General features: G+C 60.0%; 48 protein-coding genes (1 of these 48 running past the window's edge). 35 read left to right on the plus strand and 13 right to left on the minus strand.

Annotated features, from left to right (window positions below; genetic code table 11):
- Positions 1 to 613: 613 nt before the first annotated feature.
- The 9 genes from DW189_RS08575 to DW189_RS08615 all read left to right on the plus strand — a co-directional run bounded on the left by DW189_RS08575 (position 614) and on the right by DW189_RS08615 (position 9,227).
- Positions 614 to 1,153 (plus strand): peptidylprolyl isomerase, encoded by a 540-nt coding sequence (locus DW189_RS08575; RefSeq protein WP_055202593.1) that lies wholly within the window; start codon positions 614 to 616, stop codon positions 1,151 to 1,153.
- A gap of 57 nt (positions 1,154 to 1,210) precedes the next feature.
- The gene (locus tag DW189_RS08580) at positions 1,211 to 1,414 is read left to right on the plus strand and encodes a hypothetical protein (protein WP_117507558.1); all 204 of its coding nucleotides are present in this window, start codon (positions 1,211 to 1,213) and stop codon (positions 1,412 to 1,414) included.
- A gap of 3 nt (positions 1,415 to 1,417) precedes the next feature.
- The gene (locus tag DW189_RS08585) at positions 1,418 to 2,806 is read left to right on the plus strand and encodes a WG repeat-containing protein (protein ID WP_117507560.1); all 1,389 of its coding nucleotides are present in this window, start codon (positions 1,418 to 1,420) and stop codon (positions 2,804 to 2,806) included.
- Between the two features lie 40 nt (positions 2,807 to 2,846).
- Positions 2,847 to 4,577 (plus strand): DUF4954 family protein, encoded by a 1,731-nt coding sequence (locus DW189_RS08590; RefSeq protein ID WP_117507562.1) that lies wholly within the window; start codon positions 2,847 to 2,849, stop codon positions 4,575 to 4,577.
- Positions 4,578 to 4,584: 7 nt separating this feature from the next.
- Positions 4,585 to 5,442 (plus strand): vWA domain-containing protein, encoded by an 858-nt coding sequence (locus DW189_RS08595; RefSeq protein WP_032135394.1) that lies wholly within the window; start codon positions 4,585 to 4,587, stop codon positions 5,440 to 5,442.
- A 2-nt stretch (positions 5,443 to 5,444) separates the two neighbouring features.
- On the plus strand, positions 5,445 to 6,452 hold the full coding sequence (locus DW189_RS08600; RefSeq protein WP_117507564.1) for a WG repeat-containing protein: 1,008 nt from the start codon (positions 5,445 to 5,447) through the stop codon (positions 6,450 to 6,452).
- Between the two features lie 154 nt (positions 6,453 to 6,606).
- Positions 6,607 to 7,539, plus strand: a complete 933-nt coding sequence (trxB, locus tag DW189_RS08605; RefSeq protein ID WP_087403112.1) for a thioredoxin-disulfide reductase — start codon at positions 6,607 to 6,609, stop codon at positions 7,537 to 7,539.
- A 6-nt stretch (positions 7,540 to 7,545) separates the two neighbouring features.
- Positions 7,546 to 8,469 (plus strand): ribonuclease Z, encoded by a 924-nt coding sequence (locus tag DW189_RS08610; protein WP_087403110.1) that lies wholly within the window; start codon positions 7,546 to 7,548, stop codon positions 8,467 to 8,469.
- Complete coding sequence (locus DW189_RS08615) at positions 8,466 to 9,227, plus strand: RNA methyltransferase (RefSeq protein ID WP_117507566.1); 762 nt, start codon at positions 8,466 to 8,468, stop codon at positions 9,225 to 9,227. Before DW189_RS08610 ends, DW189_RS08615 begins: the two co-directional genes overlap by 4 nt.
- 122 nt (positions 9,228 to 9,349) lie before the next feature.
- Here DW189_RS08615 and DW189_RS08620 read toward each other — a convergent pair whose 3' ends face one another.
- Together DW189_RS08620 and DW189_RS08625 are read right to left on the minus strand one after the other, a co-directional pair.
- Positions 9,350 to 9,778, minus strand: a complete 429-nt coding sequence (locus DW189_RS08620) for a putative quinol monooxygenase (protein ID WP_117507568.1) — start codon at positions 9,776 to 9,778, stop codon at positions 9,350 to 9,352.
- Positions 9,779 to 9,873: 95 nt separating this feature from the next.
- Positions 9,874 to 10,233 carry a hypothetical protein gene (locus DW189_RS08625; RefSeq protein WP_117507569.1) on the minus strand — a complete coding sequence of 120 codons (360 nt, stop codon included), beginning with the start codon at positions 10,231 to 10,233 and terminating at the stop codon, positions 9,874 to 9,876.
- Between the two features lie 360 nt (positions 10,234 to 10,593).
- Between DW189_RS08625 and pdxA the strand changes: the two genes are divergently transcribed.
- The 10 genes from pdxA to DW189_RS08680 all read left to right on the plus strand — a co-directional run bounded on the left by pdxA (position 10,594) and on the right by DW189_RS08680 (position 20,091).
- Positions 10,594 to 11,688, plus strand: coding sequence for a 4-hydroxythreonine-4-phosphate dehydrogenase PdxA (gene pdxA, locus DW189_RS08630; protein WP_117507571.1), 1,095 nt, complete (start codon positions 10,594 to 10,596; stop codon positions 11,686 to 11,688).
- Between the two features lie 2 nt (positions 11,689 to 11,690).
- Positions 11,691 to 12,101, plus strand: coding sequence for a hypothetical protein (locus DW189_RS08635; RefSeq protein WP_117507573.1), 411 nt, complete (start codon positions 11,691 to 11,693; stop codon positions 12,099 to 12,101).
- Between the two features lie 83 nt (positions 12,102 to 12,184).
- A complete protein-coding gene (thrS, locus tag DW189_RS08640; RefSeq protein WP_117507575.1) occupies positions 12,185 to 14,137 on the plus strand; it encodes a threonine--tRNA ligase in 1,953 nt (650 codons plus the stop codon).
- A 36-nt stretch (positions 14,138 to 14,173) separates the two neighbouring features.
- A complete protein-coding gene (gene infC, locus DW189_RS08645; protein ID WP_082426582.1) occupies positions 14,174 to 14,794 on the plus strand; it encodes a translation initiation factor IF-3 in 621 nt (206 codons plus the stop codon).
- A gap of 251 nt (positions 14,795 to 15,045) precedes the next feature.
- Positions 15,046 to 15,690, plus strand: a complete 645-nt coding sequence (locus DW189_RS08650) for a hypothetical protein (RefSeq protein WP_141417826.1) — start codon at positions 15,046 to 15,048, stop codon at positions 15,688 to 15,690.
- Positions 15,691 to 15,810: 120 nt separating this feature from the next.
- Positions 15,811 to 16,980, plus strand: coding sequence for a hypothetical protein (locus tag DW189_RS08655; RefSeq protein WP_022333816.1), 1,170 nt, complete (start codon positions 15,811 to 15,813; stop codon positions 16,978 to 16,980).
- A gap of 2 nt (positions 16,981 to 16,982) precedes the next feature.
- Positions 16,983 to 17,543 (plus strand): LemA family protein, encoded by a 561-nt coding sequence (locus DW189_RS08660; protein WP_022333817.1) that lies wholly within the window; start codon positions 16,983 to 16,985, stop codon positions 17,541 to 17,543.
- Complete coding sequence (locus tag DW189_RS08665; protein WP_117507579.1) at positions 17,524 to 17,904, plus strand: hypothetical protein; 381 nt, start codon at positions 17,524 to 17,526, stop codon at positions 17,902 to 17,904. Before DW189_RS08660 ends, DW189_RS08665 begins: the two co-directional genes overlap by 20 nt.
- Positions 17,905 to 18,355: 451 nt before the next feature.
- A complete protein-coding gene (locus tag DW189_RS08675; protein WP_022333818.1) occupies positions 18,356 to 19,321 on the plus strand; it encodes an acyl-protein synthetase LuxE in 966 nt (321 codons plus the stop codon).
- Between the two features lie 119 nt (positions 19,322 to 19,440).
- A complete protein-coding gene (locus DW189_RS08680) occupies positions 19,441 to 20,091 on the plus strand; it encodes a cytidylyltransferase domain-containing protein (protein WP_032135401.1) in 651 nt (216 codons plus the stop codon).
- 73 nt (positions 20,092 to 20,164) lie between these two features.
- Here DW189_RS08680 and DW189_RS08685 read toward each other — a convergent pair whose 3' ends face one another.
- Positions 20,165 to 21,046 carry a hypothetical protein gene (locus tag DW189_RS08685; RefSeq protein WP_018696130.1) on the minus strand — a complete coding sequence of 294 codons (882 nt, stop codon included), beginning with the start codon at positions 21,044 to 21,046 and terminating at the stop codon, positions 20,165 to 20,167.
- Positions 21,047 to 21,112: 66 nt separating this feature from the next.
- Here DW189_RS08685 and DW189_RS08690 point away from each other — a divergent pair, with 66 nt between their 5' ends.
- Both DW189_RS08690 and DW189_RS08695 read left to right on the plus strand, forming a co-directional pair.
- Positions 21,113 to 22,042, plus strand: coding sequence for a glycosyltransferase family 2 protein (locus tag DW189_RS08690; RefSeq protein ID WP_117507581.1), 930 nt, complete (start codon positions 21,113 to 21,115; stop codon positions 22,040 to 22,042).
- A 20-nt stretch (positions 22,043 to 22,062) separates the two neighbouring features.
- Positions 22,063 to 22,959 (plus strand): alpha/beta hydrolase family esterase, encoded by an 897-nt coding sequence (locus tag DW189_RS08695; protein ID WP_117507583.1) that lies wholly within the window; start codon positions 22,063 to 22,065, stop codon positions 22,957 to 22,959.
- A gap of 240 nt (positions 22,960 to 23,199) precedes the next feature.
- Here the strand turns inward: DW189_RS08695 and clpB are convergent, their stop codons facing one another.
- Positions 23,200 to 25,797, minus strand: a complete 2,598-nt coding sequence (gene clpB / locus DW189_RS08705) for an ATP-dependent chaperone ClpB (RefSeq protein WP_117507585.1) — start codon at positions 25,795 to 25,797, stop codon at positions 23,200 to 23,202.
- A 223-nt stretch (positions 25,798 to 26,020) separates the two neighbouring features.
- Between clpB and DW189_RS08710 the strand changes: the two genes are divergently transcribed.
- The 11 genes from DW189_RS08710 (at position 26,021) to DW189_RS08760 (ending at position 45,927) form a co-directional block, all read left to right on the plus strand.
- On the plus strand, positions 26,021 to 27,007 hold the full coding sequence (locus tag DW189_RS08710) for an ATP-grasp fold amidoligase family protein (protein ID WP_022333844.1): 987 nt from the start codon (positions 26,021 to 26,023) through the stop codon (positions 27,005 to 27,007).
- Between the two features lie 146 nt (positions 27,008 to 27,153).
- Complete coding sequence (dnaX, locus tag DW189_RS08715) at positions 27,154 to 29,193, plus strand: DNA polymerase III subunit gamma/tau (protein WP_117507587.1); 2,040 nt, start codon at positions 27,154 to 27,156, stop codon at positions 29,191 to 29,193.
- Positions 29,194 to 29,211: 18 nt separating this feature from the next.
- Positions 29,212 to 30,510: a tyrosine--tRNA ligase gene (gene tyrS / locus DW189_RS08720; protein ID WP_022333847.1), complete on the plus strand. Its 1,299-nt coding sequence runs from the start codon at positions 29,212 to 29,214 to the stop codon at positions 30,508 to 30,510.
- 1 nt (position 30,511) lies between these two features.
- Complete coding sequence (folB, locus tag DW189_RS08725) at positions 30,512 to 30,865, plus strand: dihydroneopterin aldolase (RefSeq protein ID WP_018696138.1); 354 nt, start codon at positions 30,512 to 30,514, stop codon at positions 30,863 to 30,865.
- 55 nt (positions 30,866 to 30,920) lie between these two features.
- The gene (locus DW189_RS08730; RefSeq protein ID WP_022333848.1) at positions 30,921 to 32,270 is read left to right on the plus strand and encodes a sodium-dependent transporter; all 1,350 of its coding nucleotides are present in this window, start codon (positions 30,921 to 30,923) and stop codon (positions 32,268 to 32,270) included.
- Positions 32,271 to 32,761: 491 nt separating this feature from the next.
- Positions 32,762 to 34,180, plus strand: a complete 1,419-nt coding sequence (locus DW189_RS08735) for a calcineurin-like phosphoesterase C-terminal domain-containing protein (RefSeq protein ID WP_117507589.1) — start codon at positions 32,762 to 32,764, stop codon at positions 34,178 to 34,180.
- A gap of 36 nt (positions 34,181 to 34,216) precedes the next feature.
- The gene (locus DW189_RS08740; protein ID WP_117507591.1) at positions 34,217 to 36,433 is read left to right on the plus strand and encodes a calcineurin-like phosphoesterase C-terminal domain-containing protein; all 2,217 of its coding nucleotides are present in this window, start codon (positions 34,217 to 34,219) and stop codon (positions 36,431 to 36,433) included.
- A gap of 21 nt (positions 36,434 to 36,454) precedes the next feature.
- Positions 36,455 to 39,112, plus strand: coding sequence for a BACON domain-containing protein (locus tag DW189_RS08745; protein ID WP_117507593.1), 2,658 nt, complete (start codon positions 36,455 to 36,457; stop codon positions 39,110 to 39,112).
- A gap of 79 nt (positions 39,113 to 39,191) precedes the next feature.
- Positions 39,192 to 42,542: a SusC/RagA family TonB-linked outer membrane protein gene (locus DW189_RS08750; protein ID WP_117507595.1), complete on the plus strand. Its 3,351-nt coding sequence runs from the start codon at positions 39,192 to 39,194 to the stop codon at positions 42,540 to 42,542.
- Between the two features lie 13 nt (positions 42,543 to 42,555).
- On the plus strand, positions 42,556 to 44,238 hold the full coding sequence (locus tag DW189_RS08755; protein ID WP_117507597.1) for a SusD/RagB family nutrient-binding outer membrane lipoprotein: 1,683 nt from the start codon (positions 42,556 to 42,558) through the stop codon (positions 44,236 to 44,238).
- Positions 44,239 to 44,256: 18 nt separating this feature from the next.
- Positions 44,257 to 45,927 (plus strand): BACON domain-containing protein, encoded by a 1,671-nt coding sequence (locus DW189_RS08760; RefSeq protein WP_117507599.1) that lies wholly within the window; start codon positions 44,257 to 44,259, stop codon positions 45,925 to 45,927.
- A 527-nt stretch (positions 45,928 to 46,454) separates the two neighbouring features.
- Here DW189_RS08760 and ribH read toward each other — a convergent pair.
- Positions 46,455 to 46,985: a 6,7-dimethyl-8-ribityllumazine synthase gene (ribH, locus tag DW189_RS08765; RefSeq protein WP_018696147.1), complete on the minus strand. Its 531-nt coding sequence runs from the start codon at positions 46,983 to 46,985 to the stop codon at positions 46,455 to 46,457.
- A 9-nt stretch (positions 46,986 to 46,994) separates the two neighbouring features.
- Positions 46,995 to 47,678 carry a tetratricopeptide repeat protein gene (locus tag DW189_RS08770; RefSeq protein WP_018696148.1) on the minus strand — a complete coding sequence of 228 codons (684 nt, stop codon included), beginning with the start codon at positions 47,676 to 47,678 and terminating at the stop codon, positions 46,995 to 46,997.
- 238 nt (positions 47,679 to 47,916) lie between these two features.
- Between DW189_RS08770 and recF the strand changes: the two genes are divergently transcribed.
- Complete coding sequence (gene recF, locus DW189_RS08775; protein WP_117507601.1) at positions 47,917 to 49,302, plus strand: DNA replication/repair protein RecF; 1,386 nt, start codon at positions 47,917 to 47,919, stop codon at positions 49,300 to 49,302.
- A 14-nt stretch (positions 49,303 to 49,316) separates the two neighbouring features.
- Positions 49,317 to 49,589: a DUF721 domain-containing protein gene (locus DW189_RS08780; protein WP_055202647.1), complete on the plus strand. Its 273-nt coding sequence runs from the start codon at positions 49,317 to 49,319 to the stop codon at positions 49,587 to 49,589.
- Between the two features lie 333 nt (positions 49,590 to 49,922).
- On the opposite strand, the gene DW189_RS08785 is transcribed toward DW189_RS08780, so the two are convergent.
- From DW189_RS08785 to DW189_RS08795, 3 genes are all read right to left on the minus strand, one after another.
- Entirely contained in the window at positions 49,923 to 51,122 is a 1,200-nt protein-coding gene (locus DW189_RS08785) for an OmpA family protein (protein WP_022333859.1), read from the minus strand.
- Positions 51,123 to 51,275: 153 nt separating this feature from the next.
- Complete coding sequence (locus tag DW189_RS08790; protein WP_055210650.1) at positions 51,276 to 53,828, minus strand: adenosylcobalamin-dependent ribonucleoside-diphosphate reductase; 2,553 nt, start codon at positions 53,826 to 53,828, stop codon at positions 51,276 to 51,278.
- A 193-nt stretch (positions 53,829 to 54,021) separates the two neighbouring features.
- Entirely contained in the window at positions 54,022 to 54,396 is a 375-nt protein-coding gene (locus DW189_RS08795) for a RidA family protein (RefSeq protein WP_055210647.1), read from the minus strand.
- Positions 54,397 to 54,472: 76 nt separating this feature from the next.
- Between DW189_RS08795 and DW189_RS08800 the strand changes: the two genes are divergently transcribed.
- Positions 54,473 to 54,901 carry an META domain-containing protein gene (locus DW189_RS08800; protein ID WP_117507603.1) on the plus strand — a complete coding sequence of 143 codons (429 nt, stop codon included), beginning with the start codon at positions 54,473 to 54,475 and terminating at the stop codon, positions 54,899 to 54,901.
- Positions 54,902 to 54,979: 78 nt separating this feature from the next.
- Here the strand turns inward: DW189_RS08800 and DW189_RS08805 are convergent, their stop codons facing one another.
- The 4 genes from DW189_RS08805 to DW189_RS08820 form a co-directional block, all read right to left on the minus strand.
- Positions 54,980 to 55,978: a malate dehydrogenase gene (locus DW189_RS08805; RefSeq protein WP_022333864.1), complete on the minus strand. Its 999-nt coding sequence runs from the start codon at positions 55,976 to 55,978 to the stop codon at positions 54,980 to 54,982.
- 134 nt (positions 55,979 to 56,112) lie between these two features.
- The gene (gene recR / locus DW189_RS08810) at positions 56,113 to 56,709 is read right to left on the minus strand and encodes a recombination mediator RecR (RefSeq protein WP_117507605.1); all 597 of its coding nucleotides are present in this window, start codon (positions 56,707 to 56,709) and stop codon (positions 56,113 to 56,115) included.
- Positions 56,710 to 57,537: a tetratricopeptide repeat protein gene (locus DW189_RS08815; RefSeq protein WP_055202649.1), complete on the minus strand. Its 828-nt coding sequence runs from the start codon at positions 57,535 to 57,537 to the stop codon at positions 56,710 to 56,712.
- A gap of 7 nt (positions 57,538 to 57,544) precedes the next feature.
- Positions 57,545 to 57,671: the 3' portion of a BatD family protein gene (locus DW189_RS08820; protein ID WP_117507607.1), read on the minus strand. 1,745 nt of this gene lie beyond the right edge of the window; only the last 127 of its 1,872 coding nucleotides appear in the window; the start codon falls outside the window, past its right edge — the gene reads right to left on this strand; its stop codon occupies positions 57,545 to 57,547.

Consider the following 57,671-nt stretch of genomic DNA (forward strand, 5'->3'; position numbering starts at 1 on the left):
AAATGTTTATCTTTAATTATCAATCACTGTAAACCTTTTTCAGGACGGGACACCGCGGTGACGCTGATGTCCGCCATAAATCGGCAAATAAGGTGATAAAAATCCTATTTGCTTTTTTATCAGATATTTCGTATATTTGTATAGAGTTGTTTGACAGGATGAACCTCGATGTAAGTTTATTCAAAACTTGCGTTTCTAAATCATTACCTCATAAAAAAACAACGCCGTAACTTATTCAGTTACAGCATTGCTTTGTAAATCCCCGGAACCCGTTTGTATTCCGGGGATTTTTCCGACAGCCCGCATCCGCAAAACCGGCGATACGGAAGACGGGGACGCGCAGGCTTCCGCCGAGGCACCCCGCGAAAAACAGCCCTGCCGGCACCGTAAGCATTGCGGCACGTATCCGGCCCCGGCATTTCACCCGGGCAGACCCGACGAAACGGGCCGAAAGCAACAGAAGCGGAAAATAATTTTTTTTTTTGCACGATTTTAGCATAATAGGGAGATAAGCTTCCATAAAACCAGATAAATTCCGCAGTAATTGCAAATCCGGAACTTAATTTCTATCTTTGCCAATCAATTACATGCAATAAATCCTAATCAGATTACAATGAAAGTAGAACAGAACAAAATGGTCGGCGTGGACTACAAGCTCACTGTCGACGGACAAATCGCAGACCAGTCGCGCCCGGGACAGCCGCTCGAATTCATCTTCGGGACAGGCATGCTGCTTCCCAAATTCGAGGAGGCAATCCTGGGCAAGGAGATCGGCGAGGCCGTCTCGTTCACCCTCGAGCCCAAGGACGGCTACGGCGAGCTGATCGCCGATGCCGTGGTAGACCTGCCGAAAAATATATTCATGGTCGACGGCAAACTGGCCGAAGACATCCTCTTCGTGGGTTCGCAGGTGCCGATGAGCGACAACCAGGGCAACCGCATGATGGGTATCGTCAAGGAAGTCGGTGACGAAACCGTGAAGATGGACTTCAACCACCCGATGGCGGGCAAGACGCTCAATTTCGACGTCGAGGTCGTATCAGTGCGCGACGTAACGCCCGAAGACTTGCAGGGCGGCTGTTCATGCGGCGACTGCGGGGATGACTGCGGCGGCGGGTGCGACCATGGGGACGGCCACTGCGACTGCCATTAACGAACACGAAGCGGGACTGGAAAGCCCCGCTTTTTTAAACCCTGATCCTGTACGGCTATGACCCTGACCCAACTTACGACGATGATCGGCAGCGGCACCGTCCACGACCTGTCGGGGCGGGAGGTGGAAAACGTCGATTTCAAAAGCAGCCTGCGGAACGCAACCTCAGGCGAAGCCGGCTCGCGGCTTCGCCTTTGCCGCCGTATCCTGCCCTCCGGCATCCCCGTCCCTATCCCCGGCAACCCCATCCGCAACCAATAACCCGTGTTTACGCTGCGACAATACCTCACGACACTGGCCGACACCCACGGATTGACAAAAACCCTGGGCGGCATGGAGGTATGCCGTGACAGCCGGGGCCGCATGTGTTACACCGTAGGCAACAGCGCCATCGTCTTCCGTGTCCGCCACGAAGGACGCATCCGCTCGCTGCGCTGCTACATGCACCCGCCGCGCCACCTGGCGGAAATTTACGGCGAGCGGCTGCTGCCCCAGGAGCTGTACCTCTACGATTCGCCCCGGAGCGGGGTTTGGGTCGACGTCGTGCTGGGCGACTGGATCGAGGGAACGACGCTCCACGAAGCAGTCGCAGAAGCGGCCGCAGCAGAAGACACAGCACGGCTGCGGCAACTGGCCGCGGCGTTCGACCGCCTGGCCGCAGGGCTTACGTCGGACGACTGGGCGCACGGAGACCTCAAGCCCGAAAATATCGTCGTGGATCCCTCAGGGAGGCTGCACCTGATCGACCTCGATGCCATGTACCTGCCGGCATTCGCCGGAGAGGCGAGCCCCGAACTGGGTACCGCAGCCTTCCAACACCCCGCACGGACGATCCGCGACTTCAATGCCTCGCTCGACGACTATCCCGCGGCGCTGATCTCGACGGCCCTCCATGCGCTGGCGCTCGACCCTGCCCTGTACGTACGCTACCCCGATGCCGACGGGCTGCTCTTCTCCCCGCAGCAGATCCGCACCGACGAGGCGCTCCGCGAGGCCATCGCGCTTTTCGAACGCGAAGGGCTGGCCGTGCAGTACCGCATCGCACGGTTGCTGTATGCACCCACGCCCCGTTTGTTCGGGCTGCCGGAGTTGCTGGCATGGGCCGCACGCACTGGCGGGCCCCCGTGCGGCGGGAGAGAAGGCGAAGAGACAACCGGGAATACGGGCGGGGACAAAAGCGGGGACACGGACGGCGGCGCAGAGAGGTATCCAGCCGGAAATACAGGGTGCGGCGCGGACAAGCACACAGGCGGAGGCACAAGAGGTATAACCGGGAATACAGGGTACGGCAGGGACAAGCACACAGACGGGGACACAAGCGGCGGAGAGTTGTTTGCGGGCAAAGACGGAGACGTACGGAACGACGGCGGCGCAGTTTCGCCGGAGCTGTTCGTCGGGAACGGCCTGTGGGGTTACAGGACACCGGAGCGGATCGTCATACCGCCGCTCTACGACTGCGGATTCGACTTTACCGAAGGGCTTGCCGCCGTCAGGGTGGGCCAGGCTTGGCACTACATCGACACCGAAGGGCGCACCCGGATACGATGTGCGGGGTACGAAGCCGTAAAACCCTTCCGCAACGGCCGTGCGGAGGTCATCCGTGACGGCAGGCGGCTGGAAATCGACCGCGCAGGGCGCGAGTTTGAAATTTAGCCGCAATTCGTTATATTTGCATCTGCTAAATACGATTGTGATGCCCCAATTCAGAAATATGACACCGGCGGAAATCGCCGCGGTCGAGTCGCTCGGCTCCTCGGCCGAAGCGTGGTCGCAGGTCTCGGTCGCCGACGATTTCACCCCCTTCCAGTTGCTGCAAAGCCACCTGGAAGGCAAGGTCGTGGTCGGCTCCGGAGCACGCATCATCCGTTCGCGGGTGTGCAACTACCACCTCGGCGAAGGGGCGCTCGTCGAAGGGGTCACGGCACTCGAATGCCGCCGCAGGAGCACGTTCGGGAACGGCGTGGGCGTGGCGACGATGAACGAATGCGGCGGGCGCACGGTGAAGATTTACGACCGCCTTTCGGCGCAGGCAGCCTATCTGATGGCCGTCTACCGGCACCGCCCGCAGACCATGGCGGCCCTGGAAAAGATGGTCGACGACTATACCGAAACCCGCGCCTCGCAGACGGGGAGCGTCGGCAAGGACAGCCGCATCGTCGGCGCCAGGTTCATCCGCGAAGTCCGCATCGGCGACAACGTCACCGTCGACGGCGCCTCCCTGCTCGAAAACGGCACGGTCTGCGACGGCGCGCACATCGGCGTGGATGTCAAGGCCTACGACTTCATCGCCGCGGAAAACGCCCGGATCGACAACGGCTCGATCGTCGAACGCTGTTTCGTGGGCGAAAGCTGCCGGCTGGACAAGGCCTTCACGGCGGCCGAATCGCTGTTCTTCGCCAATTCGCACTGCGAGAACGGCGAAGCCGCCTCGATCTTCGCGGGGCCCTACACCGTCTCGCACCACAAGTCGTCGCTGCTCATCGCGGGCATGTTCTCGTTTTTCAACGCGGGCAGCGGCTCGAACCAGAGCAACCACCTGTTCAAGAGCGGCGCCGTGCACCAGGCGGTGCACCTCAGGGGCTGCAAGTTCGCCAGCGGCGCCTACATCATGTCCCCTGCGCTGGAAGGGGCTTTCACGATGATCATGGGGCACCACTCGTTCCACCACGACACGTCGGCCTTCCCCTACTCATACCTGATCGAAAAGGAGGGGCGTTCGGTGCTCATGCCCGGGGCGAACCTCACCAGCTACGGAGCCGTGCGCGACATCGAGAAATGGCCGGCACGCGACCGCCGCACCATACGGCGCGACGTCATCAACTTCGAAGAATACAACCCTTATATCACCTCGGGAATGCTCAGGGCCGTGGATACGCTCCACGCGATCGCAGAGGAAGACCCCGACGCCCCGACGTACGTCCACCAGAAGGCGATCATCCGCGCGGCGGCCCTCAAACGGGGCATCGGACTCTACAACCGCTTCATCGTGGCGGCGCTGGGCGCGATGCTCGACCGGGGAGAATCGGCGGAACGCTACGACGGCAGCGGCCGCTGGCTCGACATCGCCGGGCAGTATATCACCAAACGCGAAGTCGAGGCCATCCTCGATGCCATAGACCACGGCGAACTGACCTCGCCCGAAGAGGTGGACAACCGTTTCAGGGTCTTTTCCGTCCACTACGACGACTACGCCCACAGCTGGGCCGAAGGGGTCTACGCATCGCTGCTGGGACACATCCCGACCGTGGCGGAGATAGAAGAGGCCATCGCGGCGGGGCGCAACGCCCGCGCGACGATGCGCCGTACGACCGACGCCGACCGCGACCGCGACTGCTCGCTCGACATGGCGGTCAGCTACGGCCTCGACAGCGACGACGAAGGGGAAGTACGCGACGACTACTACTCCGTCCGGGGACTTAAATAGACGCAACATGTATACACAGAGCATCACACGCAACCACCGCACGGCATTCATCCTGGCCATAGACGGCTCGGGGTCGATGGCCGAAAGCATCCTCTTCCGGGGACGCTGCATGACCAAGGCCGAAGCGGTTGCAACCATCACCAACGACCTGCTGTTCGAGCTTGTCGAACGGGCACGCCGCAGCGACGGCGTACGCGACTATTACGACATCGCCGTGGTCGGTTATTCGGGTGACGACGAGGTACGCTCGCTGCTGCCCGGAGGCGAGGATCTGGTGCCTGTCAGCGCCCTGGCGGCACAGGAGATGCCGGTGCACACGGAGGTGATCGAACACCGGCTTCCCGACGGCAGCATCGCCCTGCGGGAGATCCCCGCACCGGCGTGGATCAAGCCCCTGTCGGCCGGGCAGACGCCGATGTGCGAGGCACTGCGCCGCGTGAGGGACATAGCCGCCGGATGGACTTCCCGCACGGCCAACGCCGAAAGTTTCCCTCCCGTGGTCTTCAACATCACCGACGGCGAGGCCACGGACTGCGACAACGAGGAGCTGCGCACGGTCTGCGACCAGATCAAGGCGCTGGGCACCGTCGACGGCAACGTCCTGTTGATCAATATCCATATCGCCGCCGGGGATACCGAACGTCCGGTATTCTTCCCCGAGGCGCACGAAGCCCGGTACACCAACCGGTATGCCTCGCTGCTCTACGACTGTTCGAGCGAAATGCCCGCGGTCTTCAACGAGGCCATCCGCGAAGCCAAGGGCCCGGGTGCGATCCCGCCCTTCCGCGGCATGAGCTACAACGCCTCGGCGGCCCAGCTGGTCGCCATGCTCAACATAGGTTCCATCAGCGTCAAAACCGAATAGAGATGATAGTGACCCTGCAACATTTCTCCCGGGCACTGCTGACGCCCGACCTGTCGCTGGCGACGCTCGCCGACGCCCGCCCCGTTACGGAACCCAACGGCATACCGCGCCTGGTGCGCACGACGCGTTTCGCCGAGGCGGAAGTCGAATGGCGGGGCGAGCGGTGGCTCGTCGCCATGCCCCTCAACCCGTCGGCCATGCCCCGGATCGAACGCACGGTCTCGGCGCTGCGCAAACTCAACACCGGCTACCTGGCGGAATGCCGCATACTGCCGGGCGAAATGCGCTGGCACGACGCCACGGGCGCGGAACGGCACACAGACCTGGTGTTGCAGCACCTGCCTGCGGGGCGGGAGTTCGCCGAAGCGCTGCTCGCCGAGGACAAGGCGACGCTGCTTGCGGCGCTCGACACATTGCAGGCGGCGCTCGGGGAGCTGGAATTCACACACAACAACCTCAAGGAAACGAACCTCCGCTGGCACCGGGGACGGTTCATCCCGATACGCTATTACGATGCCCGCATCGGCACGGCGGAGCTCGGCACGGGTGACAGGGAGGCATTCGCCGCACTCCGGCACAGGATCGCCGAGGCACCCGCGCCCCGCCAGACGGCCAACGACGTCACAGCACCCTACAACCCGCTGCGCAGCCTGACCGGGCACCGCTGGACGAGCCACGTATTCGAAGGGCTGGTGTGCGTGGAGGACGACAACGGATTCGGGTTCGTGGATACGGACAACAACCCGGTGATCCCGGCGCAGTTCGTCTGGGCGGGCGATTTCCGCGAAGGCCGCGCCGAGGTACAGACGCAGACGGGGATGGGGCTGATCGACCGCCGGGGCTGTTACGTCATACCTCCCGAATACGAAATCGTCGACTACGACCCCGCCGCCAGCGTGGTGCATGTGCGCAACAACGGGCACTGGGCGCTGTTCGACTACCTGGGACGCCGCCTCACGGAGTTCCGGACGGAAGTCCCGGAGCCCTGCGGGCCTGAAATTTGCAGGTGACAACGGCAATATTAGATATTTCGCCGTTATCGGCGCCTTCCGGCTGCATTGGCAAACCCGGCCCGGAGGGGCGCTGCCCGGCACAACCGGAAAAGGCGACCGGCGGGACTTCGGAGCATATAATCACGATAACAAATACAAAAAATTACAAGTCATGGAAGAAACGATCAAATGCCTGATTATCGGCAGCGGCCCCGCAGGATACACGGCCGCCATCTATACGTCGCGTGCAAACCTCCAGCCCGTGCTCTACGAGGGCATCGAACCGGGCGGGCAGCTCACGACGACGACCGACGTGGAGAATTTCCCGGGCTACCCCGACGGGGTCAGCGGCCAGCAGATGATGGCCGACATGCGGCGCCAGGCCGAGCGCTTCGGCGCCGAGATCCGCACGGGCACCGCCACGCGCGTAGACCTCTCGTCGCGGCCGTTCCACGTGGTAATCGACGGCCAGACGGAGATCAGGGCCGAAACCCTGATCATCGCCACGGGCGCCTCGGCCAGATACCTGGGGCTCCCCTCGGAGACAAAATTCCGCGGCATGGGCGTGAGCGCCTGCGCCACCTGCGACGGCTTCTTCTACCGCAAAAAGGACGTAGCCGTGGTCGGCGGCGGCGACACCGCCTGCGAGGAGGCCACCTACCTCGCCTCGATCTGCCGCAAGGTCTACATGATCGTGCGCAAACCCCACCTGCGCGCCTCGAAGGCGATGCAGCAGCGGGTGTTCAGCACCCCCAACATCGAGGTGATATTCAACCACAACACCGCCGAGGTACTGGGCGACGAGTCGGGCGTGACGGGCGCACTGCTGCGTTGCAACGACGGCAAGGAGGTGAAGATCGACATCTCGGGCTTCTTCCTGGCCATCGGGCACCACCCCAACACGGAGTTGTTCCGCGACCAGTTGCAGCTCGACGCCGAAGGCTACATCAAGGTCGAACCGGGCACGTCGATAACCAACATCGAAGGCGTCTTCGCCGCGGGCGACGTCCGCGACCCGCACTACCGGCAGGCCGTCACGGCGGCCGCTTCGGGCTGCATCGCGGCCATCGACTGCGAGCGTTTCCTGTTAAGCCGGGCCAACTAAAAACGCATGAGTTTCAGCGTCACCATACTGGGGTCTTCCTCCGCGAAGCCCACCCTGAGCCGGCATCCGTCGGCGCAGGTGGTCAACGTGCACGAGCAGTACTACCTGGTCGATGCGGGCGAAGGGGTACAGCAACAGTTGATCCGTTACGGCATCAACCCGCTCAGGCTGCGTGCCGTGTTCATCTCGCACCTGCACGGCGACCATGTATTCGGGCTGTTCCCGCTGATCTCGACGCTGGCGCTCTACGGCCGCAAGACCCCGCTGCGGGTATTCGCACCGGCACCGATGGGCGAGATTCTGGCCTGCCACCTCAAATATTTCGACAGCGAACTGCCCTACCCGGTCGTATGGACGGAGGTCGACACGACCAAGCATGCGCTGCTGATGGAAAACCGTACGCTGGAGGTGTGGAGCATACCGCTGCGCCACCGCGTGCCGACGGCGGGGTTCCTTTTCCGCGAAAAGGAGCCGGCGCTGAACGTCGACAAGTTCAAGATTACGAAATACGGGCTTTCGGTCGCACAGATCACCGCCGCAAAGCGGGGCGAGGACGTCACGCTCTCCACGGGAGAGGTGATCCCCAACGGGGAACTGACCTACCGTCCCTACGCCCCCCGGTCGTACGCCTACCTGTCGGACACCAACTTTTCGGCCAAGGCCGCAGCGCTGGCCGCAGGCGCCGATCTGATGTACCACGAGGCGACCTACGCCGCGGCAGAGCAGAAGGCGGCCCGGGAGCGCGGACACTCGACGGCGGCCGACGCGGCCAAGGCAGCCCTGAAAGCCGGGGCGAAGCGGCTGGTGATCGGGCATTACTCGTCGCGCTACAAGGATGAAAACATGCTGGTCGAAGAGGCCCGTGCGATCTTCCCCGAAACCTACCCTGCCACCGAAGGGGTGACGTTCACCTTAGAAAAACAACGATGACAAAAGCCGACATACAACTCGTCCGCGCGCTGGCCGGCAAACGCGGGCGCACGGAGCACGGACTGTTCGTCGCCGAAGGGGAGAAACTCATCGGCGAGCTGCGCACGTCGCACCTCGTGGTACGCAAGATATTCGCCCTGGAGGGCCTGTTCGCAGGGCCGGAAGTCGAGGTCGTCGGCACGAAGGAGATGGAGCGGCTGTCGCTGCTGAAAACAGCCTCCAACTCGCTGGCGCTGGTCGAAATACCGCATTACGGACTGGATATGCGGGCTCTCGCGGGACGGCTGACGCTGGCGCTCGACGACGTCCAGAACCCGGGCAACCTGGGCACGATCGTCCGGCTGGCCGACTGGTTCGGCATCACGGACATCGTCTGCTCGGAGGCCTCGGCCGACTGTTTCAACCCCAAGGTCGTGCAGGCCACGATGGGCGCCATACTCCGCGTCAGGGTGCACTACACCGACCTGGGAGGGTTCCTGCGCCGAGCCGCGGACGCCGGGCTGCCGGTGTGCGGGACTTTCCTGGAGGGGGAGAACATCTACGGGGCGTCGCTCCCGGAGGCAGGGATCGTCGTCATGGGCAACGAGGGGCGCGGCATTTCGGACGCCGCGGCCGCGACCGTCACCCGCAAATTGTTCATCCCGCCTTACCCGGCCGACCGGCGGGGTTCGGAATCGCTCAACGTGGCGATGGCGACGGGGATCGTCTGCGCCGAATTCCGGCGGCAGGCAGGCACCGGGGGCCCGGGACAGGCGTAAAGGAGCAAAAAACAGAAGGACGGAGCCGCAAACAGAAAAGGGCAATTCCCGTCATAACGCAGACGACGGGAAAAACCTGAAATCGACGGGTGGGGCCACGGACAGACAGGCGGCACCGCTATTTACCGGGTACCGACCGTCTGCCGCAACTCCAAACCGGGCATAAGCGGAACGACATCGACGAGTTCGAGCGAAAGCACCATATCGAGGGTGCCCTCCTTGTATTTCCGGAAATGGGGCGTCGTGATATGGCTTTCATAGGCCGCACGGTCGACATAAATCTCCAGGATCGTCACCTGCCCGGGCGCCTCCTTCGCCGCGACGGCATAGAGCGCCAACACGCCGGGTTCGAGACGCAGCGAAGCCTCGATCTCCTCCTGTAAAAAAGCGTTATAGCCGGCCAGGCGCGCCGGATCGACCGTGATTTTCGACAGCCGCACCAACTGCTGCCCCGCAACCGGGGCCTCCGGCCCTTTCGGGGGTTCCTGCGCTTTGGCGGCGGAAAATGCAAGCAGGCCCGACAAAAGCATGAACAAACCTTTTTTCATCATTGCATTTCAATTATTATCGGGTTAACAAGAGCCGCCCGTCCCGGTTACGGGAGGGCAAAGCAGGACACCGGAAACCATACCACGCATTCGACATCTCACACCGGGTCGGCACACCGTTCACGCAGCCCGGCAACAATGCGGCGCACCGATTCCAGGGCTTCGGCACACCGCTCGGGCGGCAGAAGGCGCGCCGCATCGAGCCGTTCGATGCTCCGCAGGAGGCACTCCACGGCATAGCGCATTTCGTCCAGCTCGATCCCCGAGGCGGCAGCAAGGTCGGTAGCAGCCAGCCGTGTCACCGCGGAACGGGCGCAGAGGTCGAAATCCGCGACCAGGGCATTGCTTCTGCGGCGGTCGTAGGGCGGAATCCAAAGGGTCTCGAACATCAGCCGGAAAACCGCGGCGACCAGGATCGGGTTGTTTTTCCGTGTAATTTTTTTTGCGCAAGGTTCCATCTTTCAGAGCTGTTGCTCGGAAAAAAGCGCGGGCAAAGATACCGAATCCACCATCGAGGTATTGGACGACCTGTAACGTAGAATGCGGCCAATGCCCACGCCGAAAAACAGCGAGAGCATCAACCTTTGTTCCTTACGCTACACGAAAGTGTCCAATTTCCGATGGTAAGAAAAAAGCCGATGCGCCTTTATCCGAATATGTCGGCAACCCTAACAGGCTGCATAAGACAAAGGTAGGAAAAATAAGCCCATCCGCAAAACATTCCGGGCCGCAGGAATGCAAAATTTCATTTAAATTCGATCCGGCGCATTGCCAATTCTGAATAATATGTATCTTTGTAAGTTGAAATATATGTATCTATGTCTGAATGCAAACTCAAAATAGGCATCACGCAGGGAGATCCGAACGGCATCGGCTGGGAGGTGATCCTCAAGGCCCTTTCCGACCCGCGCATGACGGAGCTCTTCACGCCCGTCGTCTACGGTTCGCCCGCGGCGGCGGCCTATTACCGAAATACGCTGGGCGACACCGAACCGGTGGCGTTCAACACCGTGCCCGCGGCACGCGACGCCCGCCGCGGCAAGGCCAACCTGGTCGCATGCGGGGAGGCCGGGCAGCCGGAGCCGGGCAAGGCTTCGCCCCAGGCCGGACGCGCGGCGGTCGAAGCGCTGCGCACGGCGACGCAGGATTTGAAGGAGGGGACGCTCGACGCCATCGTCACGGCACCCTTCAACAAGGAGAGCGTGCAGGGCGAGGATTTCAGCTACACGGGCCACACCGAATTCTTCGGGGCGGAGCTGGGCGGGGAGCCGATGATGATCCTGTGCAGCGACGTGCTGCGCGTAGGACTGGTCACCAAGCATATCCCCGTGTCGGAGATCAGCCGCAGCATTTCCAGGGAGAAGATCGTGCACGACCTGCACACGCTGCGCCGCTCGCTCATCGAGGATTTCGGCATCGTCGAGCCGCGCATCGCCGTGATGGCGCTCAACCCCCACGCCGGGGACGGCGGGCTGCTCGGACACGAGGAACAGGAGATCATCCGCCCGGCCATCGTCGAGGCATTCAGACAAGGCGTGCTGGCATTCGGCCCCTTTGCGGCCGACGGGCTGTTCGCCGGGGGCGGATACGCCAAGTACGACGGCATCCTGGCCATGTACCACGACCAAGGGCTGGCGCCGTTCAAGACGCTCTCGCCCGATGGCGTGAACTTCACGGCGGGGCTCGCCAAGGTACGCACGTCGCCCGACCACGGCACGGCCTACGACATCGCGGGGCAGGACAAGGCCGATGCGCAGTCGATGCGGTCGGCGATCTACGCCGCCATCGACATCGTGGAGCACCGGCGCGCCTGGGCGGAATGGAGCCGCAACCCGTTGCAGCGCGCCGAACGCGAAAAAGGCGGCCGCGACATCTCGGTCAAAGACCTGCCGCAGACCGAACGGGAGGATTAGTTATGACGCCGCTGAAAAAGATCCGCGTCGGGGCCGGGTTCGTGGCCATATGGGTATTGCTCGGAGGAGCATGGCTCTGCGATTACTTTTTCGGCGACACGGAGTTCTGGAAGCTGGCATCCGGGGAACTGACCGTACTGCTGGGTATCGGCGCCGGGACGGCGATGATCCGGGAAGGGCGCCGCGGACAGGAGGCTGTAAACGCTGCGGCCAAAGATGCGGGAGCCGGGAAACAGGCGGCCGAAGAAACACGAACCGGAGAGACACAGACCGGGAACACGGCGGCCAAAGACGCGGGGATTGCAGGGCCGGCGGTCGGAGAAACACAGGCCGGAGAAACACAGGCCGGAAACACGACGGGCAAAGGCACGGCAGCACGCACAGCGCGGCAGCCGGAAGAGAAAAAACGATAAACACCGGGCAACCCGGAAGCGTATTCCGTCTCGTAATTGTGGAAGCGCCGAAGGCCCCGAAAACTTAACTTTATAAATTTTTTATGATCAAAATCACTTTTCCCGACGGTTCGGTGAGGGAGTTCGCCAAAGGGACGACTGCCTTCCAAATCGCAGAGAGCATCAGCCCTCGTTTAGCTGCTGACTCCCTGGCGGCCTCGGTAAACGGCGCAACCGTGGACATGATGCGCCCGATCGAGGAGGACGCCTCGGTCAAATTCTACAAATGGGAGGACGAAGAGGGCAAGCACGCCTTCTGGCACACCTCGTCCCACCTGCTGGCCGAAGCCCTCGAGGCACTCTACCCGGGCATCAAGTTCGGTATCGGCCCGGCCATCGAAAACGGCTTCTACTACGACGTCGATTCGCCGACGCCGATCACCGAGGCCGACCTGCCCAAAATCGAGCAGAAGATGCAGGAGCTTTCCCGCAACAAGGAGCAGCTCATCCGCCGCGAAGTCCCCAAGACCGAAGCACTCAAGACCTTCACCGAGAAGGGCGACCAGTACAAGGTAGAACTGATTACGGACTTGCAGGACGGCACCATCTCATTCTATACCAACGGTGCGTTCACCGACCTCTGCCGGGGGCCGCACATCCCCAACACGGGCTACATCAAGGCCCTGAAACTGACTTCGGTAGCCGGGGCATACTGGCGCGGCAACGAGAAGAACAAGATGCTGACCCGCATCTACGGCATCTCGTTCCCCAAGAAGTCGATGCTCGACGAATACCTCGTGATGATGGAGGAGGCCAAGAAGCGCGACCACCGCAAGCTGGGCAAAGACCTCGAACTGTTCTGTTTCTCGCAGCGCGTGGGACAGGGCCTGCCCCTGTGGCTGCCCAAAGGTGCCGCACTGCGCGACCGTCTGGAGCAGTTCCTGCGGGGCGTGCAGAAGGAATACGGCTACCAGCAGGTGATTACCCCGCATATCGGCAACAAGGAATTGTACGTGACCTCGGGCCACTACGCCAAATACGGCAAGGACTCGTTCCAGCCGATCCACACTCCGATCGAGGGCGAAGAATACCTGCTCAAACCGATGAACTGCCCGCACCACTGCGAAATCTACCGTTCGAAGCCCCGCTCGTACAAGGAGCTGCCCGTCCGCCTGGCGGAGTTCGGCACCGTCTACCGCTACGAGCAGTCGGGCGAGCTGCACGGGCTGACGCGCGTACGCGGGTTCACGCAGGACGACGCTCACCTGTTCGTACGTCCCGACCAGCTGCTCGAAGAGTTCGAGCGCGTGATCGACATCGTGCTTTACATCTTCAAGACGCTGAAGTTCGACAACTATACGGCACAGATTTCGCTCCGCGACCCCAATAACAAGGAGAAGTACATCGGTTCGGACGAGAACTGGGAGAAGGCTGAGAGCGCCATCATGCAGGCAGCCAGGGAGAAAGGGCTCACGACCGTCGTGGAGCTGGGCGAAGCCGCATTCTACGGCCCGAAGCTGGACTTCATGGTCAAGGATGCCATCGGCCGCAAATGGCAGCTGGGCACCATCCAGGTGGACTACAACCTGCCGGAGCGTTTCGACCTGACGTACAAGGGCGCCGACGACAAACTGCACCGCCCGATCATGATCCACCGTGCGCCGTTCGGCTCGATGGAGCGTTTCGTGGCCGTGCTGCTCGAGCACACGGGCGGCAAATTCCCGCTGTGGCTCTCGCCCCAGCAGGTCGTGGTACTCCCGATCTCGGAGAAGTTCAACGATTATGCGCAGAAGGTGGCCGAATACCTGAACCGCAACGACGTCCGCACCGAAGTCGACGACCGCAACGAGAAGATCGGCCGCAAGATCCGCGACAACGAACTGAAACGCGTCCCCTACCTACTGATCGTCGGCGAGAAGGAAGAGGCCGAGGGCCTCGTATCCGTTCGCGCACAAGGCGAGGGCGACAAGGGCCAGATGACGATGGAAGCGTTCCGCGACCTGATCGCCGGACTGGTCAAAGAGGAGATCGACGCCAACAAACTGGAAAAGAAATAAAAGAACACATTATTAACTTAACTAATACGTACAACTATCGCAGCACCGAAACCATTCCCGCCGAGGCCGTTTACCCCCGGGAATAACAGACCGAAACCGGCAGCCAATGCCAACAACCGCTTCGGGCGCCGTCCGCCCGTCAAGGAGAACCCCCACCGGATCAACAACGAGATCACGGCTCCGGAAGTGCGTGTGGTCGGCGACAACGTCGGCCAGCCGCAGGTTCTGCCGATCCGCGATGCGCTCAAACTCGCCGACGAACTGGAACTCGACCTGATCGAGATCTCTCCGAAGGCCGAGCCCCCCGTATGCCGCATCGACGATTACCAGAAATTCCTTTACCAGCAAAAGAAGAAAGCCAAGGAACTGAAGGCCAATCAGACGAAAGTGGTCGTGAAGGAGATCCGCTTCGGGCCCCAGACCGACGACCACGACTACAATTTCAAACTCAAGCACGCGCAGAACTTCCTCAAGGAGGGGGCCAAAGTCAAGGCTTACGTCTTCTTCCGCGGCCGTTCGATCGTCTTCAAGGAGCAGGGCGAAATCCTGCTGCTGCGCTTTGCCACCGATCTCGAAGAGTTCGCCAAAGTGGAGGCGATGCCCCGGCTCGACGGCAAGAAGATGAACATGATGCTTGCGCCGAAAGTGAAAAAGTAACAAATGACAAGCGGCCGCAGGCCACGTAATACCCGTGAAAACAACGACGGCGGAACGGAGATATCCGGGCCGCAGGTTGTTGTTTTCGCATTTACAGGAATGGGCAGCCCGGATCATGTCGTTCTGCTCCGGCGCCCAGTTCCTCTATCTCCTGGAACATATCCCGCAAGACAACTTTATGAGCGTTTTGGATAACCGAATATCGAAAACTATTCCCGATCTTTATCTGATAAATGATTAAACTGAAAAAAATGATGAAGAAATGGTTATTATCCGGATGTCTGCTGACTTTGATGGCCTGCGGACAAGTGCCGCAGGAGCGGATCGATTCACTGAAGGAGACCATCGCCGATTATGAAGAGAACGGCGCAGGAGCCGAAATGCCGGAAGAATTCCGTGCATTGCAGGAATCGTTTGCCGAGGTGGAGAGATCGGTGGAAGCCGAAAAAGAAAAAATGTTCAGCAGCTACTCCGCAGTCGAACAGAAGATGGCACAGATCGAAAAACAGTTGGACGACATGGCGTTTACCATCAACGCGCGGAGTGACCGATTTCAGAAGGTGTATAAAAAATTTGCGAGGGAGGTCAGCCTGGGGCTCCTCATGTACGCAAGCCTGCCCAAAGACAAAGCCCGGAGCCTGCCCAAAGAGATGAAGGACGATTTGCAGCGCGCCCTGCAGCCTGCACTCCTGCTGAGAGAACTCATGAAAGCCGAAACCTATGCGCAAAAACATGAGATACTGGATCCGCACGTCGAAAAAATGGAGAAATTGAACCAAACGATGAAGCCCTGGCTTTCGGAGCAGAAATACGACGAGATCCTGAAAAAAGTCGAAGCCCAGCTGAAAAAGACAAATCTCAGCGACGACAGCCAGATCGGGTTCGGGGCGTTTTAAACATCCCGGCCTTTATCCCGCACGGAATCGGACGCAATCCGGTCTTGAACCCGTCCGACTTTTGCGTGTCTTTTGCATCCACAAAAGCGTGAAAAACTGAATACAAGAAATGTTTCGTAAATGAAGGAACTTATCAACTTTTTGACAGATTGGGGCGATATAAGTGTTGGAGTGGTTTTTGTTCTGATACCATTTTCGGCTTTTGTGGCGCTTTTTCATCATGTTATTTTAGGCGGAATATACGGTTGGGACTATAAACCTAAATGGCTTCTCTTTGTTCTGGAACCAACTCTTGTATGCTTCTTAGGGGTTATTAAACCGGGCTTTGGCTTGTGTGCGTTGGTGCTTCTTTTTGTACTTACTTTTGTGTTGGCTATTGTCGGCCTTATCATAATGCCTTTGGTGAGGAGATTAAGAAAAGTCAAAGCTGAATACCGGAAAACCGGAAAAAAAGTTTCCGTCTTCACTGCGGGCAAAGTAACGGGAACTTATATATCGGGGATTATTGGAATGCTCGTTATTATGTTTATTATGGAAGTCTCGTTGCCGCTAATATTTTTGGTGGTATTTATTATCCTTCCTCTTTTCGCGCTGAAAAATCCCGGGGGTGACCGTCATTTTATGCGTTTACAGGCAATATTGCCTACCTCTCCTATACGTTCTGTGGCTATGGGGCTTGCCGAAGTGGAAGGAATAGTTGTTCCCGGAGGAAAACTCATTGCTCCTATCGGTGACACGGAGTGTATTGCATACGAATACGAAATAGAAGATATAGACCACGACAGCGAAGGACGAACTTCGTATACCACCGTTCACAGCGAGAATAAATGCAACGCATTCTCCATACAGGACGAAACGGGCATATTGGACGTTACACCCGAAAAGCTGAATCTTTTGTGTCTGCCCATAAACAAGCGGTATCAAAAAGAAGGAAAGCGATACACGCAGCGGTTGTTGTTGCCCGGCGATAAAGTACTGCTTATAGGAATGGCAGATACACGAGGAGGCAAAACGGTTTTCCGGTACGAAGAAACGAAGAAGGTATATACGCTCATGCCTTCACAAACACTCAACAAATACAACAGGGCAAAGCCGCTTATCAATAGTCTGATCTGTTATACCTCCGTTTTGGGTATTATCGCTTCACTGATACTGCTTTGTCACATCGAATACCGTGACGGAGAGTTGCAAATAAACCTGCCTTTCGGCAACAAGGGTATTTCATCCGGTCAGTATGGATATATACTCCCTTCCAATCAAGAAAAAACAATCATCTTTAAGCATCAGTGAATATGGGAATTATTATTGCTTTCGTTATTTTGGGAGTTATCATTGTCGGCATTGTCTCCGGAGGCGTTGCCATTTACAACCGGTTGGTTATGCTGAAGTACAATGTAGATAAAAATTTTGCCAATATCGATGTAATATTAAAGCAGCGTGTAGATGAAATACCCAACCTTATTGCTGTGGTAAAAAAGACACAGGGATACGAAGAATCGCTGTTAAATCAGCTTACAGAGCTACGAACCGCTTTTCTTTCCTCTCGCTCTACCGATGAAAAAGTACAACTGGCTAATGAAGTCGGCAAACTGCTAAATTCCTTTTTCGCCGTTTCGGAAAACTATCCCGAGCTGAAAGCTGTGGAGAGTTTCCGCACCCTCCAACTTCGGGTGTCGGATTTGGAAGATATGCTTTCCGACCGCCGCGAACTCTACAATGAAAGCGTGAATATGTATAATATCGGTATTCACGAAATGCCCGCCTTGTTGTTTGCCCGTCCAATGGGTTATACTGACAAACCGTTGTTGCACATATCTGAAGAGGAGAAAAAATATGACGGAATTCGTTTCTGATATTCTAAATTATCTGCAAAATAACGAGAATGCCCAGGGAGTTGTAGTTGCATTGGCTGCGTTTGGCGTACCTTTATTCTCGTTCCTCTTGTATCTCTTGTTTCGAATACTGCGGATCAAGGTGGGGGCGATGGCAAGCAGAGCTTTGGCGGCATTAGTCACGGGGTATACGTTTTTCGGGTTTATTACGCAAATAATTCTCCTTTTCAGCGGTGTGCCTGCTCTTAAAATGGCACTCATTTGGCTTGCCATGATAATTGTTTACGGAATATTTGTCCTTTTTAATCGTAGAATGATATACAAAATATTGTCTACTTTTAACGAAACAAAGAACAGCGGACAAGAGTCATTAGAATCATAATACATATCCGTATTATTTCTTTGCTTTCCCTCCAATTTTCACATGCACCTTTTTTGTCTCCGCTCTGGTTACGGGCCAGACCACGACCACAATACAACTTACAGTCCTTAGGGAAATGCACGATGCCCTTGCCATAGACTTCAGCGGATTCCTTAAAGCCTTTGAGATCGTCTTTTTTCGTGCTGTCTCTTCCGCCTTCCGAAAATTCGGTTACATTTATAGATGAAACAGCCTTTGAAAGCGTGTAAATCAGCTCTTTGAAAACCATCTGAAACTTTTCCGCCAGCTCAAAAAAGTAACAGGATAGTAACGTAATTCCGGTTTGAGTTGGCTTTTTGATGGTTTTACTTGGCTGCGCCCGTTTGTCCAATCTTCGTCTAAATCGCTATTCGACAGTCTTATCACACCGGTTTGCTCTCACTTTCATTTTTATTTCCTATCTTTACACTCGATGAGCACACCCGACGACATATTCCGCATCGCGGACGAGGCGGCATTCGAAGCGGCGGCGCTGGAGGTATTCCGGCGCCAGGCTGCGGAATGCGCGCCCTACCGCGAGTATCTGTCCCTGATCGGCGTACAGCCCGGGGAGGTGCGGACGGCGGATGCGATCCCCTACTTGCCGATCGGGCTTTTCAAGACCCACGAAGTGTATTGCGGCGGCCCGGAGCCCGAAGCGGTCTTCACTTCGTCGTCCACCACCGGCATGACCCCGTCGCGCCACCCGATGCGCTCGCTGTCGCTCTACGAACAAGCGTTCCGCGCTTCGTTCCGGACGTTCTACGGCGAACCGGCACGGTGGAGCCTCTACGCACTGCTGCCCAACTACCTGCGGCGCAAAGGCTCGTCGCTGGTCTACATGGCCGACCGGCTTTTGTCCGACTGCGGCTCGGGCGGCTTTTACCTCGACGACCACGAAGCCCTGCTGGAGGCGATGCGCCGCGACCCCAAGCCCAAGATCCTGCTGGGCGTGAGCTATGCGCTCTGGGATTTGGCGGAGCGTTACGCCCCGAAGCTGGACGACACAATCGTCATGGAGACGGGCGGCATGAAGGGATACCGCGAGGAGATCCCCAAAGCGGAATTCCACAAAATCCTGTGCGACGCATTCGGAGTAGACAGGATACACTCCGAATACGGCATGGCGGAACTCACGTCGCAGGCCTACTCGCAGGGCGGGAATATCTTCCGCTGCCCGGCCTGGATGCGGGTCGCGGCACGCGACGTGAACGATCCGTTCGACCGCCTGCCGGCAGGCTCCCGCGGCGGGCTGGACATCGCCGACCTGGCTTCATGGTGGTCGTGCGCCTTCATCCAGACCCAGGACGTGGGGCGCGTGGCTGCCGACGGGGCGTTCGAGGTAGAAGGGCGCATCGACCACAGCGACATCAGGGGTTGCAACCTGCTGGTGCAATAATTTACCTGCAAAGCTCCCGGCCACAGTCCGCGGGCCGGTGTCCTTCGCGGGACTCCGGCAGCAGCGACCGACAAGAGGGGGGGGGCATTGACACAGACCGACAAAAAAGAGAGATAGCGATGAAAACAGTAGCATTCGTCCCCTTACGCCTCAACAGCCAGCGGGTAGCGGGCAAAAACCTCCGCCTGCTGGGCGGCGAGCCGCTGATGTGCCATATCCTGCGGACGCTCGCCGGCATCGGGGAGATCGACGAGGTGTACGCCTATTGCAGCGACGAACGCATCTGCGAATACCTCCCCCGAGGCGTGCGTTTCCTGCGCCGCAGCCCCGGCCTCGACCGCGACACGACGCTCGGGCGGGAGATCTACGACAGTTTCACGGCCGACGTCGAGGCCGACCTCTACGTGCTGGCGCACGCCACCTCGCCGTTCATCCGCGCGGAGACCGTGGCGGACGCCCTGCGGCACGTGCGGTCGGGGGAGTACGATTCGGCGTTCAGCGCCGAGAAGATCCAGACCTTCGCCTGGTTCGAAGGCCGGCCGCTCAACTATGCGCTGGACGACATCCCCCGCACGCAGACCATAGAGCCGGTCTATATCGAAACCAGCGCATTTTTCATTTTCCCGCGCACGCTCTGGTGCGGCCGCGGACGCCGCATCGGGGAAAAACCCTACATGGCTGTCGTAGACCGCATCGAAGGGCTGGACATCGACAACCCCGAGGATTTCACGATGGCCGAGATCATCGCGGCAAGCCGGCGGCTGGGGTAGGGAACGGGAATCCGAGATGAGCATAAAAAAGCGACCTTTTCCAGGTCGCTTCCTTTATTTCAAAAAGGCGGCGTTACTCCGCCCCGCGTTCGTAGGCGTCGATCATCGAGCCGCGGGTGCGGTTGACGATCCGCGCACCGAGCGACGCGGCATAGTCGCGCAGCACCTCGTGCCCGCGGAAGAGTTCGGCCACCTCGGCCAGGTATACAGACATCGTATAGGGCACGTGCGGCACCTTCATGTAGATGGGCTGCGGAGCCGGGGGAAGGGTATCGTAATAGTGGCGGTCGGCACGGCACAGGCGGTTCGCATCGTCGACGCATAGCCCGTCGAGCAACGTATGATCCACCCCGTAGAGCTCGATCCGCCGGTAACCCAGTAACAGGGCGACGTATTCGCCCACCTGCACGACCGTGCCGAAATTGGCGCTGCCCAGGCCGTGGCGGAAAAGCCAGAAGCCGACGCTGCCAAAACCGCGGTAGACCTGCGTATGGAAGCGAACGATGCGGATACGGGGGTTGGGCAGCGCGGCGCGGTAGTCGAACTTTTCGGGATTATAGAACTGTACGTAGAGCGTCATCGGCCACGTGACCTTGCTATCGAGCGTGCGGTAGAGCGCGGCCACGCGGTCGCGGCATTCGCTGTCGCGGAAGAACATCGGGTCGGAAAGGACGTAATAACCCGGTCTGACCACCTCGAAGCGGTCGTCCTCGGCAAAAAAGTTGACCGCCATGAAATCCTTCGCCTCGTATTCGCGGCGCGCTATCAATCGCGGCAGGTCGTCCGACAACGAAGGGCCGTTGCCCAGAATGACCATCCCGCGCGACGGGTCGCCCGTCGGGCCCGCACGGCGGATATAGTTGCGGAAATTCTCCTTGACGGCCATCACGGCGAAGTAAAGCGCCGTGTCGAACGTATTGCGGATGAATGCGATGAGCTTCTCGGATGCGGTCATGAACAGGGTTTTATTTGCAAATGTAGCAAAAGATCGGTATCTTCGCAAGAAACCAAACCGCAACAAATGGCATCGGCAACCATCTCGGTCATCATACCCCTCTACAACAAGCAACGCGAAATCGGCGACACCCTACACTCGGTGCTCGCACAGACTTTGCAGCCCACGGAGATCGTCGTCGTGGACGACGGATCGACGGACGGGAGTGCCGGCGCCGTGCGTGCCATCGCATCGCCGCTCGTGAAGCTCGTCACGCAAGCGAACGCCGGGGTCTGCGCGGCACGCAACCGCGCCATCGCCGAGTCGACGGGCGACCTGATCGCCCTGCTCGACGCCGACGACACGTGGGAACCGGGATTCCTGGAGGAGATCGCTTCGATGGCGGCCGAATTCCCGGACTGCGGGATTTATTCGACAGCCTTCAACATCGTCAGCCATGACGGGCGGTTCCCCGCCCCCACCCCCACAGAGCGCGGCGTGGTCGCCGACTTCTTCCGCGACTCGGCGCACCGTTATATCTCGATCCCGTCGGCCAGCGCCGTCCCGCGCGCGGTATTCGAAACAGTGGGCGGATTCCCCGAGGGAATGAAGATCGGCGAGGATCTCTACATGTGGATCAAGATCGCCCGGCGCTACAAGGTCTGCTTTTCGCCCAAGCCGCTGGCAAACTATTCGAAGGTGGCCTCGAACCGGTCGTCAGCCATCTACACGCCCGAGCGGACGCGCTACTCGTTCGAGGAGCTTTACGACCCGGCGGCGGCAGACGGATACAACGAGTTCGTGGCCCGCGCAGCCCTGGGAAAAGCGCTCATCATCAGTGCAAAGGGGGGCACGAAGGATGCGGCGAGGGCTATCCGGTTCTTCGGCTACACGAAGACTTACCGCCGCACGCTGCACAAGGTACGCATCCTCAACGCCCTGCCCCGCAGCTGGCGGGGGCCGCTGATCGGGCTTTACAACAGCCTGGCCTGGCGCATCGCCCGGAAAGGGCTCTGAGCCCCGAAAATTCCGACAGCATGAAATACCTTTCGAACCCCTCCGTCGTAAAGGGTCTTTTTACGGCACTCCTCCTGCTGGCGGCATCCGTCGCCCGGCCCCAATCCGCAAATCCGGACACCCCTTCCTACACGATGCGCTCGGGCGGCATCGAACGCAGCTACAAGCTCCACCTGCCCCAGGGGCTGCCCCAAGGCGCCCCGCTGGTGGTCGTCCTGCACGGTTACGGCGGTAACAACGACCCGGGCCGCTTCGGGCTGAACGCCGCGGCCGACCGCCACGGCTTTGCCGTCTGCTACCCGCAGGGCGCGAAGGACGGCCGGGGCAAGACATGCTGGAACGCAGGCTACCCGTTCCAGGCGGACATGGCCGTCGACGACGTGAAGTTCATCGCACAGCTGGTGCGCCACCTGCAAAAACGACACGGGCTGAGCCGCCGCAACGTATTCTGCACGGGCATGTCGAACGGCGGGGAGATGTGTTACCAGCTCGCGGCGCAGCGCCCCCGCCTGTTCGCGGCTGTGGCACCCGTATCGGGGCTGATGCTCAAATGGCTTTACAAGGCCGACGATTCCACGCACCCCGTGCCCCTGTTCGAAATACACGGCACGGCCGACCGCACGTCGGCGTGGGAGGGTGACCTCGACAATAAAGGCGGCTGGGGCGCCTACGTCGCCGTACCGATGGCCGTGCATTACTGGGCAGCCAAGAACAAATGCACCGGCATGCAGACGGACACGATTCCCGGGCGCACGCCGGAAAACGGCCGCAAGGTCATCGCCCACCGCTTCACGGGCGGCACGGGCGGCAGCGAAGTCTGGCTCTACGAGATCGTCGGCGGGAAACATTCGTGGGGCGAACAGGACATCGACACGGGCGAGGAGCTCTGGAAATTTTTCAGCAAGTTCGTGAAATAGACAGGACGACAGCCGGCAGGGGTAAGGGGCCTGTGCAACACCTCGCAGAAGGAGATGGTCTACATATGTATCCAATCCCGGGAAAATTCGCGGGAAGAACACACCTACGACGACGGAACCCGGGTCGCATGCACTCCCGGGTGGGAAACCCGCTAAAAAAACACCCGGCTTTACGTCCATGCGTAAAGCCGGGTGCCGGTTTACCTCTCCCCACCCCTCACGGGGCCGGGTCGTTGCAGATCAGTTCGCGAAGGTCAGCCCCTTGTCGTCGGCGTCGATGCGGATCGGCTGCTCACGGTTGACGTCGCCCGCAAGGATGCGCTTCGACAGGTCGTTGACCACATAGCGCTGGATGGTACGCTTCACGGGACGCGCACCGTAGAGCGGGTCGTAACCGGCGGCAGCGATCCATTCGCGTGCCTTCTCGCTGTATTCGAGGCGGATGCCGTTTTCGGCAAGCATCCTGCGCACGACACCGAGCTGGATGTCCACGATGCGTTCGATATCCCGGCGCGTCAGCGGCTCGAACATCACGATCTCGTCGATACGGTTGAGGAACTCGGGCTTGAGCTGCTGCTTGAGCAGGTCGATCACATCCCGGCGGGTCTTCTCGACCACTTCGGGGGCGAGTTTCTCACCGTTGAACGCCTCCGCGAAATTCTCCTGGATGACCTGCGAACCCATATTCGAGGTCATGATGATGATCGTATTGCGGAAATCCACCGTACGGCCCTTGTTATCGGTCAGACGGCCGTCGTCGAGCACCTGCAACAGGATGTTGAAAACGTCGGGATGGGCCTTCTCGATCTCGTCGAGCAGCACGACCGAATAGGGCTTGCGGCGCACGGCCTCGGTAAGCTGGCCGCCCTCGTCGTAACCGACATATCCCGGAGGTGCCCCGACCAGACGCGACACGCTGTGACGCTCCTGGTATTCGCTCATGTCGATACGCGTCATCATCGAGTCGTCGTTGAAGAGGAACTCGGCCAACGCCTTGGCCAGCTCGGTCTTGCCGACACCGGTGGTGCCGAGGAAGATGAACGAGCCGATCGGTTTGCGGGGGTCGTTCAGCCCGGCGCGCGAACGGCGCACGGCGTCGGAAATGGCGGCGATGGCCTGCTCCTGCCCGATGACGCGCTTATGCAGCTCGTCCTCCATGTGCAGCAGTTTTTCGCGCTCGGAAGCCAGCATGCGCGTCACGGGGATGCCCGTCCAGCGCGACACCACCTCGGCGACGTCCTGCGCATCGACCTCCTCCTTGATCATCGAGCCGTTGGCCGACGCCAGTTTGTACTCCTCCTGGAACGCGGCGATCTCCTTCTCCGCCTCCTGGATCTTGCCGTAGCGGATTTCGGCCACCTTGCCGTAATCGCCCTGGCGCTCGGCCTGCTGCGCCTCGATCTTCAGGGCTTCTATTTTGTCCTTGTTCGACTGAATCTTTTTCAAGAGATCGCGCTGCCCCTGCCACTTGGCACGCATTTCGGCGTCACGGGCCTTGAGCTCCTCGATCTCCTTGGTGAGGTGCTCGACGCGCTCCTTGTCCTTCTCGCGGCGGATCGCTTCGCGTTCGATCTCCAGCTGGCGCACACGCCGGTCGAGGGTGTCGATCTCCTCGGGCACGGAGTTCATCTCCAGCCGCAGCCGCGAGGCCGCCTCGTCCACCAGGTCGATGGCCTTGTCGGGCAGGAACCGCGAGGTGATGTAACGCGTCGATAACTCGACGGCGGCCACGATCGCCTCGTCCTTGATCCGCACCTGATGGTGGTTTTCGTAACGATCCTTCAGGCCGCGGAGGATCGAAATGGCATCCTCGGGACTCGGTTCGTCGACCATGACCTTCTGGAAACGGCGTTCGAGGGCCTTGTCCTGCTCGAAATACTTCTGGAACTCGTCGAGCGTCGTGGCGCCGATCGTCCGCAGCTCGCCCCGCGCAAGTGCAGGCTTGAGGATGTTGGCGGCGTCCATCGCACCCGACGACTTGCCGGCGCCCACGAGGGTGTGGATCTCGTCGATGAACAGCAGGATGTCGCCGTCGCTGGCCACGACTTCTTGCACGACGGCCTTCAGACGCTCCTCGAATTCACCCTGGTACTTCGCACCCGCGATCAGGGCACCCATGTCGAGCGAGTAGATCACCTTCGACTTCAGGTTCTCGGGCACGTCGCCGTCGACGATCCGGTGTGCGATACCCTCGGCGATGGCGGTCTTGCCGACACCCGCCTCACCCACGAGGATCGGGTTGTTCTTGGTACGCCGCGAGAGGATCTGCAACACGCGGCGGATCTCCTCGTCACGGCCGATCACCGGGTCGAGCTTGCCCGAACGGGCCTGTTCGTTGAGGTTGATGGCATACTTGCCCAGCGCATCGAACTGCTGCTCGGAGGTCTGGGAATCGACCGTAGCCCCCTTGCGGAAGGTGCGGATCGCCTCAAGGAGTTCCTTCTCGGTGGCGCCGCTGCGCTTGAGGATGTCGGCGGCCTGCCCGCGCTCGGCGACGAGCCCCAGCAGCAGGTGTTCGACCGACGCGTATTTGTCGCCGAAGTTCCGGGTAAAGTCCACGGCGCGCTGGATCACCTTCGAGGAGTCCTGCGAAAAGAACTGGTCGCCGCCGCCCTCGACCCTCGGCAGGGACGCGACGGCCCGGCCGGCCTCGTCGCGCAGGCCGCGGACATTCACCCCGACACGCCCCAGGAGGAACGTGGCGAGCGAATCGTCCTCGCGGACAAGCACGCTCAGAATATGGAGCGGCTCGACAGCCTGCTGTCCGCGCTCCCGGGCAAGAGACAATGCACTTTGCAGAGCCTCCTGCGCTTTTACAGTTAACGTATTGATGTTCATATCTCTGATAATTTGTTTTTCAAACTTTCGTATACTACACCCGCAAAACGCCTGCCAACCCGGCTTTCCGGCCAATGTGTCATCCTTTGTCACACACGGGACTGACACGAGGCGCCAAAACGGCAGCCTTATTGCGGAAGAATCACACAATACGGCATAAAACAGCAGAACATCGCCCGAAATGTATTATCTTCGCCACACCTAACTCTCACTCTTCACGTTCATGACATACCGTAAACCCCCGTTCCTGCTGCGCAAATGGCAGCGGTTGCAGATGCGCTACTATGCGTACCGTAACCCGGAAAAACTGGTCAGGATACGCTACCGGCAACGATTCGGCACCGACCCCGACCTCGAAAACCCCCGAACCTTCAACGAAAAAGTCCTCTGGATGATGCTCCATGCCGACACCACCCGCTGGTCGCAACTGGCCGACAAGTACCGCGTCCGCGAGTATGTCGAGCAATGCGGGCTGGGATGGATGCTCAACGAATTATACGGGGTATGGGAATCCGCAGAGGAGATAGACTTCAGCGGGGGGGGGAATCTCCCCGACACGTTCGTGCTGAAAACCAATAACGGCTACGGACAAGTTATCATCGTGAACGACAGGCAAAAAGCCGACATCCGGTCGATCCGCCGTACACTCAACCACACCCTGCGAAAGAAATTCGGCCGCATGACGGCCGAACACCACTATTTTGGTATTAAACCCCGCATTATCGCCGAACGCCTCCTTCCCTCAGAACCAGCATTCGGCAATTCGCTCATCGACTATAAATTCTACTGTTTCGATGGCAACCCCTATTGTTGCATGGTCTGCTACAACCGTAAATCGCCATCCGACGTCAAAACAGGATTGTACGATGCCAGGACATGGAAAAACATAGGTCATTACGTCACCGGAAAATATTACGACCCACATCAGTGTGATATCCCGCGTCCGGCATCCCTCGACCGGATGCTCGATGCGGCCAAACGGCTCTCATCAGGATTCCCCCAAGTACGGGTCGACCTTTACGAAGTCGCCGGAAACCCCGTATTCGGGGAACTGACATTCACCTCATCTGCAGGTATGGATACGGGATTCAGCCAGGAGTTTCAGGAATTGATGGGATCGCAAATATCCCTGCCGCCCGCCAAGCGGACGCAACCGTCGCACCCGGGACTGCTCGGGCTCCTCGGACTGCGGAAGGCCGCCGCCAAATAAAAACGGCAGGCAGCCCGGAGGAGCGGGTGCAACAGGCTGCCCGGCCCGCCATGCATAGCCCTTCGCCCGGGTATGGGGAGAGGGCTGTCATTTTGTAGGCGGGTTTCATTTTTAATTTAATTCTTAATTCGTATCTTTGCGCTACTATGAGTGATTTTATCGTCAGCGCACGGAAATACCGCCCCGCGACCTTCGCCTCGGTCGTCGGACAGAAACATATCACCTCCACGCTTAAAAATGCGATCGAGCGCGGGCAGTTGGCTCACGCCTACCTGTTCTGCGGCCCCCGCGGCGTAGGCAAGACCACTTGTGCCCGCATCTTCGCAAAGGCCATCAACTGCCTGAACCCCAACGGATCGGAGGCCTGCAACGAATGCGAATCGTGCCGTTCGTTCAACGAAGGGCGCTCGTTGAACATCCACGAGCTGGACGCCGCGTCGAACAACTCGGTGGAAGATATCCGCACACTGATCGAACAGGTGCGCATCATCCCGCAGGTAGGGCGCTACTCGGTATTCATCATCGACGAGGTGCACATGCTCTCGGCGGCGGCGTTCAACGCCTTCCTCAAAACGCTCGAAGAGCCGCCCGCACACGCGATCTTCATCCTCGCAACGACCGAAAAACACAAGATCATCCCGACCATCCTCTCGCGGTGCCAAATCTACGATTTCAATCGCATCCGCGTCGAGGACGGCGTCGAATACCTCAAATACATCGCCTCGCAGGAGGGCATCGCAGCCGACGAAGAGTCGCTCAACCTCATTGCCCAGAAAGCCGACGGGGGTATGCGCGACGCCCTGTCGATGTTCGACAAGGCCGTGTCGTTCTGCGGCAAGGCGCTCGATTACCGCAACGTCGCCCAGACGCTCAACGTCCTGGACTACGACACCTACTTCAGCGTCACGGAGATGCTGCTCGCGGGCAACTATGTCGATACGCTGGTGACCTTCGACAGCGTGCTGTCGCGGGGTTTCTCGGGGCAGACCTTCATGGCGGGGCTGAACCGCCACATGCGCGACCTGCTGATGGCCAAGCGCCCCGAAACGCTGCGGCTGATCGAAATGACCGGGACGCTGCTCGAACGATACCGGACGCAGGCGGGCGCCTGCGATGTCGAGTTCCTGTTCGGAGCCATCTCCTGCCTGACGGAGCTCGACGGGAAGATCCGGCAATCGTCCAACCAGCGGTTGCTCGTCGAGCTGGGCCTGATGAAGATCGCAGGGCTCGGCCAAAAAAAAAATGACTCTCTGACATCTTCCGGGGAATATCCCCTTCCTACCCTCACCCCCCGCACGGCGGGCCCCGCATCTGCGGCGGCTCCGGCAGCGGCCGGGCAGCCGGCAACCGCAACGGCACAAGCGGCAGAGGTTTCGGCGACCGGAAATCCGGCAACGAACGCCCCGGCGGCAAATGCCTCCGGCAACCCCGCAGCCCCGGCAGCCGCAACGGCACAACCGGCAGGGGTTAGCGCGACCGGCAATCCGGCAACGAATGCCCCGGCGACAAGCGCCTCCGGCAACCCCGCAGCCCCGGCAAGCGCAACGGCACAACCGGCAGCGCAAGCAGCAGGAGCCGCAACGGCACCCCCTTCCGCAGCGACGTCCGCAGCAATGCCTGCCGCGTCCCCGGCCGGAAGGCCGGCAGCGGGTACATCCGCCGGCCCGACTGCACAGGGAACACTCCCGGTACAGCCCGCGCCGGAGATGAAACGACGGCCGCTGATCTCGGGCGCATCGCTCTCGGAGCTGCTCGCCTCGGCAGGCGGCGACCCCGACGAGGAGCTGTCGGACGGCGAAACGCCCGACGAACCGGAAACCGTGCGCATCGACCCGGACTGTGCCGAAAAACTGGAGCACGCCCGAGGCAGGATACTGAACCTCATCAAGGAGAAACGCCCGCGCTTCGTGCCGGCTTTCGAACTGATGGCGTTCCGCGACAACACGATCTCGGTGAGCGTACCGACGACGGAGCTGCGCGAGGAGATCCTGCGCAGCAAAACCGGGATGCTGATGCGCATCGCCGAACTGGCGGGCATCGAGGGTATGATCGAACTGGAGGTCACGGTCAATGAAGAGATCCGGGCGGCACGCCCGATCAAGCTCGAAGACCGCGTCCGCTACATCACGGAGAAGAACCCGCTCGTCGCGGAACTCCGCAAAGCACTGGACTTGGAAGTAGAATAAAAAGAACGAACAATAAAAATGGCAACAAAGAATTTCATCGAAGAACTCGAATGGCGCGGGATGATCCACACGATCATGCCCGGCGCGAAGGAACAACTCGAAAAAGAGATGACGACGGCCTACCTGGGCATCGACCCCACGGCCGACTCGCTGCATATCGGCCACCTGGTGGGCGTAATGATCCTCAAGCATTTCCAGATGTGCGGGCACCGTCCGCTGGCACTCATCGGCGGTGCGACGGGCATGATCGGCGACCCCTCGGGCAAGTCGCAGGAGCGCAACCTGCTCGACGAGCCCACGCTGCGCCACAACCAGGAGGCGATCAAGCGCCAGCTGGCCAAACTGCTCGACTTCGAGTCGGACGCCCCGAATGCGGCCGTGCTGGTGAACAACTACGACTGGATGAAGGACATTTCGTTCCTGGAATTCATCCGCGATATCGGCAAGTGCATCACCGTCAACTACATGATGGCCAAGGATTCGGTCAAGAAACGATTCAGCGGCGAAGGCGACGGCATGTCGTTCACCGAGTTCACCTACCAGCTGGTACAGGGCTTCGACTTCCTGCACCTCTACCAGACGATGAACTGCAAGGTGCAGCTGGGCGGCGCCGACCAGTGGGGCAACATCACCACCGGAACGGAGCTGATCCGCCGCAAACTGGGCAACGAGGCCGAAGCATTCGCCATCACCTGCCCGCTCATCACCAAGGCCGACGGTACGAAATTCGGCAAGACCGAGAGCGGCAACGTATGGCTCGATGCGCGCTATACCTCGCCCTACAAGTTCTACCAGTTCTGGCTCAACGTCAGCGACGAGGACGCCAAGCGTTACATCCGCATCTTCACGCTGTTAGACCGTGAAACCGTCGAGGCGCTGACCGCCGAACACGAGGCGGCGCCCCACCTGCGCGTACTGCAAAAGCGGCTGGCACAGGAGATCACCACGATGATCCACTCCAGGGAGGAGTACGAAAAGGCGGTCGAAGCCTCGGCGATCCTCTTCGGCGGCTCGACGTCGGAGGCGCTGCGCAAAATAGACGAAGAGACCCTGTTGCAGGTGTTCGAGGGCGTGCCGCAGTTCCGCATCGCCCGTGCCGAGCTGGGCCTGCCGTTCGTCGATCTGTGCGCCGAAAAAACGCAGGTGTTTCCCTCGAAGGGCGAATGCCGCAAGATGGTGCAGGGCGGCGGCGTGTCGCTCAACAAGGAGAAGGTCGCCGACCCGGCACGTACGGTGGGCGAGGCCGACCTGATCGCCGGCAAATACCTGCTCGTACAGAGGGGTAAGAAGAACTACTACCTCGTAATCGCCGAGTAGCATGGAATACCGCATCGTCCTGACGCGCATGGAATTCCACGCGCTGCACGGCTGCTACGAGCTGGAACGCAAGGTAGGCAACCGCTTCACGGTCGACCTGGAACTGACGGCCGAACTGGGCCATGCGGCCACGGACGACGACGTGCGCAAGACGGTCAACTACCTGACGGCCTACGAAGTCGTCGAGATGCAGATGCGAATCACGCAGCACACCATCGAGCGGGTGGCGACGAACATCATCGAGGCGGTTTACGCCACCTTCCCGCAGGTGCGGCACGTAAAATGCACCGTATCGAAACTGGCGCCGCCGCTGGGCGGAAAGCTCGAGAAGGTGAGCGTCGTGCTGGAGAAATAGGGCGGGTGTGCGCATGCATGCGCACACCCGTTTGCGATAATAAACAGGTTAGGTTATGCATCACAAGGAGAGTCGCGCCACCTTGGGTGGCAAATTGAGCGCCGTGCTGGTCGCCGCGGGAAGTTCCGTGGGGCTGGGCAACATCTGGCGCTTCCCCTATGTAGCCGGGGACAACGGCGGCGGGGCATTTCTGATAATCTACATCCTTTGCGTCCTGCTGCTGGGGCTGCCGCTCATGATCGCGGAGTTCACCGTGGGGCGTGCTTCGCACCGCAATGCCGTGGGTGCCTACCGGGCGCTGAACCCACGGTGGAGTTTTCTGGGTTACAACGGCGTGCTGGCCGCATTCCTGATCCTGGGGTTCTACTTCGTAGTATCGGGATGGACGGCCGAATACATGGTGCACTCGGTGACGGGCAGTATCGCTCGTTTCTCGACCGCCGAGCAGTACAAGAGTCTCTTCGAGAACTTTATCAGCAATCCCTGGAGGCCGGTCGTCTACACCTGCCTGTTCGTCCTCGCAACCCATTTCGTGATCGCCATGGGCGTACAGAAAGGCATCGAACGCTCGGCTAAAATCCTCATGCCGCTGCTGTTCCTGATTCTGATCGTACTGTCGGTACATTCACTGCTGATGCCGGGCGGGGAAGCCGGGTTGAAGTTCCTCTTCGCCCCCGACTTCTCGAAGGTGACGCCCACGACCGTGCTCGTCGCACTGGGGCAGGCGTTCTTCTCGCTTTCGATCGGCATCGGCACGATGGTGACCTACGCCTCGTATTTCAAACCGGACACGAACCTGCGCCACACGGCGCTCAACGTCACCATCCTCGACACACTGGTGGCCATACTGGCCGGCGTGGTGATCTTCCCGGCGGTATTCAGCGTAGGCATCGAGCCTTCGTCGGGGCCGTCGCTCGTATTCATCACCCTGCCGAGTATCTTCAACGGCATGCCGCTGAGCATGGTGTGGTCGTCGATTTTCTTCCTGCTGCTGGTCGTCGCAGCACTCACCTCGACCATCTCGCTGCACGAGGTAGTCACGGTCTACCTGCACGAGGAGTGGCACCTGAGCCGTAAGGCTGCGGCATGGCTGACGACCGCCGCCACGGCCGCCCTGGCGTCGCTGGCATCGCTGTCGCTGGGTGCGTTGGGCAGTTGGAAGATCGCCGGGCTCTCGCTTTTCGATTCGCTCGACTTCCTGACGGCCAACATCCTGCTGCCGGCAGGCGGGCTTTTCACCTGCATCTTCGTGGGCTGGAAGCTCGACCACCACATCCTCAAGGCACAGATCACCAACGACGGAGAGCTGAAATTCCGCATCTACGGCCTGTTCAGCTTCCTGCTGCGCTACGTCTGCCCGGCCGTGCTGCTGCTGATCTTCCTCGACAACCTCGGCGTATTCTGACACGGCCGACACGCGTTTCCCCGACCCCGGACTTCGGAAAGTCCGGGGATTTTTATTTCCGCGGCCAGGACGGAATGGAGGGCGTACATTTCGATTCAAAACCACTCTTTCTCAAAAAAGCAGACATTTCGCCCAGTTTTTTTGTGTTTTATTTTGGAAAATAAAATTAAAGATTTATTTTTGTTTCATAATGAAATTAAAAATATTACACATCACAATAAAAAACACAAATACAACCGAAAAACCCAAAAAAGGTAAAAAGCGGCACGAGATCCAATCACGACCGTAAAAGGCAAACCGCGGGCAGCACCCGCGGCCTGCATCCGTTTCAGTGACAAGCTTTCGCAGCGGCAGCCGATTGCCAGGGTATGAAAAAAGGATTACATTCCGGTGACAACGACGCACGAAGCCAATTATTAAAATATTTTTGCAGCCGGAGCGACACAGGCTCCCACCTATAATATAAAGAAACCATTCGAAAAGACCCGGCCATGAAAAACCTGTTACTTTTCCTGCTGGCCTGCAGCCTCGGCGCCGCAGCCGCAGCCCGCCCGATACGGGGATCGGTCAAATGCGGCGGAAAGCCGATGAGCGGCGTGGCCGTAACCGACGGTTATACGTTCACGCAAAGCGATGAGCAGGGCATATTCACGCTCGATGCCGACGACCAGGCGCTGTTCATCAGTCTGGTGACCCCGTCCGGCTACCTGGCTCCGCTCGATGGGGGCATCCCGCAATTCTACCGCGCATACGACCCGGCGGCCAAACGCTACGACTTCGAATTGCAACCGTGGCCCGGCCCGGACGGATGCTACGAACTGCTGGCGATCGCCGACCCGCAGCCTAAGACCGAAGAGCATTTCCGGCGGTTACGGAGCGAAGTCATGCCCGCATTGCAGGCGGCAACCGATAACGGGAGGACGCGGGGCGCGAACCAGGCCGCGATCGTGCTCGGGGACATCGTATGGGACTCCCCTGAACTCTTCGCAGGCGTGAAAGCGGAGTTCGCCGGGCTCGGGGTACCCGTATACGGCGTGATCGGCAACCACGACCACGACCTGAACAAATACACCGACCGCGAGGCGACGGAAAACTACCGCCGCCATTTCGGCCCCACCTATTATGCCTTCGACATGGGGCGCACACACTATATCGTACTCGACGACATCGTTTACCACGGCGCGAAGAAATACGAGGAGCGGATCGACACGATGCAACTGCGCTGGGCAGCCGCCTATGCCGAACGCCTGCCCGCAGGGTCGCGCGTCTGCATCGCGATGCATGCCCCGGCCATGAAATCGTGGCTCGGGAACCGCGTCATGGAGTCGGCCGAGAGGCTGATGGACGCCTTCGCCGGGCACGAACTGCACTTCATCACCGGGCATACGCACCTCAACTCGAATTACGACATCCGCGAGGGGGTCACGGAGCACAACGTAGCGCAGGTCTGCGGCAACCTCTGGTGGGATCCGATCAACTGGGACGGTACGCCCAAGGGCTTCCAGCTGTTCCGCGAATGCGGCGGGGAATTCTCGTGGGAATACCGGAGCCTGGGCGAGTCCCCGGCACGGCAGATCCGCGTATGGCACCCCGGCCAGGTGGCCAAGCACCCGGCCAGCGTCGTGGCAAAGGTGTGGAACTGGGATTCGTACTGGACGGTCGTATGGTATGAGGACGGCCGTTACCGCGGCGCCATGCAGCGTACGACGCTCGACGACCCCGATTATACCGCACACATCGACTCGCTGAAGGCCGCCGGGAGGAAAATCTCCAAAGTCCAGCGCCCACGCCCGACGAATTTCTATTTCACGGCACGCCCCTCGGCATCGGCCCGCGAGGTGGAGGTGGTCGCCACCGACCGATTCGGCCGCCGCTACTCGGAGCGCATCGCACTCGGGCACACAGACTGACGTACAGGACACCAACACCAAAATCATCAATAGCCTATGAAAAAACTGATTACTTTAATCGCCGGGTTGCTATTCGTCGCCCTGCCGGTCGGACTGGCCGGTTGTGACGACAGCGACAAGGAGATCTACAACGATGGCCGGCTGGTCACCGATGTAGTTATTCCGACCTCGATGACCGTCTACCGCGGGATGGAGGTTTCCGTCTCCGGCTACGGCTTCGCCCAAGGCGACGCCATCGCGTTACGCGCCGGCGAGGATCTCCCGGCAGCTACCACGGTAGCATCGGAGAAACTGCTAACATTCGTCATACCCGACGGGGCGGCAGACCAGACCGTCTATAAGGTCGTGCTCAACCGGGCACAGGACTACCAGGTGCTCGGATCGAGCAAGATGACCGTACAACTGGCCATCGACGTCGACCTGGGCAAGACCATCTCGGGCAACTGGGGCGGCGACGCCGTGATCCGCGGCCGCGGGTTCATGGCTACGGACAAACTCCTATTGGAGCAAGGGGGGGGGAAATTCGAAGCGCCGGTCAAAGGTGCTGACGATTCTTCGCTGACCTTTACCATTCCCCAGAACGCCGCCGACGGCGACTGTGAATTCACCCTGCAGCGCGGCGCAGAAGAGCAGGCACTGGGCTCCGCCAAACTCAACCTCTCCCTGGGCGGCGTCACCGTACCGGACAAGGAGGGCGCGACGATCAAGGGTATCGTCCACCTGGCAGGACAAGGCATCGCCGACGTCCTGGTCTCGGACGGAGACCTGATCACCAAGACCGACGCCAACGGTTTCTATTGGCTCAATTCCGAAAAACGCAACGAACTCGCCTTCGTCATCCTGCCTGCGGGCTATGACGTCCCCACCGTCAAGGCGATGCCCCAGTTCTGGCAGCCCTGCACGCTCGACGCAAACACCGTCGAACAACTCGACTTCCAGCTGCTCAGGGCCGACAACGACTCCCACACCATGCTCGTGGCCACGGACATGCACCTGGCCAACCGCAACACCCCGAAAGATTACGTTCAGTTCGCCGACGGCTTCGTCAAGGAGCTGACATCGGCCTACAACTCCGCCGCACCCGGAAAGGTATACTGCCTCAACCTGGGCGACTTCTCGTGGGACGGCTACTGGTACGACAACAAGTGGGCGCTGCCCGAATGCAAGCAGAGCGTCGAGGACTTCAACTTCCAGATGTGGTCGGTGATGGGCAACCACGACAACGACCCCTATGTAGCCTCCGATTTCGGCGCCGAAGGCCCCTACCGCCAACACATGGGCCCGGTTTACTACGCCATGAACATCGGCCGGATACACTACATCATGCTCGACGACACCGAGTACCTCAACACGGGCGGCTCGCAGGGTACGGTCGGTTCGCGCAACTACAACCGCCGCTTCGACGACCGGCAGCTGGCTTGGCTCAAGGAGGAGCTCACCCATGTCGACAAATCGACCCCGATCGTCGTGGGATGCCACTGCCCGCTTTACTCGTACAGCGGAAGCGGCGGCGTGAGCGTAGCGCTCCAGACCCAGGCTGACATCGACAAAATCCTGGGCTGCTTCGCCGGCTTCAGCAACGTGACTTTCGTCACGGGGCACACGCACGTGAACCGCAATATCCAGTCGCCGACCTATGCCAACGTCTACGAGCAGAACATCGCCGCGGTCTGCGGCACCTGGTGGTGGACGCAGCAGTACGGCAACAACAACGTCTGCACCGACGGTTCGCCCGCGGGTTACAAGATCTTCACGGTCGACGGAACCGACCTCAAATGGCAGTACAAAGCCACGGGGCTTCCCATCGAAAAGCAGTTCATCACCTACGACATGAACGAGGTCAAGGAGTACTGGGCCACCGACGCCACGGCACTCAAGGCCTTCGCCGCAGGCAACGACATGCGAAACCGCGACAAGGATTATTCGACGGTGGGCGAAAATGCCGTCTACATCAACGTCTGGGCCTACGAGCCGGGCTGGACGGTCACCGTGACGGAGAACGGAACCCCGCTCGACGTGAAACAGGTCTGGAGCAAGAAAGACCCGCTGCACAGCATTTCGTACGACATCCCGCGCGGCGCGGCCAACAACGGCACGCTCACCTTCCCCTCGACCTCCTGCATGCATATGTTCGAGGTTACGGCCTCCTCGGCGTCTTCCACGCTGGAGATATCGGTTACCGATCGCTTCGGCAACGTCAGCACGGAGTCGATGATCCGGCCCAAGGCGCTCACGACCGACGTGACCAAATAACCCTCAAAAAACCTTAAGACAATGAAGCGTATAATGAACAAATGGTTGTGGTCGTTATTATGCGTCACGCTCCTGGGAGCCGCGGCGTGCAGCGACGACGACACCGAAGGGGATTCGGGGAACCCCATCCCCCCGGCACTCTCCACCGAAAACCTGCCCGATGCAGGGCTGAAGTTCCTCTATTCGGCACTGACCCCGCATACATTTACCATGAGCGTCGACGCGCCCTGGGAGATCACCAAGACCGCAGGCTGGTTCGTCGTCACCCCGAACAAGGGCGAGGCGGGCCAGAATATCCAGGTCACCGTCACCCCGACCCTGAACCAGGGCGAGGCGCGCGACGGCGAATTCACCATCCGCGCCAACAGCGGCAACAACCTCCATCCCTGCCTGACGGAGAAGAGCATCCCGCTTTCGCAGGACGCCTACCTGGCGGCCGGCATCGTGATAACGGGGCTCGAAGAACGCCTGCTGGCCTTCGAAGCCGAAGATACGGATCCGGTGGTCTTCACCGTCGAAGCATCCTACGACTGGACGCTCACGGTGGAGAACGAGACCTGGCTGACGGTCGCCCCCAAGAGCGGCAAGGCCGGCTCTGCGGCCCAAGTCACCATCACGCCCAAGGCCAACACCACCGACGAACGCCGCGAGTCGAAGATCACGATCACGGCCGGCGACGCCGAATTCGGCGAGAACACCGCCGAAGAGATCATCGAGCTGGTTCAGGCGCCCTACATGCCCAAGGACACGCATGCCGAGGGACACGTCTTCTTCAGCGACGACTTCCAGTGGATTCCCGACAACTGGGTGAGCCCCTACACCAAGTACGGCTGGCCGAGCGTATCGATCGACGGCACGAACGGCAACGAGTTCGCCCTCTCGACCGACGGAATGAAAGAGGCCGTAGCGGCCAAGGGCTACACCTACACGCCCTCGGTATATGCCCGTTACGAAGGCCATGTCAAGCTGGGTAAGACCGCCAACATGGGCGCCATCACGATCCCCGCGCTCACGGGCATTGACGCCGGCAAGGCCGCGACGCTGCTCGTGCAGTTCGACGCAGCCGCCTATTCGTCGGCAGGCGGCACGGTGGACAACGGCGACGACCACATGGACGTCACGATCGAAGGCCCCGGCACGATCGGCGACCTGGTGGAAACCTCCGCGCTGGTCGAAGTGAAGAACGTCTGGGAGTGGACGCGCTACTCGCTGATCGTCTACGGCGCTACGAACGAAACCCGCATCACCTTCGGCAGCGAGCGCGAAGTGAAGTGCCGCCTCTACCTGGACAACATCACCGTGACGCGCGCCAAGGACGAGAACCCCGAAGCCCCGGCTCCGGAGGCACTCGTAACCCCGCTCGACAAGGAGATCGTCAATACCTCCGATGCGGGCCTCTTCGATGCCAACAAGATGGTGGTCGCCGAAGGCGGCACGCTGACCTGCTCGGTGCGCGTCAACAAGGCCTGGACGGCGGAGACCGACTGCGACTGGCTGACGATCACCACCGTACGCTGCGGCGACGCAGACCCGTCGACGGTAACGGGCGCCAACAACGGTGCATCGCTCTCGAACGGTGTGGCAACCGTAAAGGCCACGGGGCTGCCCTACGTCACCACCAAGGTGGAAGTAGGCAGGAACTCGGGAGGCGAAAACCGCACGGGCCATATCATCATCAAGTCGGAAGGCACAGAGATCGAGAAGGTTGCCGTCACGCAGGCTTCCGGGGCACAGATCACCATCGAAGGGCTGACGGACAATACGCTGGAGCTCAGCGACAACCCCGCAGAATCGGGTGCCGAGGTGAAATTCACGGTCAATGCCCCCTATCCCTGGACGATCGCCCCATCGGGCGCTGCGGCATGGTACGAGGTGAGCCCCGGGCAGGGTGCCGCCAACACCGACGTGGAGGTAACGGTCAAAGCGCTCGAGCAGAACCTCTCGTTCCGCCGCTTCGGCGAGTTTACGATCACGGCGGCCGAGGGCGATGCAACCCTTACCGAGAAGATCGCGCTTTCGCAGCAGCCCGTATCGCCCGGAACGGTGAAATGGGACTTGGCGTCTCCCGTACAATGGTCGTTCTCGGAAGAGGATATGGGCAACTACGCCCAGGACTTCAAGGGCGGGCCCGACAGCCCGTACAACACGGTGCTGGCCCAGTCGGGGCCGGGGTACCTCTCCTATACGCACACGGCACCGAGCGATCCTGACAAGAAATGCGAACGCATCGTCGGCGGTACGGGCCATCCGTACATCACGGGCGGCTGGCCGGGCGACTACTGGACGTTCGCCGTCCCGGTGACGAACCTCGACGCAGGCACCAAAGTCCGTTTTACGGCGATCACCCGCACCTCGGCCACCGGCCACAAATTCTGGCGGATGGAGTACAACGACGGCGGCACCTGGAAACCCGCCGCGGCATTGCAAACGACCACGGAAACGGGGGAAGAGGTCTCCTACACCCACGCCATGAAAGCCGACGGGAAGACCAACATCACGGTCGACGTGACGGTCACCTATGCCAATGCGATCTCCGGCGGCAACATCGAATTCCGGTTCGTCTGCGCGGCCAACTGGCAGGCCAGCGGCAAGGGCGCACTCGCCAAGCCCAACGGCGGGACGATGCGCTGGGCCGGAGCCGGAACGGCCGACAGCCCGAGAATACAGATCGTACCCTAAACCGACCTTGACGGCTGCGGCCGCCCGCAGGACGACCGCAGCCGTTCGACAAAAAAAACCGAATTAAAAAATCAACAATATGAAGCTTAAAACATACATACGGAATGCTTTGGCAACCGCGGTAATGTTGCTGGTCGCTTCGGCCGCCTGGGCCCAAAGCCGCAACATCACGGGCATCGTGTTCGACACGGACGGCAAAAGCCCGCTCGTCGGGGCCACCGTCATCCTGAAGGGGACTGCGACAGGCACGATTTCGAACGCAGACGGAACCTATACGATCCATGTGGGCAGCGACAACGACGTGCTGGTCTTCCAGTCGCTGGGCTATGACCCGCAGGAGGTCACGGTCGGAAGCCGCACCACGATCAACGTCACACTGAAAGAATCGGCGCAGAAGATCGACGAAGTGGTCGTCACGGCCCTCGGCCTGACCCGCTCGGAGAAATCGGTCGGCTATGCCGTTTCGAAAGTCTCGGGCGACGAACTCACTAAATCCATATCGAGCAACTGGGTGACGGGGCTCAACGGCAAGGTCGCCGGTATGTCGATGTCCTCGGCGGGCACCGGCCCCGGCGGTACGGTACGTGTGACGCTGCGCGGCGACACGTCGCTCAACTACGGCGCCAACGAAGCGCTGTTCGTCATCGACGGTATCCCGATGAGCAACGGCTCGGTAGCATCCGGTTCGGGCGCCAACTACGCCAACAGCAACGCCCCGGTGGACTTCGGTAACCCGATCTCCGACCTCAACCCCGACGACATCGAGAACGTCTCCGTCCTCAAGGGCCCCGCCGCAGCCGCGCTTTACGGTTCGATGGGCCAGAACGGCGTGGTGCTCATCACCACCAAGTCGGGCCGCGAACAGCGTGGCATCGGCGTTACCTACAACGGTTCGGTGACCTTCGAGACCGCAGGCTTCTGGCCCGAATTCCAGGAGGAATACGGCCCCTCGGCCGTCACCACGTCGCTCACCAACCGCGTCGCATCGGCATGGGGCCTTCCCGGCACGATGACCTATGACGGGCAGCCCGTCCGCCAGCAGATTTCGCGCTACACGTACGGCGAGCATTTCGACTCCAGCAAGCTGCGCTACCTCTACATGTCGAAGAACTGGGAGACCGGGGAGTTCACCCCCCTGCCGTGGGTATACGCCGACGACTGGTTCACCGGCCTCTTCGAAACGGGCGTTACGTGGAGCAACTCGGTGACCATCGACGGTTCGACGGGCAAGGGTACGAGCACGCGCTTCTCGTTCACCGACCTGCGCAACGACTGGATCACGCCCAACTCGGGCTACGAACAGCAGACCTTCGCACTGGCCCTGAACCAGAAGATCAGCAAGGCCATCAAACTGGCGGCAAAGGTCAACTACATCCGCAAGAACAGCGACAACATGCCCATGTCGGGTTACAGCCAGGGTTCGCCCATGTACGGCCTGATCTGGGGCTACAACACCAACCCCATCTCGGCTTACCGCGACGAGTACATGCAGGGCCGTTATACCTACGCCAACTACCTGGCAGGCAGCGGCGAGGACAAGTACAACACCACTTCGGGGCTTATCTACAACAGCCTCGAGGGCCACAACCCCTACCGCACGCTGTACGAGGAGCTGAACAAACTGGATCGTGACCGTATCTTCGGCAACGTGAGCATCGACTTCACTATCCTGCCCGAGCTGACCTTCACGCTGCGCGGCGGCTTCGACGCCAATATCGAATGGCGCTCGCAGCAGAAACCCTTCATGTCGCTCGACAACCGCTACGGCATGTACCGCGAGAAGACCATCCGCCGCTACGACTACAACTCGGACTTCCTGCTCAAGTACAACAAGCTGTGGGATCGCTTCGGCGTCACGGCGGCGTTCGGCGGCAGCGTCCTGCGCAACAAGTACTACTCGACCACCATCACCGCCTCGCAGCTGAGCAGCGAAGGCCCCGGCATGTATTCGTTCGCCAACGCCGCGGTAGCCCTCGACACGTCGCCCTACCGCAGCAACCGGCAGACCAACAGCCTTTACGGCTTCGTCAACCTGTCGTGGGACGACACCTACTTCCTCGACCTCACGGCCCGCAACGACTGGTCATCGACGCTGGCTCCCTCCAACTGGAGCTATTTCTACCCGTCGGTATCGGCCAGCATCCTGCTCGACAAGGCGTTCAAGATCAACTCCCCTCATGTCAACATGATCAAGCTGCGCGGTTCGTGGGCACAGGTGGGTAACGACACTTCGGTCTTCTCGCTCTACGACGACTACTCGACCACGGACTATCCGGGCGGCGTCACGCTGCCTACGGCCAGCAACTACCCGTACATCCTCCCCGAAAAGACCAGCAGCTGGGAAGTCGGCCTGGAAACCAAGTTCCTGGGCAACCGGCTCAATGTCGACGTGGCGCTCTACAAGACCAGCACCCGCAACCAGATCATCAGCGCCGAAACGAGCGCCGAAACAGGCAGTACGTCCCGCAAGATGAACGCCGGCCTGATTACCAACAAGGGTGTCGAGGTCACGTTCCGCATGGTTCCCGTCCGCACGAAGGACATCAACTGGGAGATCAACGGCAACTGGTCGCTCAACAAGAACAAACTCAACGAGCTGCAGAACGGATGGGATCCCGCAACGCCGTTGCAGACCTCGACCTCGACGACCATCGGCAGCCGTATATTCGTCTACTCGTACGTGGGCAAGTCCATGCACCAGCTCTATTCGGCCAGCCACTACGAGTACGCGCCGGAAGGCTCGACCTACACGGACGAAAACGGTAACCAGGTCGACTGCTCGGGCATGCAGATCATCAACGCCAAGACCGGCTACCCGCTGCTGACCAAGGAGACCGACTCCAAGAAGTTCGAGCACCTGGGCAGCGTAATCCCCGACTGGAAGGCAGGCTTCGGCACGACGTTCCGCTACAAGAACCTCTCGCTGAGCGCGCAGTTCACGGCGCAGGTCGGCGGCGTGGCCTACTCGGTGACCAACTTCGCACTCTCGTACCAGGGCAAGCTGAAGAACTCGCTCGCCGGACGTGACGACGGCCTGGTTCTGCAGGGCGTCAACGCCGTGGACAACGGTGACGGCACGGTTTCCTACCAGAAGAACACCGCCGTCACGGAGAACATCTACACCTACTACCAGTCCTACAAATGGGTACGCGACAACGGCCGCGAAAACACGTTCAGCACCGACTTCCTCAAGTTCAAGGAGTTGCGCATCGACTACCAGCTGCCGAAGCACCTGATGGCCAAGACCCGGTTCCTGCAGGGCGCGTCGATCGGGTTCTTCGCCACCAACCTCTTCTGCATCACCGACTGGCCGCAGTTCGATCCCGAGGCGGCGGGTCTGGTCAACGGTACGAACATTTACCCCGGTATCGAAACCGTCACCTTCCCGATGACGCGTACCTACGGTATCAACATCAAACTTCAGTTCTAAAACCGCGAACACCATGAAATACGCAAAACATATCCTGATACTCGCGCTGCTCGCCGCATCGGGCGCATGTACGAACGATTTCGAGGATTACAACACCAATCCGAACAAACAATCGGAAGGGTCGGTAGCCCCCATCGCGCTGCTCGAACCGCTGATTTACAGCTCCACGAACAGCTATTCGTCCTACATGCTGAGCATCGCCAACGAAATTTCGCAGGTCACCGTGGCCAAGTCGACACCGCGCCGCGAACACTGCTACAACCTTGCCGACGGCAACTTCAAGGCCATCTGGAACCTCGGGTACAAATGGGCGGGCAACGCCAAGCACATGTACGACCTGGCCGTGGCCCAGGGTCAGCCCAACTTCCAGGCCATCGGCCTGACGCTGAAGGTCTACAACATGTCGATCCTCACCGACATGTTCGGCTCGATCGCCTACCGCGAGGCTCTCAAGGGCGGCGAGGGCATCAACACCCCGCATATCGACTCGCAGCAAGAGGTCTATACGGCCATGCTGGAGGAACTCGAGCTGGCCAACTCGCTCTACAACGCCAGCCTGGGGCTGGACGACCCCACCAAGGACGGCATCTACGGCGGCGACATCGCCAAGTGGCAGAAATTCACCAACACGCTGCGCCTGCGTCTGCTGATGCGCGTGAGCGGCCGTAACAACGCCTTCACCCCCACGGTCGGCGAGCAGATCAACCAGATCATCTCCAACCCGGGTAAATACCCCGTCTTCGAGTCGAACGACGACAACGCCACCGTGAAGTTCTCCGGCAGCGCGGAGTATTACAAGACCTATTTCAACTCCAGTTCGTTCCCCGACGACAAGAGCCTGTCGAGCGACCACCACATCGCCGCACAGCTGCTCGACCTGCTCTACGACGCTTCGGACGGCTTCGTCGACCCGCGCCTGCGCATCTGGATCAAGCCCCGTTACGTCCAGTATCCCAGTGCGACCGAGCCCGATGTGATCCGCGAAATGATCGGCGCCGTCTCGGGCTGTACGATCAACTACAACGGCATCACCTCCATCAGCGAACGCGAACCCTACCTGCATTACGAAACGCTGGTGGGCGACACGCGCCCCAACCACATGCTCGACTACGACGAGCTGCTCTTCATCAAGGCCGAAGCAGCGATGAACGGCTGGATATCGGGCTCCGCCAAGGAGTATTACGAAGCGGCGATCACCGCGTCGTGCCAGAAATGGGGCGAATACGGCATTTACGCCTCCTACCCCGAACTCAACGCGTCGAACAAGATCGAACTCAAGACCGTAGCCATCACGCAGAAGAACATCGCCGCACTGCTGGCGAGCGACCACGTAAAATGGAATAATACCCAGCAGCGCCTCGCCGAGCAGAAATGGCTCTCGCTGTTCTGGGTCATCGGCTTCCAGATGTACCACGAAATGCGCCGCACGGGGTATCCCGAGTGCAAGACCGGCATGGGAACGATCGAGCTGAACGCCACGGGCGGCAAGTTCATCGCCCGCTATCCCTATCCGTCGATCGCGATCGCCAACAACCGTGCGAACTATACGGCCGCATTCGAGGCACAGGGCGGTACCATCAACGACAACACCATGGTCTTCCCGATCTGGTGGAGCGGCCAGGCCGTCGCCAAGGATGCCGGGCAGCCGTGGGAACACTCGTTCCGCAAGAATGTCATCGCCGAAGAGAACTTATAATCTAAAAACGAACGCACTATGAACGCGAAAAACATATTCCGCAACATAAGGGGCCTGGCCATGTCGGCGCTGCTCCTGATCCCGGCGGCCTTCGTCTCGTGCAGCGACGACGACACGGAGGGCGGCAGCCCCTACTTCCGGCTGGAGAATACCGTCGTATCGAGCAAGCTGGTGACCGCCTCCTCCGACCTGGGTTTCGATGCCGAGGCCATCATCGGCGACGCCACGCTCGAACTGATCCGTTACGACATCCGTTCGAACTGCAACTGGAGTGTCGAATGCAACTCCACGGACGGAGACTGGATCAAATTCTACCCCAAGACAGGCCAGGGCGACGGCAAGGTACGCTTCTGCCTGGACGATAACGACGCCAACACCCCGCGTTCGGCGACGGTCGTATTCCGCTATGCGGACGGCAGGCAGACCGAAACGACCCTCGTCGTCAACCAGAGCGCCAACGAACCTTACATCCGGTTCGTCGTCAACAACATCGAGACGAACGAGATCGTAGCGGGACGTTATGCCGCCCATTACGACATCAGGGTCGCGTCGAACGTGACGCCGTTCTACGAACCCGAAAAAGCCGAATGGGCAACCTTCACCGAGACGGGCAACGGGACTTTCACGCTCGACATCGAGGAGTATCCCGAGCAGCCGGCATCCCTGAGCCGTGATTTCAGCATCGCCTTCAAGGGCAGCGGCCAGTACAAGGACATCAGGGCCGACCTGAACATCCTGCAGGACATCACGCCGCAGATCGAGATTACGAGCGAGGACATCGGCGACGACCTGGCACTGCCCCCGTTCCCGGCCTACCAGCCCAATGCATTCACCTTCAAGGTGAAATCCAACTGGGACTGGACGATTTCGGTTGCCGAGAACGCATGGATCGAGGTCACGCCCTCGGCCGGCGAAGCGGACAAGGAGTATGTCATGACGGTGAAAGCGACCAGCAACCTCTCGCTCGACGAACGCTCCGCTTCGTTCTCGATCATCTCGGACGAGGTGCTCGGCACCAAAGCCGTCAAGGAGATGTTCGTGACACAGGAAAGCCTGGCGGAAGGCGGGCCGCTGGAAGGTCTGGACGCCCCGGTAAAGTGGTTCTTCAACGGCGCCTCGGGCACGGACTACACGGCCATGAAAGAGCAGTTCGAGCAGAACAACAAGCTCATGGCCTCGTCGGGCGTAGGCTATATCTCCTACTTCCACACCTTCAACCCCGACGGCAGCCTGCACCCCAACAGCACGCGCATGATCGGCGGTACGGGACAGCCTTACGTCACGGGAGCATGGAAGGGCGACTACTGGTTGTTCGAAGTTCCGGTCAAGAACTTCAAGTCGGGCACGAAGGTTCGTTTCACGGGTCTCACGCGCATCTCCGGCACCGGACAGAAGTACTGGAGCCTGCAATACATGGACGGTACGAGCTGGAAACCGGCGACCGACACGCAGACCGCAACCGTCAACGGGGAACAGATTACCTACACGCATCTGGTACCGACGGCCAATATGCAGATCGACGAGACAATGACCTTCGCACGCGGTATCAGCGACGGCAGCGTCAAGATCCGGTTCTATTGCGAAGCCAACACCACGGGCGGCACGGAACCCAACGGCGGTACGATCCGCTGGGCAAGCTCCGCCGATAACGGGTACAACGACAGTCCGGTCATTCAGGTTGTCGAATAACACCGTTCGATCCCCATACCGAAGAGGGAGGCCTGAAGGCCTCCCTCTTCTTTTATTCCGTCCCGGGTGGCAGCGGCGATGGCGGTGGTACAGGCCTCCGAAGGCCGGGCCCGCCGGGCCCGAGGCACATGCCTTTCCGTCCAAGCCGTGAATGGCGCCCCGGAGCATATCAGGCGGCGGAGAGGGACGCACGGGCGCCGACACGGACACACAACACGCGGGCACACGAGTTCAAGACGCACAGCGCACGGCGCTGGACACCCGGTTCACGGCGCAAGGCGTACCGGCACACAGTACACAATTCACGGAGCACCGGAGCATCAACGCACGGTACACAATTCATGACACACCGAAAAAACGGAACACCAACGCACAGCACACGGTTCACGGAGCACGGTTCCCAGAGCACAGGACACGGATCATAGGTCATGACACACGGACGCAACTGATAACCGCTACGCACCGCCGAAAACGCCGCAAAAAAGGGAGCCTATGAAAGGCTCCCGTTAATATCTGTACCAAAGTCGTCAGTTGATGTTCCGCCGGTCGGGTTCGTGGTCGGGAGAAGCGGCTTCCATGTCGATCTGCAACTTGACCATGTTGATGGCCGTCGCAGCCGCTTCGTCGCCCTTGTTGCCGTGGCGGCCGCCGCAGCGGTCGAGCGCCTGCTGCATGTCGTTGACGGTCAGCACACCGAATGCGATCGGCATATTCCACTGAATCTGCAGTTGGGTGATACCCTGCGTCACGCCCTGGCAAATGAAATCGAAATGGCGCGTATCGCCCTGGATGACACACCCGAGCGCAATTACCGCGTCGACATCGGTATACTCGGCGAAAAACTGTGCGCCGAGCGCCAGTTCGAACGTCCCGGGGACATATTTGATCTGGATGTTCAGGTCGGGGCATCCGGCGGCACGCAACGTGCGCACGGCGCCTTCGAGAAGGGCTTCGGTGACCTCGCGGTTCCACTCGGCCACGACGATGCCGAACCGCATCTCGGCGGCCGAAGGCAGGGGTGAATCGAATTGGGAAAGGTTATGATTCTTGGTCGCCATAGTCCCCGGTTATTTTATGCTGCCGAGAAGTTTCTCCGCGTCGCGCGCGTCCATCGACGCAGGGTACGAAGTCAGTATCCGCTCGTAGTATGCGGCCGCTTTCGCGCCGTTGCCCTGAGCCTGCTCGGCCAGACCGGCTTTGCGGAGGTACATCGGAGCGGTGAGGTTGTTGTCGGCAGCCGCTACGGCTTTGTCGTAGAATTTCACGGCCTTGGCGTAGTCCTTTTGCTCGACGGCGATGTCACCCTGCAACCCGTAGTTCTGGGCGTTGATCAGCGCACCCGGGATACCCTTCACGGGCGAATACCTGGCCAGGAATTCGGCGGCATTCTCCAGGTCGCCGGCCTTCAGGTAGCAGATGCCGGCGTAGTGTTTGGCAAGATTGCCCGAAGGGGTCGAGCCGTACTTCTCGATCACCTCGAGGAATCCGGCGCCGTTGGCATCGCCTTCGAGTGCCAGCGCATAGTCCGCATTCTGATCCTCGAAACGGTACTGCGCCTCGGCGATCATCTCGGCGGCCTTCTCGGCACGCGGCGACACGACCAGTGCGCGGTAGCCGAAAACGAGGGCTGCGAGCACCAGCAAGCCGAGGAAAACATACGACAACATGCGGCCGTTCTTCTCGAAGAAAAACTCAGTTTTGTTCATTGCTTCGCCGAGGGTTTCCTGCTCGGCGACATGCTGTTTTGCCATAAAAATCTATCTTGTTTAGTTTATAATTCCGTACGTTAGGCAGCAAAGATACAAAACTATTCACAATGTACAATGCCGCATCCCGATTTTTTGCAACTCGGGATACATGCGACGGGCGCAATGCCCAAATAAATTTGGCATTGCGCTCGGCTTGCACTATCTTTACAGAACACAGGCGGCGCCTCGGCAATGCCCAAATAAATTTGGCATTGCGCTCGGCTTGCACTATCTTTGAACCATGTATCTGAAGAAAATATCGCTGCTCAACTTCAAGAATATCGCACAGGAGGAACTCGCCCTGTGCCCCGGCATCAACTGCCTGGTGGGCGACAACGGGGCGGGCAAGACCAATGTCATCGACGCGGTCTATTACCTCTCGATGTGCAAGTCGTCGCTGGCGATGACCGACGGGCAGAGCGTCCGCCACGGCGCGGATTTCTTCCTCGCCGAAGGACAGTACCTCACCGATGCGGGCAAGACGGAGAGCGTCGTGTGCTCGTTCTCGCGCAAGGGCGGCAAGGTGCTCAAACGCAACGGAAAGGAGTACGAACGGCTGTCGGATCACGTGGGGCTGATTCCGGCCGTGATCGTGTCGCCGGCCGACAGTGCGCTCATCAGCGACGCCGCGGACGAACGCCGCCGCTACCTCAACGGCTTCATCTCGCAGCTCGACCGCACCTACCTGGCCGCCGTAATGCGTTACAACGGCGTGCTGGCCGAACGCAACCGCCTGCTCAAGAACATGCCCGACGAAACGATGCTCCGCATTTACGACCTGCAACTCGTCGAGCAGGGCAACCGGATACACGCCCTGCGGCGGGAGTTCACGCAACGGCTGCAACCCGTCGTCGCGGACTATTACCGCACCCTCTCGGGCGACCGCGAGCAGGTCGAACTGCACTACAAGTCGGAGCTGAACGACCGGCCGTTCGACGAACTGCTCCTCGCGGCACGGCAGAAAGACCTCGCCAACGAATTCACCACGGCAGGCATTCACCGCGACGACCTGGTGCTGAAAATCGGCGGCTACCCCCTGCGCAAATACGGGTCGCAGGGACAGCAGAAATCGTTCCTGATAGCCCTCAAACTGGCGCAATACACCATCGTCGCCCGGGAAAAGGGCGAAAAACCGATCCTGCTGCTGGACGACCTCTTCGACAAGCTCGACGCCGGGCGCGTGGAGCAGTTGATCCGCCTCGTGTCCGAAGATTCGTTCGGGCAGATCTTGATCACCGACTGCAACCCCACACGGCTGCGTACGATCCTCGACAAGGCGGGCGGCGAATATGCGCTTTTCACGGTCGGGAACGGGGCGGTGACGCAGGGGAATGCAACGGCAACGGCTGCCGCGGCAGACCCGGACAAAGGATCGGCCGGAAGCCGGCCCGGGAATGCGACAACGGACGGGGCTGCGGAACCGATGGAGGAAAAAACACCGGGACAGACCGGGACTGCGGCCGCGGAACGGACGGAAGGGCAAGCCGGGGAATCGCCGGCGGGAGAACCCGCGCTGCGGCCTTCGGAACCAGTCCCGGCACCGGAGCCTGCCGAAGAACCGGCAGCAGAACCCGACGGCAACGGGGCACGCCCCGGGGATGCAGCATCGGAAGGAGGACGGCCATGAGACGGACGAAGACCATGCTGATGGGCGACCTGCTGGAGGAGTTTTTCAAACGCCCCTATGTCGCCGCGAAAGTCGCCGAAGGCAAATTGCCCGACACCTGGCGCGAGATCGTGGGCGACCGCGCCGCGGAGATTACGACCGAGCTGAAAATCGAAAACCACATCCTCTATGCCCGCATCCAGTCGAGCGTGCTCCGCTCGGAGCTTTTCTACCAGCGCGAGGCGCTCAAGGAGGAGATCAACCGCCGCTCGGGCGTGCGGCTGGTCAATGCCGTGATTATCCGGTAAAACACACAGCCGCCACCACCCGGCAAACACAGGGCTGCCGCAAGACGGGCGGTCAAATACAGGGCCGCCGAACTCCGGGCCGCAGGAAACAGAGCTGCCGGAAACAGGCTCCCGAATCAGTACCTTCGGAGTCAGGGCTGCCGAAAACCGGGAGCCGGACGCCGCGGGCAAATCCCCGGCCAACGCCTGTGAATCTCCGGCCAAGCAACTCCCGGCCACGACAGGCGAAGCCCCGGAAACAGCAGCCCCGGAAATCAGGACAAAAAAAGGTGCAGGACAATCCTGCACCTTTTTCTTTTCTACTTCGGGGGAAGCCCGCAGCCTCGCTCCCGATTACTGGATAATCGCGGCACGGTTGGCGGCCTGAACCTTCTTGAACGGATCGGGCGAGTTGCCCTTGCCCTCGTAATTCAGCTGCTTGGGGTTGACGCCCTTCGATACGAGGAAGTCGAATACCCGCTTGGCACGGTGCTCGGCGACGCGCTTGTTTCCGGCCTTGGTTCCCGTCTGCTGGTCGGCATGGCCCACGATCTGGTAAACCATGTCCTGCGGGCCGTTCTTGATCTTCTCGGCCACCAGCTCGAGGCGGGTCTTCTCCTGCGGGGTCAGCCACGACATGCTGTAATCGAAGAGGATGATCGAAGTATCGGCTGCAACCTGCTCCTCGGCGGCAACGACGGTAGCGGCCGCGGCGGCAGTAGCTGCCGCAGCTGCGGCATCGGCCGTGGCGGCGAGCTCGGCCTGCGAGGCGGCAAGCTGCTGTGCCAGCTGGGCATTCTCGACCTCCATGGCGGCGGCAGCGGCCATGCTGGCGGCTACGGCGTCCTGGAAAGCCTGGATGTCCGCAACGGTATAGCCCGCAACACCGCGCTGCCAGCCGCGCTTGTTAAAGCGGTAGGTGAAACCTGCCGTAGCGCTGAAGCCGAACAGGTAGGAGCCGTCCATCGCAACGGGGCTGACCCGCGAAGGCGCTATCAGCCCTTTGAGTTCGATATTGAAATCGAACGACGGCGAAATGCGGAACTTGTTGAGCCAGCCCAAAGTGAACGCGAACGACTGGTGCGTACCCGAACCGTTGTTCTCGTGGCTCTTGTCGGTGAAGTTCGAGGCCATATATCCGAAACCGGCGAACGGCACGGCATAGTAGGCTCTGTCTTCACGATAACCCCCTGCCCAGTTGGAGAAGTTGAGCATGAAATCGGCATGCACGAACAAATAGGGCCATTTCGCCTTGCCCAGCACATCGTCGAAATTGGCGAACCGGCCGCCCTGCAGCTGGAGGCGCATACCGGTCACCGGATGGAACCATTTGGTAAGGCCGAAGTTGGCCTCGAAATTAATACGGTCGCCGAAACTCCCCTGGTTGGTACCGTTGGAAAGGGCCGTACCGGCACCGCCCCCAAGCGTAATTTCCCAGTTATCCCAGAAACCGTTCGACACGAAACCGGCGAAGCTCGGTTTTTTGGGCGTGTCCTGCGCCCACACAGACGTAGCCAATGCCACGGCTGCCAACAATAGAATAAGTTTTTTCATGGTCAATAATATTTAATCCCAATAATAAAGTTTCTCTTTTCCCGAAACCGTTAATTGACAGGTCATAGCACAAAAACAGCGCCGAACCCGCACAAAAAAGGCTGGAAACGTGTGTTTCCAGCCTTTTAAGCTCAGGATTAAATCTTTACAGAATCAACCGCACTTCGAATAACCGCACGACATGCACGTAAGACAGCCATTCTGGTAGGCCATATTCTCCTGTCCGCAGCTCGGGCACTTGCCTTTCGACTTGGTGCCGTCGACGATATACTGCTTCAGGGCGCGGCAGACGCCCGTCTTCCACGTGTTGATCGACTCGCTGTTCAGGTGGAGCGATTCGATCAGCGAGACAGTCTTTTCGATCGGCATACCGTGGCGCAGGACACCCGAGATCAGTTTGGCGTAGTTCCAGAACTCCTCGTCGAACAGACGCGAGATACCGCCGATGGTATTCGTATAGCCGTAGCGGTCAGTATACTGGAAGTCGTAACGCTTGGTGCCGTCCTCCTCGCGTACCTTTATAATATAGCCCTTGTCGATCTTGCGGGGGATATACATGGCATCCTCCTCGATCTTACCGGTGAAGACCTCGTAGGGGCGACCGTCCTGCAGGCCCACGAAGGCGATCCAGTCCTCGGTGCCGTTCTTGAAACGCACGATGTCGGCCGGGATCGACTTGGGACGCTTGGGCACCTGTCCGGGATGCTCCTCGCACTTCGGCTTCTTTTTGGAGCCCTTTTCAAGCAGCACACCGTCGCGGCAGCCGTCGCGGTAAACCGTGACGCCCTTGCAGCCGCATTCCCAGGCCGTGCGGTAAACCTGCGCCACGAGCCCCTCCGAAACATTGTTCGGCAGGTTGACGGTCACCGAGATCGAGTGGTCGACCCATTTCTGGATCGCACCCTGCATCTTGACCTTGGCCACCCAGTCGATGTCGTTGGCCGTAGCCCCGTGGTAGGGCGAAGCGGCCACCCACTCCCCGAGCTCCTCGTCGGAGATCGTCGCGAGCTTCGACGTGTCGTATCCGTTCGCCTCGAGCCACTTCACGAAGTTGTGGTGGTAGACGTTGTATTCCTGGAACTTTTCGCCCGTTTCATCCTCATAGTCCACATGCGTGTCCTTGTCGGAGGGGTTGATCTTGCGGCGGCGTTTGTAGACCGTGCGGAACACCGGCTCGATGCCCGACGTGGTCTGCGACATGAGCGACGTGGTACCCGTGGGGGCGATGGTCAGCATGGCGATGTTGCGGCGGCCGACCTTCTCCATCTCGGCGTAGAGTTCCGGGTCGGCCTCGCGGATGCGGGCGATCATCGGATTGTCCTTCTCCTTGGCTGCGTCGTAGACCGGGAAGGCACCGCGCTCGGCGGCCATCTTCACCGAAGCCCGGTAAGCCTCGACAGCCAGCGTCTTCTGCACCTCGACGGCGAATGCGATCGCCTCCTCGGAACCGTATACCAGTCCCAGTGCGGCGAGCATGTCGCCTTCGGCCGTGATGCCGAGGCCCGTACGGCGGCCCTTCTGCGCCATGCCGAGGATCTTCTTCCACAGCTCCAGTTCCACGCGGCGCACGTCCTCGTCCTCGGGGTCGGCGGCGATCTTCTCGATGATCTGCTCGACTTTTTCCAGTTCGAGGTCGATGATGTCGTCCATCATGCGCATGGCCATGGCCACGTGCGACCGGAACTTATCGAAATTGAACTTCGCATCCTTCTTGAACGGGTTGTCCACATAGCTCAGCAGATTGAGCGCCAGCAGGCGGCACGAATCGTAGGGGCAGAGCGGGATTTCACCGCAGGGGTTGGTCGAAACCGTCACGAAGCCCTCGTCGGCATAGCAGTCGGGCACGCTTTCGCGGATGATCGTATCCCAGAACAGCACGCCCGGCTCGGCCGACTTCCAGGCATTGTGGATGATCTTGTCCCAGAGCTTCCGGGCGTCGATATCCTGCTCGTATCGGGGGTTGTCCGAATTGATCGGGAATTGCTGGTGGTATTTCTTGCCGGCGATGGCGGCACGCATGAACTCGTCGTCGATCTTGATCGAAACATTGGCGCCCGTGACCTTGCCCGTGTCGACCTTGGCGTCGATGAAACGCTCGGCATCGGGGTGCTTGATCGACAGCGAGAGCATCAGCGCACCGCGGCGGCCGTCCTGCGCCACCTCGCGCGTCGAGTTGGAATAGCGCTCCATGAAAGGCACGATACCCGTCGACGTGAGCGCCGAGTTGAGCACCGGGCTGCCCGTGGGACGGATGTGCGAGAGGTCATGCCCCACGCCCCCGCGGCGCTTCATCAGTTGCACCTGCTCCTCGTCCATGCGGAAGATGCCGCCGTAGGAGTCGGCCGGATGCTTGTGCCCGATCACGAAACAGTTCGAGAGCGAGGCCACCTGGAAATTGTTGCCGATACCCGTCATCGGGCCACCCTGGGGGATCACATACCGGAAATGATCCAGCAGGCCGAAGACCTCCTCGCGCGACATCGGATTGGGATACTTGCGCTCGATGCGCTCGATCTCGGCTGCGATACGCTCGTGCATCTGTCGGGGTGACGTTTCATAGATATTGCCGAAAGAGTCTTTCAGGGCATATTTGCTGACCCATACCGTCGCGGCAAGGTCGTCCCCGTCGAAATACTTTTTCGACTCGGCAACCGCATCGTTGTAATCGACTTTTTGCGGCGCTTCGGGTTTTACGGCTTTAGACATAACTGTTATTGCTTTTATTTCAGATTTTTAGCGTCGATCCGGGCGAAACCCGGTTCTACAAAATTCATTCTTTTCTATGGAATAACCCAATGCACAGCACCAAACTTATCCACAAATTATTTACAAAAAGGCAAAACATGCGCCCCACATTTATGGGGCGCACATTTGCTGCGGACGGGATGTCCGGCAACGGCTATTTCGCCGCGACGGCGTCGATCTCGACCAGCGCCCCCATCGGGAGTGCGGCGACCTGGTAGCATACGCGCGCGGGCATTCCCGAGGTGAAGAACCCGGCGTAAACGGCATTCATCGCGGCAAAGTCGCCGATGTCCTGCAACAGGACGGTCGTCTTGGCCACGTCGCCGAGCGTATAGCCGGCCTCTTCGAGGATATGGCGCAGGTTGGTGAGCGACTGCCGCGTCTGGGCCTCGATGCCTTCGGCCATCTTTTGGGTCGCTCCGTCGATGGGGAGCTGTCCCGAAACATAGAGCGTGCCGCCGGCCTCCACGGCCTGCGAATAAGGGCCCACGGCCTTGGGGGCGTGGGGCGATGCGATAATCTTCTTCATAGCGGGGTGTTTTTCAAATTCCACACAAAGATAAGATATATTCCGTATATTTGCACAACACATTTAAGAATATGCTATGAAGATTTTGCTGAGAATCGCAGTTATCGCAGCCGTAGCGGCACTCGCCGCGGGTTGCTGCAAATGCCGTTCCTACCAGAAGAAAAACCGCCGGCCGCTCGTCGGCACCGAATGGCAGCTCATACAGTTGGACGGCAGGGCCGTCAAACCCGAAGAGGGCAAGTTCTATGTAATGTTCCTCGCCGAAGAGAACCGCTTTGCGGGGGTCGGAGCCTGCAACCGCCTGATGGGCAAATACGAAACCACAGACAAGGGCGCGCTCAGGATCGGGCCGATCGCCTCGACGATGATGGCCTGCCCGGGCATGGAACAGGAGGACGCCTTCACCAAGGCGCTCGAAGCCACCACGCATTACGACATGGACGGGCCGATGCTGCTGCTGCTCGGCGACGGCGAGCTGAAAGCCGTATTCCAGGCCAAACCCTGAAACAGCGGTCGGAGAAAATCGGAAACAGGGGCCGGTTCATTTGAACCGGCCCCTGCCGTAACAAGATGCATCCGCCGCCTATTTCAGGTGCGGGTTCAGGCCGCGCCACTTTTCGACGGGCGGGATGATCCCCATCGAGATCACCTCGTCGCGCAGTTTGCAGAGGTGCCCGTAGCTGTCGGCAAGAGCCTTGTTCTCCTCGGCCGTACCCTGCACGTTTTTGTAGCTGATACCGTCCTTCGTGATTTCGGTCTCCATCGCCATCAGGATATGCTTGAACCGGTCGTTGTGTACGAACACGCCGGCCGGATAGCCGAACGGCCTGCCGCCCATCGCCGCGGCAATCATGCAGATCGACAGGTAGGCCGGGCTCTGGAACGACGAACGTCCGCGCAGGTCGATGATGTGCTTGCCGCCCTGGATCACCCGCTGTTGCAGGTCGTGCCAGTCGCCTTCGGGCATCTCGCGGCCGATCAGCTCCGACAGGGGGCGTCCGGCAACGAGCGTCGTCGAAGCGAAGACCGCCATCTGCTCGCCGTGGCCGCCGTAGGTGCGGCAGTTGCGGATCTCGTCGGGCGAAATCCTGAAATATTTGGCCAGTTCGCTCCGCAGGCGCGTGGAGTCCAGCGCCGCGAGGGTCGAAAGCTGCGACGGGCGGATACCCGCATAGATGAGCGTCACCAGCCCCGTGATGTCGGCCGGATTGAAGACCACCACTACGTGTTTCACATCGGGGCAGTAAGCCTTGATGTCCTTGCCGAACTGTGCGGCGATCTCGGCATTGCCCTTGAGCAGGTCTTCGCGCGTCATGCCGGCCTTGCGGGCCGCGCCGCCCGACGAAACGACATAGGCCGCTCCCGAGAGCGCCTCCTTGACATCGCTCGTCCAGGTGATGTTCACCCCTTCGAACGCACAGTGGTAAAGCTCCTCGGCCACGCCCTCGAGCGCCGGAGCATAGGGATCGTAAAGGCAGATGTTGGGCGTAAGGCGCATCATCAGCGCCGTCTGGGCCATGTTCGAGCCGATCATGCCGGCCGCGCCCACGATCGTGAGCTTGTCGTTTGTCAGAAATTCCATATGAGAAATATTTTACATTGGTACAATCCTGTACCCGGGTCTTGCTTGCAAAAAAACGGGCGACAGTTCCGACCGTATTCCGGCATATGTCGTGCCGCAACCGGGGATGCCCCGGAGTGCGCCCCGGCCGCAGGTCATTCGACCTCGCGGCGGTTCAGCAGGGCGTGCGTGATGGTCAGCTCGTCGACATATTCCAGTTCGTCGCCGAAGCCGATGCCGCGGGCTATGGAGGTGACTTTCAGTCCCGGGAACTGCCGGAGGCGGTTCATCAGGTAGAAGAGCGTGGTTTCGCCCTCGACCGAGGTGGAAATGGCGAGGATCACCTCCTTCACGCCGCCGCGGGCGATGCGTTCGGTCAGCAGGTCGATCTTCAGGTCGGAGGGCGAAATACCCTGCATGGGTGAAATGACGCCGCCCAGCACATGGTACAATCCCTTGTACTGCCGCGTATTCTCGACCGACAGCACGTCGGCCACCTGTTCGACGACGCAGATCGTCGTATGGTCGCGCTCGTCGTCGGCGCAGATCGGGCAGACATCCTCGTCGGAGAGGTTGTTGCACTGCGTGCAATATTTGACCTCGTTGCGGAAACGGTCGATGCTTTCCGTCATTTCGGCAACCGATTCGCGCTCCATCCGAAGGATGTGGATGGCCAGGCGCAGCGCCGTACGGCGCCCTATGCCCGGGAGTTTCGACAGCTCGCCGACAACGTCCTGTAAGAGCCTCGACATTCAGATGATTTCGATTTTGCGTCCTTCGACCCAACCCTTCTTGCCGTCGGCGATCACGACCTCGCACCACCCGTCGAGGCGGTCGGTGATCGTCACGACCGTACCCTCGTGCAGCACGAAGAGGTCGGTCGACGACTTGTCGGGCGAACTCTTCACCGCCGTGGAGGCGGTCATCACCACGGCCGAGGTGTCGTCGAGCATCTCACGGCGTTCCCCCACGGCGAACCACGTGGTCAGCATGAACAGCAGCGCCGCGACGACCGTGCCGTAGAAACCCGCCTTGCGCAGCGAAATGCGCTGTGCCAGCAGGTAGACCAGAAACAGCCCCAGCATACAGGCCAGCAATGCGAGCGAAAGCAGGCTCCACGCCGTGCATCCCATCATGTGGCGGATGTCGCGCATCCACGTGACGAAGAAGAACTCGGGGATATCTTCGATGTTGTCTTTGGTGCGGGCCTCGGCGACGCTGAGGTTGTAACGGATGTCGTCGTTGCCCGGCGCAAGGCGCAACGCCCGATTGTAATAGAGGATGGCCTTGCCGATACGGTCATCCTTGAAATAGGCATTGCCCAGGTTATAATAGAGTTTCATGGAGCTCACCCCGCGCGAAAGCAACTCTTCGTAGGTATCGGCGGCCGCATGGAAATCGCCGTTGATATAGGCCGTATTGGCTTTGTTCCACAACTGCTCCGCAGTCTGCTCCCCGGAGGCCTGCGCCTCGGCAGGGGCTTCCCGGGAAACCCGTTGCAAGCTGTCGGCAGGCTCCTGCGCAAAGGATACCGCGGCCAGGGCCAGCGACAACAGAAAACACAAGATCATTCGTTTCATGGCGTTCTTATCTTTTTATCACCGCTTCGATCCGGGAAATGATGTCCACGCCCTCGGCGTACACCTCGCTCATCTGTGCCGATGCAGCAGGCGAATACTGCGCCTCGTCGCACTTGGTGATGATGGACGTGAAG

Source organism: Alistipes sp. AM16-43 (genome assembly GCF_003435745.1).
GTDB classification, from domain to species: domain Bacteria; phylum Bacteroidota; class Bacteroidia; order Bacteroidales; family Rikenellaceae; genus Alistipes; species Alistipes onderdonkii.

Coding starts and splice junctions, on each gene's coding strand:
- DW189_RS08575 (WP_055202593.1), top strand. CDS start 614: ATGAAAGTAGAACAGAACAAAATGGTCGGCGTGGACTACAAGCTCACT.
- DW189_RS08580 (WP_117507558.1), top strand. CDS start 1,211: ATGACCCTGACCCAACTTACGACGATGATCGGCAGCGGCACCGTCCAC.
- DW189_RS08590 (WP_117507562.1), top strand. CDS start 2,847: ATGCCCCAATTCAGAAATATGACACCGGCGGAAATCGCCGCGGTCGAG.
- DW189_RS08595 (WP_032135394.1), top strand. CDS start 4,585: ATGTATACACAGAGCATCACACGCAACCACCGCACGGCATTCATCCTG.
- DW189_RS08600 (WP_117507564.1), top strand. CDS start 5,445: ATGATAGTGACCCTGCAACATTTCTCCCGGGCACTGCTGACGCCCGAC.
- trxB (WP_087403112.1), top strand. CDS start 6,607: ATGGAAGAAACGATCAAATGCCTGATTATCGGCAGCGGCCCCGCAGGA.
- DW189_RS08610 (WP_087403110.1), top strand. CDS start 7,546: ATGAGTTTCAGCGTCACCATACTGGGGTCTTCCTCCGCGAAGCCCACC.
- DW189_RS08615 (WP_117507566.1), top strand. CDS start 8,466: ATGACAAAAGCCGACATACAACTCGTCCGCGCGCTGGCCGGCAAACGC.
- DW189_RS08620 (WP_117507568.1), bottom strand. CDS start 9,778: ATGATGAAAAAAGGTTTGTTCATGCTTTTGTCGGGCCTGCTTGCATTT.
- DW189_RS08625 (WP_117507569.1), bottom strand. CDS start 10,233: ATGGAACCTTGCGCAAAAAAAATTACACGGAAAAACAACCCGATCCTG.
- pdxA (WP_117507571.1), top strand. CDS start 10,594: ATGTCTGAATGCAAACTCAAAATAGGCATCACGCAGGGAGATCCGAAC.
- DW189_RS08635 (WP_117507573.1), top strand. CDS start 11,691: ATGACGCCGCTGAAAAAGATCCGCGTCGGGGCCGGGTTCGTGGCCATA.
- thrS (WP_117507575.1), top strand. CDS start 12,185: ATGATCAAAATCACTTTTCCCGACGGTTCGGTGAGGGAGTTCGCCAAA.
- DW189_RS08650 (WP_141417826.1), top strand. CDS start 15,046: ATGATGAAGAAATGGTTATTATCCGGATGTCTGCTGACTTTGATGGCC.
- DW189_RS08655 (WP_022333816.1), top strand. CDS start 15,811: ATGAAGGAACTTATCAACTTTTTGACAGATTGGGGCGATATAAGTGTT.
- DW189_RS08660 (WP_022333817.1), top strand. CDS start 16,983: ATGGGAATTATTATTGCTTTCGTTATTTTGGGAGTTATCATTGTCGGC.
- DW189_RS08665 (WP_117507579.1), top strand. CDS start 17,524: ATGACGGAATTCGTTTCTGATATTCTAAATTATCTGCAAAATAACGAG.
- DW189_RS08675 (WP_022333818.1), top strand. CDS start 18,356: ATGAGCACACCCGACGACATATTCCGCATCGCGGACGAGGCGGCATTC.
- DW189_RS08680 (WP_032135401.1), top strand. CDS start 19,441: ATGAAAACAGTAGCATTCGTCCCCTTACGCCTCAACAGCCAGCGGGTA.
- DW189_RS08685 (WP_018696130.1), bottom strand. CDS start 21,046: ATGACCGCATCCGAGAAGCTCATCGCATTCATCCGCAATACGTTCGAC.
- DW189_RS08690 (WP_117507581.1), top strand. CDS start 21,113: ATGGCATCGGCAACCATCTCGGTCATCATACCCCTCTACAACAAGCAA.
- DW189_RS08695 (WP_117507583.1), top strand. CDS start 22,063: ATGAAATACCTTTCGAACCCCTCCGTCGTAAAGGGTCTTTTTACGGCA.
- clpB (WP_117507585.1), bottom strand. CDS start 25,797: ATGAACATCAATACGTTAACTGTAAAAGCGCAGGAGGCTCTGCAAAGT.
- DW189_RS08710 (WP_022333844.1), top strand. CDS start 26,021: ATGACATACCGTAAACCCCCGTTCCTGCTGCGCAAATGGCAGCGGTTG.
- dnaX (WP_117507587.1), top strand. CDS start 27,154: ATGAGTGATTTTATCGTCAGCGCACGGAAATACCGCCCCGCGACCTTC.
- tyrS (WP_022333847.1), top strand. CDS start 29,212: ATGGCAACAAAGAATTTCATCGAAGAACTCGAATGGCGCGGGATGATC.
- folB (WP_018696138.1), top strand. CDS start 30,512: ATGGAATACCGCATCGTCCTGACGCGCATGGAATTCCACGCGCTGCAC.
- DW189_RS08730 (WP_022333848.1), top strand. CDS start 30,921: ATGCATCACAAGGAGAGTCGCGCCACCTTGGGTGGCAAATTGAGCGCC.
- DW189_RS08735 (WP_117507589.1), top strand. CDS start 32,762: ATGAAAAACCTGTTACTTTTCCTGCTGGCCTGCAGCCTCGGCGCCGCA.
- DW189_RS08740 (WP_117507591.1), top strand. CDS start 34,217: ATGAAAAAACTGATTACTTTAATCGCCGGGTTGCTATTCGTCGCCCTG.
- DW189_RS08745 (WP_117507593.1), top strand. CDS start 36,455: ATGAAGCGTATAATGAACAAATGGTTGTGGTCGTTATTATGCGTCACG.
- DW189_RS08750 (WP_117507595.1), top strand. CDS start 39,192: ATGAAGCTTAAAACATACATACGGAATGCTTTGGCAACCGCGGTAATG.
- DW189_RS08755 (WP_117507597.1), top strand. CDS start 42,556: ATGAAATACGCAAAACATATCCTGATACTCGCGCTGCTCGCCGCATCG.
- DW189_RS08760 (WP_117507599.1), top strand. CDS start 44,257: ATGAACGCGAAAAACATATTCCGCAACATAAGGGGCCTGGCCATGTCG.
- ribH (WP_018696147.1), bottom strand. CDS start 46,985: ATGGCGACCAAGAATCATAACCTTTCCCAATTCGATTCACCCCTGCCT.
- DW189_RS08770 (WP_018696148.1), bottom strand. CDS start 47,678: ATGGCAAAACAGCATGTCGCCGAGCAGGAAACCCTCGGCGAAGCAATG.
- recF (WP_117507601.1), top strand. CDS start 47,917: ATGTATCTGAAGAAAATATCGCTGCTCAACTTCAAGAATATCGCACAG.
- DW189_RS08780 (WP_055202647.1), top strand. CDS start 49,317: ATGCTGATGGGCGACCTGCTGGAGGAGTTTTTCAAACGCCCCTATGTC.
- DW189_RS08785 (WP_022333859.1), bottom strand. CDS start 51,122: ATGAAAAAACTTATTCTATTGTTGGCAGCCGTGGCATTGGCTACGTCT.
- DW189_RS08790 (WP_055210650.1), bottom strand. CDS start 53,828: ATGTCTAAAGCCGTAAAACCCGAAGCGCCGCAAAAAGTCGATTACAAC.
- DW189_RS08795 (WP_055210647.1), bottom strand. CDS start 54,396: ATGAAGAAGATTATCGCATCGCCCCACGCCCCCAAGGCCGTGGGCCCT.
- DW189_RS08800 (WP_117507603.1), top strand. CDS start 54,473: ATGAAGATTTTGCTGAGAATCGCAGTTATCGCAGCCGTAGCGGCACTC.
- DW189_RS08805 (WP_022333864.1), bottom strand. CDS start 55,978: ATGGAATTTCTGACAAACGACAAGCTCACGATCGTGGGCGCGGCCGGC.
- recR (WP_117507605.1), bottom strand. CDS start 56,709: ATGTCGAGGCTCTTACAGGACGTTGTCGGCGAGCTGTCGAAACTCCCG.
- DW189_RS08815 (WP_055202649.1), bottom strand. CDS start 57,537: ATGAAACGAATGATCTTGTGTTTTCTGTTGTCGCTGGCCCTGGCCGCG.